Annotated in this window: 52 protein-coding genes (1 of these 52 only partly in view); 22 read left to right on the forward strand and 30 right to left on the reverse strand. The window is 60.1% G+C overall.

The window, feature by feature from the left end:
• Nucleotides 1-362: 362 nt before the first annotated feature.
• From IEW18_RS12010 to IEW18_RS12030, 5 genes are all read left to right on the forward strand, one after another.
• Complete coding sequence (locus IEW18_RS12010) at nt 363-2414, forward strand: BatA domain-containing protein (RefSeq protein ID WP_188558104.1); 2052 nt, start codon at nt 363-365, stop codon at nt 2412-2414.
• Between the two features lie 46 nt (nt 2415-2460).
• The gene (locus IEW18_RS12015; RefSeq protein WP_188558105.1) at nt 2461-2985 is read left to right on the forward strand and encodes a DUF4199 domain-containing protein; all 525 of its coding nucleotides are present in this window, start codon (nt 2461-2463) and stop codon (nt 2983-2985) included.
• A gap of 39 nt (nt 2986-3024) precedes the next feature.
• Nucleotides 3025-3561 (forward strand): DUF4199 domain-containing protein, encoded by a 537-nt coding sequence (locus tag IEW18_RS12020; RefSeq protein ID WP_188558106.1) that lies wholly within the window; start codon nt 3025-3027, stop codon nt 3559-3561.
• On the forward strand, nt 3554-4540 hold the full coding sequence (locus IEW18_RS12025) for a glycosyltransferase family 2 protein (RefSeq protein ID WP_188558107.1): 987 nt from the start codon (nt 3554-3556) through the stop codon (nt 4538-4540). The genes IEW18_RS12020 and IEW18_RS12025 overlap by 8 nt, the downstream gene beginning before the upstream one ends.
• Before the next feature lie 61 nt (nt 4541-4601).
• Nucleotides 4602-5726 carry a glycosyltransferase gene (locus IEW18_RS12030; protein WP_188558108.1) on the forward strand — a complete coding sequence of 375 codons (1125 nt, stop codon included), beginning with the start codon at nt 4602-4604 and terminating at the stop codon, nt 5724-5726.
• 28 nt (nt 5727-5754) lie between these two features.
• On the opposite strand, the gene IEW18_RS12035 is transcribed toward IEW18_RS12030, so the two are convergent.
• Nucleotides 5755-6855 (reverse strand): glycosyltransferase family 9 protein, encoded by a 1101-nt coding sequence (locus IEW18_RS12035; RefSeq protein ID WP_188558109.1) that lies wholly within the window; start codon nt 6853-6855, stop codon nt 5755-5757.
• 518 nt (nt 6856-7373) lie between these two features.
• Entirely contained in the window at nt 7374-8738 is a 1365-nt protein-coding gene (purB, locus tag IEW18_RS12040) for an adenylosuccinate lyase (protein ID WP_188558110.1), read from the reverse strand.
• Nucleotides 8739-8903: 165 nt separating this feature from the next.
• Between purB and IEW18_RS12045 the strand changes: the two genes are divergently transcribed.
• Entirely contained in the window at nt 8904-11063 is a 2160-nt protein-coding gene (locus IEW18_RS12045) for a biosynthetic peptidoglycan transglycosylase (protein WP_188558111.1), read from the forward strand.
• An 84-nt stretch (nt 11064-11147) separates the two neighbouring features.
• Here the strand turns inward: IEW18_RS12045 and IEW18_RS12050 are convergent, their stop codons facing one another.
• From IEW18_RS12050 to hemG, 3 genes are all read right to left on the reverse strand, one after another.
• Nucleotides 11148-12092, reverse strand: a complete 945-nt coding sequence (locus IEW18_RS12050; protein ID WP_188558112.1) for a TerC family protein — start codon at nt 12090-12092, stop codon at nt 11148-11150.
• 64 nt (nt 12093-12156) lie between these two features.
• Nucleotides 12157-12966 carry a polyprenol monophosphomannose synthase gene (locus tag IEW18_RS12055; RefSeq protein ID WP_188558113.1) on the reverse strand — a complete coding sequence of 270 codons (810 nt, stop codon included), beginning with the start codon at nt 12964-12966 and terminating at the stop codon, nt 12157-12159.
• Nucleotides 12967-13173: 207 nt separating this feature from the next.
• Nucleotides 13174-14508, reverse strand: coding sequence for a protoporphyrinogen oxidase (hemG, locus tag IEW18_RS12060; RefSeq protein ID WP_188558114.1), 1335 nt, complete (start codon nt 14506-14508; stop codon nt 13174-13176).
• Nucleotides 14509-14830: 322 nt separating this feature from the next.
• Here hemG and IEW18_RS12065 point away from each other — a divergent pair, with 322 nt between their 5' ends.
• Complete coding sequence (locus tag IEW18_RS12065) at nt 14831-15340, forward strand: D-glycero-alpha-D-manno-heptose-1,7-bisphosphate 7-phosphatase (protein ID WP_188558115.1); 510 nt, start codon at nt 14831-14833, stop codon at nt 15338-15340.
• 82 nt (nt 15341-15422) lie between these two features.
• Here IEW18_RS12065 and IEW18_RS12070 read toward each other — a convergent pair whose 3' ends face one another.
• The 3 genes from IEW18_RS12070 to IEW18_RS12080 all read right to left on the reverse strand — a co-directional run bounded on the left by IEW18_RS12070 (nt 15423) and on the right by IEW18_RS12080 (nt 17512).
• Complete coding sequence (locus IEW18_RS12070; RefSeq protein ID WP_188558116.1) at nt 15423-15572, reverse strand: hypothetical protein; 150 nt, start codon at nt 15570-15572, stop codon at nt 15423-15425.
• 209 nt (nt 15573-15781) lie between these two features.
• Nucleotides 15782-15937 (reverse strand): hypothetical protein, encoded by a 156-nt coding sequence (locus IEW18_RS12075; protein ID WP_188558117.1) that lies wholly within the window; start codon nt 15935-15937, stop codon nt 15782-15784.
• Nucleotides 15938-16111: 174 nt separating this feature from the next.
• On the reverse strand, nt 16112-17512 hold the full coding sequence (locus IEW18_RS12080) for a type III PLP-dependent enzyme domain-containing protein (protein ID WP_188558118.1): 1401 nt from the start codon (nt 17510-17512) through the stop codon (nt 16112-16114).
• Nucleotides 17513-17790: 278 nt separating this feature from the next.
• Here IEW18_RS12080 and IEW18_RS12085 point away from each other — a divergent pair, with 278 nt between their 5' ends.
• Both IEW18_RS12085 and IEW18_RS12090 read left to right on the forward strand, forming a co-directional pair.
• On the forward strand, nt 17791-18765 hold the full coding sequence (locus IEW18_RS12085) for an arginase (RefSeq protein WP_188558119.1): 975 nt from the start codon (nt 17791-17793) through the stop codon (nt 18763-18765).
• A 103-nt stretch (nt 18766-18868) separates the two neighbouring features.
• Nucleotides 18869-19309 carry a YbaY family lipoprotein gene (locus IEW18_RS12090; RefSeq protein WP_188558120.1) on the forward strand — a complete coding sequence of 147 codons (441 nt, stop codon included), beginning with the start codon at nt 18869-18871 and terminating at the stop codon, nt 19307-19309.
• 105 nt (nt 19310-19414) lie between these two features.
• Here the strand turns inward: IEW18_RS12090 and IEW18_RS12095 are convergent, their stop codons facing one another.
• Nucleotides 19415-20179: a TerC family protein gene (locus tag IEW18_RS12095; protein WP_188558121.1), complete on the reverse strand. Its 765-nt coding sequence runs from the start codon at nt 20177-20179 to the stop codon at nt 19415-19417.
• 391 nt (nt 20180-20570) lie between these two features.
• Here IEW18_RS12095 and argS point away from each other — a divergent pair, with 391 nt between their 5' ends.
• Both argS and IEW18_RS12105 read left to right on the forward strand, forming a co-directional pair.
• The gene (gene argS, locus IEW18_RS12100) at nt 20571-22364 is read left to right on the forward strand and encodes an arginine--tRNA ligase (protein ID WP_188558122.1); all 1794 of its coding nucleotides are present in this window, start codon (nt 20571-20573) and stop codon (nt 22362-22364) included.
• Between the two features lie 160 nt (nt 22365-22524).
• The gene (locus tag IEW18_RS12105; RefSeq protein WP_188558123.1) at nt 22525-23106 is read left to right on the forward strand and encodes an LOG family protein; all 582 of its coding nucleotides are present in this window, start codon (nt 22525-22527) and stop codon (nt 23104-23106) included.
• Between the two features lie 213 nt (nt 23107-23319).
• On the opposite strand, the gene IEW18_RS12110 is transcribed toward IEW18_RS12105, so the two are convergent.
• Nucleotides 23320-24414 (reverse strand): 3-oxoacyl-ACP synthase III family protein, encoded by a 1095-nt coding sequence (locus IEW18_RS12110; RefSeq protein ID WP_188558124.1) that lies wholly within the window; start codon nt 24412-24414, stop codon nt 23320-23322.
• 172 nt (nt 24415-24586) lie between these two features.
• Here IEW18_RS12110 and IEW18_RS12115 point away from each other — a divergent pair, with 172 nt between their 5' ends.
• The 4 genes from IEW18_RS12115 to IEW18_RS12130 all read left to right on the forward strand — a co-directional run bounded on the left by IEW18_RS12115 (nt 24587) and on the right by IEW18_RS12130 (nt 27576).
• Complete coding sequence (locus IEW18_RS12115; RefSeq protein WP_188558125.1) at nt 24587-25168, forward strand: glutathione peroxidase; 582 nt, start codon at nt 24587-24589, stop codon at nt 25166-25168.
• A gap of 136 nt (nt 25169-25304) precedes the next feature.
• The gene (locus IEW18_RS12120) at nt 25305-25967 is read left to right on the forward strand and encodes an HAD family hydrolase (protein ID WP_188558126.1); all 663 of its coding nucleotides are present in this window, start codon (nt 25305-25307) and stop codon (nt 25965-25967) included.
• A 43-nt stretch (nt 25968-26010) separates the two neighbouring features.
• Complete coding sequence (locus IEW18_RS12125) at nt 26011-26973, forward strand: 1,4-dihydroxy-2-naphthoate polyprenyltransferase (RefSeq protein WP_188558127.1); 963 nt, start codon at nt 26011-26013, stop codon at nt 26971-26973.
• 48 nt (nt 26974-27021) lie between these two features.
• Complete coding sequence (locus IEW18_RS12130; protein WP_188558128.1) at nt 27022-27576, forward strand: RNA 2'-phosphotransferase; 555 nt, start codon at nt 27022-27024, stop codon at nt 27574-27576.
• A 99-nt stretch (nt 27577-27675) separates the two neighbouring features.
• Here the strand turns inward: IEW18_RS12130 and IEW18_RS12135 are convergent, their stop codons facing one another.
• The gene (locus IEW18_RS12135; RefSeq protein WP_188558380.1) at nt 27676-29343 is read right to left on the reverse strand and encodes a DEAD/DEAH box helicase; all 1668 of its coding nucleotides are present in this window, start codon (nt 29341-29343) and stop codon (nt 27676-27678) included.
• 188 nt (nt 29344-29531) lie between these two features.
• Complete coding sequence (locus IEW18_RS12140; protein ID WP_188558129.1) at nt 29532-30554, reverse strand: Gfo/Idh/MocA family protein; 1023 nt, start codon at nt 30552-30554, stop codon at nt 29532-29534.
• A gap of 130 nt (nt 30555-30684) precedes the next feature.
• Between IEW18_RS12140 and IEW18_RS12145 the strand changes: the two genes are divergently transcribed.
• The 3 genes from IEW18_RS12145 to IEW18_RS12155 all read left to right on the forward strand — a co-directional run bounded on the left by IEW18_RS12145 (nt 30685) and on the right by IEW18_RS12155 (nt 33877).
• A complete protein-coding gene (locus tag IEW18_RS12145; protein ID WP_188558130.1) occupies nt 30685-31419 on the forward strand; it encodes a class I SAM-dependent methyltransferase in 735 nt (244 codons plus the stop codon).
• 57 nt (nt 31420-31476) lie between these two features.
• Nucleotides 31477-32826 (forward strand): CaiB/BaiF CoA transferase family protein, encoded by a 1350-nt coding sequence (locus IEW18_RS12150; RefSeq protein ID WP_229728721.1) that lies wholly within the window; start codon nt 31477-31479, stop codon nt 32824-32826.
• A gap of 223 nt (nt 32827-33049) precedes the next feature.
• The gene (locus tag IEW18_RS12155; protein WP_229728722.1) at nt 33050-33877 is read left to right on the forward strand and encodes a hypothetical protein; all 828 of its coding nucleotides are present in this window, start codon (nt 33050-33052) and stop codon (nt 33875-33877) included.
• Between the two features lie 208 nt (nt 33878-34085).
• On the opposite strand, the gene trpS is transcribed toward IEW18_RS12155, so the two are convergent.
• The 10 genes from trpS to IEW18_RS12205 form a co-directional block, all read right to left on the reverse strand.
• On the reverse strand, nt 34086-35063 hold the full coding sequence (gene trpS / locus IEW18_RS12160; protein ID WP_188558131.1) for a tryptophan--tRNA ligase: 978 nt from the start codon (nt 35061-35063) through the stop codon (nt 34086-34088).
• Nucleotides 35064-35082: 19 nt separating this feature from the next.
• A complete protein-coding gene (locus tag IEW18_RS12165) occupies nt 35083-35736 on the reverse strand; it encodes a hypothetical protein (protein WP_188558132.1) in 654 nt (217 codons plus the stop codon).
• Between the two features lie 35 nt (nt 35737-35771).
• Nucleotides 35772-36521, reverse strand: a complete 750-nt coding sequence (locus tag IEW18_RS12170; protein WP_188558133.1) for a queuosine precursor transporter — start codon at nt 36519-36521, stop codon at nt 35772-35774.
• Nucleotides 36522-36602: 81 nt separating this feature from the next.
• Nucleotides 36603-37520, reverse strand: coding sequence for a ribonuclease Z (locus IEW18_RS12175; RefSeq protein ID WP_188558134.1), 918 nt, complete (start codon nt 37518-37520; stop codon nt 36603-36605).
• A gap of 149 nt (nt 37521-37669) precedes the next feature.
• Nucleotides 37670-38044 (reverse strand): STAS domain-containing protein, encoded by a 375-nt coding sequence (locus IEW18_RS12180; RefSeq protein ID WP_044002696.1) that lies wholly within the window; start codon nt 38042-38044, stop codon nt 37670-37672.
• 101 nt (nt 38045-38145) lie between these two features.
• Entirely contained in the window at nt 38146-39015 is an 870-nt protein-coding gene (locus tag IEW18_RS12185) for a DUF4198 domain-containing protein (protein ID WP_188558135.1), read from the reverse strand.
• A gap of 124 nt (nt 39016-39139) precedes the next feature.
• The gene (locus IEW18_RS12190) at nt 39140-40978 is read right to left on the reverse strand and encodes a glycosyltransferase (protein WP_188558136.1); all 1839 of its coding nucleotides are present in this window, start codon (nt 40976-40978) and stop codon (nt 39140-39142) included.
• A gap of 151 nt (nt 40979-41129) precedes the next feature.
• Nucleotides 41130-42947 carry an alpha-amylase family glycosyl hydrolase gene (locus IEW18_RS12195; RefSeq protein ID WP_229728723.1) on the reverse strand — a complete coding sequence of 606 codons (1818 nt, stop codon included), beginning with the start codon at nt 42945-42947 and terminating at the stop codon, nt 41130-41132.
• Between the two features lie 246 nt (nt 42948-43193).
• The gene (locus tag IEW18_RS12200; RefSeq protein WP_188558137.1) at nt 43194-43892 is read right to left on the reverse strand and encodes a YetF domain-containing protein; all 699 of its coding nucleotides are present in this window, start codon (nt 43890-43892) and stop codon (nt 43194-43196) included.
• 94 nt (nt 43893-43986) lie between these two features.
• Nucleotides 43987-44676: a DUF421 domain-containing protein gene (locus IEW18_RS12205; protein ID WP_188558138.1), complete on the reverse strand. Its 690-nt coding sequence runs from the start codon at nt 44674-44676 to the stop codon at nt 43987-43989.
• Nucleotides 44677-44951: 275 nt separating this feature from the next.
• Between IEW18_RS12205 and IEW18_RS12210 the strand changes: the two genes are divergently transcribed.
• Nucleotides 44952-45353: a DUF6960 family protein gene (locus IEW18_RS12210; RefSeq protein WP_188558139.1), complete on the forward strand. Its 402-nt coding sequence runs from the start codon at nt 44952-44954 to the stop codon at nt 45351-45353.
• Nucleotides 45354-45643: 290 nt separating this feature from the next.
• Here the strand turns inward: IEW18_RS12210 and IEW18_RS12215 are convergent, their stop codons facing one another.
• Nucleotides 45644-46990: a YfcC family protein gene (locus IEW18_RS12215; protein ID WP_188558140.1), complete on the reverse strand. Its 1347-nt coding sequence runs from the start codon at nt 46988-46990 to the stop codon at nt 45644-45646.
• Between the two features lie 327 nt (nt 46991-47317).
• Between IEW18_RS12215 and IEW18_RS12220 the strand changes: the two genes are divergently transcribed.
• On the forward strand, nt 47318-47563 hold the full coding sequence (locus IEW18_RS12220; protein ID WP_188558141.1) for a hypothetical protein: 246 nt from the start codon (nt 47318-47320) through the stop codon (nt 47561-47563).
• Between the two features lie 169 nt (nt 47564-47732).
• On the opposite strand, the gene IEW18_RS12225 is transcribed toward IEW18_RS12220, so the two are convergent.
• From IEW18_RS12225 to IEW18_RS12245, 5 genes are all read right to left on the reverse strand, one after another.
• A complete protein-coding gene (locus IEW18_RS12225) occupies nt 47733-48335 on the reverse strand; it encodes a hypothetical protein (protein WP_188558142.1) in 603 nt (200 codons plus the stop codon).
• A gap of 204 nt (nt 48336-48539) precedes the next feature.
• Entirely contained in the window at nt 48540-50195 is a 1656-nt protein-coding gene (locus IEW18_RS12230; protein WP_188558143.1) for a M28 family peptidase, read from the reverse strand.
• A gap of 87 nt (nt 50196-50282) precedes the next feature.
• A complete protein-coding gene (locus IEW18_RS12235; protein ID WP_188558144.1) occupies nt 50283-50633 on the reverse strand; it encodes a hypothetical protein in 351 nt (116 codons plus the stop codon).
• 31 nt (nt 50634-50664) lie between these two features.
• Nucleotides 50665-51969, reverse strand: a complete 1305-nt coding sequence (locus IEW18_RS12240; RefSeq protein ID WP_188558145.1) for a PAS domain S-box protein — start codon at nt 51967-51969, stop codon at nt 50665-50667.
• A gap of 220 nt (nt 51970-52189) precedes the next feature.
• Nucleotides 52190-52639, reverse strand: coding sequence for a GNAT family N-acetyltransferase (locus IEW18_RS12245; protein ID WP_188558146.1), 450 nt, complete (start codon nt 52637-52639; stop codon nt 52190-52192).
• Nucleotides 52640-52876: 237 nt separating this feature from the next.
• Here IEW18_RS12245 and IEW18_RS12250 point away from each other — a divergent pair, with 237 nt between their 5' ends.
• Nucleotides 52877-53422, forward strand: coding sequence for a DUF4136 domain-containing protein (locus tag IEW18_RS12250; RefSeq protein WP_188558147.1), 546 nt, complete (start codon nt 52877-52879; stop codon nt 53420-53422).
• Nucleotides 53423-53538: 116 nt separating this feature from the next.
• Nucleotides 53539-53835: a hypothetical protein gene (locus tag IEW18_RS12255; protein ID WP_188558148.1), complete on the forward strand. Its 297-nt coding sequence runs from the start codon at nt 53539-53541 to the stop codon at nt 53833-53835.
• 266 nt (nt 53836-54101) lie between these two features.
• On the opposite strand, the gene IEW18_RS12260 is transcribed toward IEW18_RS12255, so the two are convergent.
• The gene (locus tag IEW18_RS12260; protein WP_188558149.1) at nt 54102-55304 is read right to left on the reverse strand and encodes a Gfo/Idh/MocA family protein; all 1203 of its coding nucleotides are present in this window, start codon (nt 55302-55304) and stop codon (nt 54102-54104) included.
• Between the two features lie 189 nt (nt 55305-55493).
• Nucleotides 55494-56652 carry the 3' portion of a PQQ-dependent sugar dehydrogenase gene (locus tag IEW18_RS12265; protein WP_188558150.1) on the reverse strand. 569 nt of this gene lie beyond the right edge of the window, so the window shows 1159 of its 1728 coding nt (coding positions 570-1728); its start codon lies beyond the right edge, outside the window; it ends in the stop codon at nt 55494-55496.

The following is a 56652-nucleotide window of genomic DNA, read 5'->3' on the forward strand; positions in this document are numbered from 1 at the left end:
CAACCTTATCACATCCTGCTGCCCCCCGCGACCTTGTGCTGCGGGGGGCAGTTGTGTTGTAAGCCCCCCGGCCTGCCCTGCCCCCGCTCCGCCTTCCCCGGGCTCTGGCTGCCGCCGTCGGCTTGCCGGCCACCACGCTGGCCGCCACCCCAAGGGCGAGGAGAGGGGAAACAGAACCATCCCTTGGGTTTTGCCTTTTAGCTACTGTATATCAAGCAGCCATAAATTATTTAATGGTTTAGCTCGAAGCTAAGTAAGTGTTTACTGTTTAAGTTAAGTGCTCCTACATAGTTAATAGAAACGGTAGATGCATCAATAGGAAGATCTTTTGTGTGTATCTTCATGGGTTCACATCTTCTTACATGGCCTTTACCTACCCGTGGTTTTTAATTGGATTGTTGGCTGTTGCTATTCCAATTGCTATTCACTTGTTTGAATTGAGGCGCCCCCATAGGCTACTTTTTTCCAACGTAGAATTCATTCGTGAGGTGAAGCTCGTCACAGCTCGCCAAAGAAGGTTAAAGCACTTAGCAGTACTACTGGCGCGTATAGGACTAATAACCTTCTTGGTTCTGTTATTCGCTCAACCCTTTATTCCTGCTCCTGTAAAATCAGACGCGGCTACCGGGACGGTGGGGGTAGTATTGGACAACTCGCCTAGTATGCGTCGCCTAGGGCGTGACGAGCAGACGGTGCTGGAGCATGCAATTCAGGAGGCAGCTACGTTGCCTTTGGCGTTCCCGTCTACGGCGCGCTACTCATTGCTTCCCGGTGGAAAAACCGCTTTAGGATCTGCAGAGTACCAGGCCGCAGTTGAACAAGTGCAAGTGACGGGGCAAGCTCCTGATCTGGGTCAGTGGCTGGTGCAAAGTCAGCAGCAACAAGCAACTGGTCCTTTATTTGTCTTTTCCGACTTTCAGAAAAAAAGCTTCTCTACCCGATCTATTCGGGAGCTTGACACTACCCGGCAGACGTTTCTGGTGCCGTTTGCTGCGCAGGATGCCGCTAATGCCTTTGTGGATAGCGTATGGCTGGATGATGCTTTCGTTCGTCACGAAGTTGACCTACGGCTGCATATTCGCTTGCGAAATGGAGGAGAGCAGCCGGCTACTAATTGTCAGGTTAAACTGTTCGTTGGTCGTCAGCAAGCTGCGGTGCTGCAGGTTAGCGTGCCAGCGCATCAGGCTGTAACCAGTCAGGTTCGGGTACGGCTAACGAATGCTGTAGCGCAAGAGTGTCGGGTCGAAATAGAGGATTTTCCGGTTGATTTCGACAACACGTACTATTTCACGCTGCAACCGGCTACCCAAATTGCCATTGTGGAACTGGCTGGTGAGCAACAGTTAGCGCGGCTTTACGCTAACGAACCTCTCTTTTCCTACCGCTACGCTGGAACGCAGACGTCAGATTATCAGAGCCTGCTAAATGCGAATCTGCTGGTGCTGCGAGAGGCGCCTGTTGTTTCGGCGGGGCTACGCGAGAACTTGCGGCGGGCTGTTCAACAAGGAGCAAGCTTGGTTATTGTGCCGTCAGCTGTTGGTAGCAGTCAGGAATCATATAATCGGTTGTTTCGGGAACTAGGTGTTGGCTCTGTGCAGTGGCAGCCTCAGGCAGGTAGCGGACCAGTATTGCAGGAAGTGGCAATGCCCAGTGCGCAAAATCCGTTTTTTCGGGATGTCTTTACGAACGCTAACCAACGAGCTGGCATGCCTAAAGCGGCCCCCACGCTACGTTGGGCCCGTTCCGGTACCGATGTGTTACGGATGCGGGACGGCGAAGCGTATTTGGCAGGTTTTCCGAATGGAAAAGGAATGGTGTATGTATTTGCAGCGCCATTAAACGCATCGTATTCAGACTTTGCTCAGCACCCGCTGTTTGTGCCGGTGATGTACCGGCTGGCCATGCAAAGCTATCAGCAGGAGCAGCAGCCTGCCTACCGGCTCAATCAGCAGACGATAACGCTACGCTTACCAAAGCAAGAGCAAACCAGCCTCGCAGATAACGTTGTGTACCGCTTGGTGAAGGATAGTCTCACGTATATCCCCGTTCAGCGCCAGCAGGGAAGCGTACTGCATCTGGATGTGCCGCCCGGATTGCGGGAACCGGGCTTATATGCTCTGCAACGGGCCGGCAAAACAGTTGCCACGCTTGCCTTCAATTTCGACAAGCGTGAATCGGACTTGCGAAGCTATTCTGCCACCGAGCTGCGCCAACTGATAGGGCCGAACCGCCCAAATATTCAGGTATATGAGCCGGGGCAGGGACAAACAGTAGCAGCGCACTACAAAGCCACGCGCGTGGGGGTACCCCTATGGCGCTACTGCTTGTGGGGGGCATTGATCTGCTTGCTGCTGGAAGGTGTACTGCTACGCTGGAGCCGCCGCGCCACGCCGGCCGCCGCGGTAGCCGCCTAGTTTGCCTGTTGGCGTTGTATCTTGCCACTCCCATTATCTCTTGGCATTGGCATCCACTTCTTCCTCCCCGCACCCAGTCCTGCGCACCGCCATGTTGTATGGCCTTCTCACAGGGGCCCTCTGCATTGCTTGGTTTTTGTTCCTGCATCTGACGGGCAACAACGCGTACGGTCCGAAACGGACGCTATCTGACTTTTTCCCACCAGTAGCGGCCATAATTAGCCAGATCCTGCTGCGCCGCTATTACGCTGATGGCCCCGGGCTCGGCAAATCCATTGGGGTGGGCCTGCTCACGACCTTGGTTGGGGCCAGTGTGGCGGCAGTAGGGCTGTATACTTTTTCGCGACTAACCGGACCGGCGCTGATTGAGCAGCACTTGGTGGAGGCGCGCCAGCTACTGACGAATGCTCAGGATTTCTACCTGAAGCAGCCCAACGGACGGCAGCAGTATGAAGCCGCCCTGCGTGACCTGGCGCATACACCGGCGGCTTTTGCCCAAGATGAATTATTCAAGAAAATGATATTCGGGGTGCTGCTTAGCATTCCGGGTGGGGTGTTTTTGCGGAAATAATCTACCTTCCGCCCTCAGAGCAACTAAACCCCTTCTGCTATGGAAAACACTGCTACCCCCACTGCCACCCCAGTTTCGGTTGGCATCCGCTACGGCTTGATCGTTGGCATTGCTGGAGTTATCCTAGACCTCATCTTCAGAATGACAGGTCTTGGCTTCAAGATGCCTATTGTTTCACTGGTCCTCATAGCTGCTCTGTGGATTGTGGGTATGGTGATGGCGCACAAGGAATTTAAGCGGAATAACACCGGCTTCATGACATACAAACAAGGTATCGTCATCGGTCTGATGATTGGCATGCTGTATGGCGTCCTGTCAGGTGTTTTCAACTACGTATATATTAATTTCCTCGATACCAACTATGTGCAGTCCATACGTGACTACACGGAGGAAACGCTTGCCAAGCTTAATTTGCCAGAAGAAGCAATGGAAAAAGGCTTGGCTGACTTCACCCAGGAGAAAATGGGTTCCGCGCTGTCGATCGTCAAAACAATCTTTGGAGGCGTAATAGGCGGTTTGATTTTATCCTTGATTATTTCGGCCTTCACTAAACATTCCCGCCCTGAGTTTGAGTAAGCGTCTTTCGCAGCATTTTCCCGTTGAGCTGTCCATCGTTATTCCCCTGCTCAACGAAGCCGAGTCTTTGCCGGAGCTTACGCGCTGGATTCATCGGGTGCTTACCCAGCACGGGCTTACGTACGAGGTCATTTTGATTGATGATGGCTCGACCGATGCCTCCTGGGAAGTAATTGAGGAGTTGGCGGCCGATGACGTGCATCTGCGCGGTATCCGCTTTAACCGCAACTACGGTAAGTCGGCGGCCCTGAACGTAGGGTTTAAGGAAACCACGGGCCGGGTGGTGTGCACCATGGATGCTGATTTGCAGGACTCACCGGAGGAGTTGCCGGGCCTCTACCGCATGATTACGGAGGAAGGCCTGGACCTAGTAAGCGGCTGGAAAAAGAAGCGCTACGACCCGCTAAGCAAAACCATTCCTACCAAGCTCTTCAACGGCGTGACGCGCTGGATTTCCGGCATTCAGCTTCACGACTTTAACTGCGGACTGAAAGCCTACAACAGCCGCGTGGTGAAAAGCGTGGAAGTGTACGGCGAAATGCACCGCTACATCCCCGTAATTGCCAAGTGGGCCGGCTTCCGCAAAATAGGCGAGAAAGTAGTGCAGCACCAGGAGCGCAAGTACGGCGTCACGAAGTTCGGCTTAGAACGGTTCGTGTACGGCTTCCTGGACTTGATGAGCATCACGTTTGTGAGCCGGTTTCGGCGGCGGCCGATGCACTTTTTCGGCACGTTGGGCTCCTTGTCGTTTTTGGTGGGTATGCTAATTACCCTGTGGCTGGTAGGAGAGAAAGTGTGGCTGGCTCAGCACAACCTGCACGCCCGCGACGTCACGGCCCAGCCCTTGTTTTTCCTGGCCCTGGTCGCCGTTATCATCGGAATACAGCTGTTTCTGGCGGGATTTCTGGCCGAAATGGTCCAGCTCAACGGTGCCCACCGCAACGACTACCTGGTGCGGGAGAAGCTAAACCTGAAGTAACCACCTTTTGTAAAGCCGCCCTGCTGTGCGTAGCGGGGCGGCTTTTTACTAGCTTGTGCTTATGAAAGTCGTCATCATTGGCCCGGCGTATCCGCTCCGGGGTGGACTGGCAACCTACAACGAGCGGCTGGCGCGGGCATTCCAGGAGGCCGGCGACGAGGTACGCATAGTTACCTTCTCGCTCCAGTACCCCGACTTTCTGTTTCCTGGTCAGACCCAGTTCAGCACGGAGGCTGGCCCCAACGACCTGAATATTGAGGTTAGCCTGAACTCTGTAAACCCGCTGAGCTGGTACCAAGTGGGCAACCGGTTGCGGCGGGAGCGGCCGGACCTGGTGATTTTTCGGTTTTGGTTACCCTTTATGGGCCCTGCCCTCGGGACGGTGGCCCGCCTGGTGCGCCGCAACCGCCATACCCGAGTGGTAGCCATCACCGACAACGTAATTCCGCACGAAAAGCGCCCCGGCGACCGGCCGCTCACGCGTTACTTCCTGGCCGCCTGTCAGGGCTTCGTGACCATGAGCCGGGCCGTGCTGGCTGATTTGCGCCGCCTGCACTTCAAGCAGCCCGCCCTGTACCGCCCCCATCCGCTCTACGACAACTTCGGGCCGCTCAAGTCCAAAACGGAAGCTCTGCACGCCCTCGGCCTCGATCCACAGGTAGGATACTTGCTGTTCTTCGGCTTTATTCGGGCCTATAAAGGGCTGGATATTCTCTTGCAGGCCTTTGCCGATGAGCGCCTCGCTAAACTGCCCGTGAAGCTCATCATTGCCGGCGAGTACTACGAGGACGCCGCGCCCTACGAGGAGTTGATTCGGCAACACCAGCTGGAAAGCCGCATTGTGCGAGCTACCGACTTCATCCCCAATGAAAAGGTAGTGGATTACTTCTGCGCCGCCGATATGGTGGTGCAGCCCTACAAAAACGCTACCCAAAGCGGCGTCTCCCAGATTGCCTACCACTTCAGCCGGCCCATGCTGGTAACGGACGTCGGCGGGCTAGCCGAGTTAATTCCGAACGGCGAGGTAGGGTACGTAGTGCCGCCTACCCCCAAAGCCATTGCCGATGCCCTGGTCGATTTCTACGAGCAGGACCGGGAGCAGGAGTTCACAGCGGGCGTATGGGCCAAGAAAAAGGAATTCTCGTGGGAGGTGATGGTAAAAGCTCTAAAGGAAGTAGCGGGGTAGCCGCTTGTCATGCCTTCTCACCAGGCGCTTACACCGCTACGCTGGCTCGCACTGCCGCAAATACCTTTTCCGCCGGCAACTCCTCCATGCAGCTGGTGCCGAGCTTGCAAGAGCCGCGGTAGAAGCAGACGCACTGGCGGTCGGGCTGCACTAGCTGACCCCGGCCGTAGAGGTCGAATTCGTAGGGGTTGAAGATGTTGTTCATCAGGATGGTGGGCTTGCGCAGGGCAATGCTGATGTGCATGGCCATGGTCACCTGCGTTACAATGCCATCCATTTGGTGCATGAGGTTAATGAACTGCGGCAGCGGAAACGTACCTAAGTAGGCAGCGCCGGTAGCCGCCTGCAGGCGGTGGTTGCGCTCCGCCTCGGCCTCGCCGCCCAGCAGCACGGGCGCGTAGCCAGCGGCTTGCAGCTGGCTGATCAGGGCTTCCCATTTCTCATCCGACCACAGGCGGGTTGTCCACCGGTCGCCGCAGCCGGTGTTCAGGCCGATGCGCGGGCGGCCCGTAGGCAGGGTGCTCCAGTTGTAGCCCTTGTCTTGGTGGGTGTCGAAGACGTACTCTTCGCCCCGAAAGTCAAAGCCGCTTAGCTCGAAGATTTCCTGCACGTAGGGCTTCTGATTCTGCAGGCTCAGCTCATCAAAAACGCCGGTCAGGTACTTGTGCTCCGCCAAAGCATTGCCTGGCCAGGCTACCCCGTATTGCGGGTGCAGGGTATAGCCAAACTTTCGCGTGGCCCGGATAGAGTCGTGCAGGGCGCAGGCTTCCTTGTCCTTATCGAGGTTAAACAGCAGGTCGAACTCCCGCTGCTGCAGGTGCAGCACGGCGGGCAACTCCAGCTTTAGGACCTCATCAATTTCGCCCTGGGGGAGAATAGCAGGCGTAAGCGTGAGCCAGGTAATCTTGCTAGTCGGGTACTCCTGCCGCAGCCGCCGTAGCAACGGCGTCGTCCGAATCACGTCGCCGATGGCCCCGAGTTTGATGATGAGGATACGCTGCTCAGTGGGTACGTACACGGGACAGTCAGCACACTGGTAGCCGTGTTCTTTGTTGGGGCGGCAGGGAATATCACCGCGGAAATGGCGGCAGTCGGGATGAACGGGTACGCCGTTGGAAAGCTGGGGCACGATGCGGAGCGGGATATGAGCCGGTAAAAATAGCAGGGCTACCCCAATAAAGCAGATTTACGGCTCGCGCGCGTTGCTAATAGCGGCAGCAGAAGAGTCGATGTTCCTTTGGTAAGTGTCCAGCCTACCTCCAAATCACCATGCCACGCTAGTGCATTTGGCCAGTTCTACTGCTACAGAGTAAGTTAACCTATAAAGCGTAACAGATAAAACAAGGTTCAAGATATTGTTACTAATCGGTAACAATATCTTGAACCTTGTTTTATCTGTTACTAAAACCGGGCAGAACAAGTCTGTTGCCCGGTCTTAGTAACAAGCTAGGCTCTGCTGAGGGCTAAATGAAGCAGGCTTAAGGTAAGTACTATCTCGGGTTCTGACGAAACGGACGGTAAAGAATCGGTAGCAGATGATTGTTAGTCTGAGCGGTAGCAAGGAAGCAGGGTCCATCATCTGGCAACCCCAGATTCATTCATTGCCATTGCACCGAATGACACAGTGAAAGTGCTTGACCGGCGCAGCTATATCCCGACATAGTTAGCGGGGGTAATGGCGCGCAGCTCACCCTTTACTTTGTCACTGACATCAAGCGTATCAATGAAGGCGCTGATGGTATCTTCCGTAATGGCACCGTGGGTGCGGGTCAGGGCTTTGAGGGCGTTGTAGGGGTCGGGGTAATTTTCGCGGCGCAGAATGGTTTGCAGGGCTTCGGCCACTACCGGCCAGTTGGCGTCCAGGTCCCGGCGCAGAGCTTCTTCATCGAGGGCCAGCTTGTTGAGGCCGCGCTGCAAAGCCGTCAGGGCAATGAGGGTGTGGCCCAGTGGAACGCCCAGGTTGCGCAGCACCGTGGAATCGGTTAAGTCGCGCTGCAGGCGGGAAATGGGAAGTTTGGCCGACAAATGCTCCAGCACCGCGTTGGCCAGGCCCAGGTTGCCTTCCGCGTTTTCGAAATCAATGGGGTTCACCTTGTGCGGCATAGCTGAAGAGCCTACCTCTCCCTCCTTAATAGTCTGGCGGAAGTAGCCCAGAGAAATGTACTGCCACACGTCACGGGCCAGATCAATCAGAATGGTATTGAGGCGCTTGAGCGCGTCGCAGAGGGCGGCCAGGTGGTCGTAGTGCTCAATCTGGGTGGTAGGGTAGCTGCGCTTCAACCCCAGCCGGCCTTCCACAAACTGGCGGGCAAAGTTGTGCCAGTTGGTATCGGGGTAGGCCACGTGGTGGGCGTTGAAGTTGCCGGTGGCCCCGCCAAACTTGGCACCGAAGGGCACCTGCCCGAGCAGTTCCACCTGGGCATCGAGGCGGGCCACGAACACCTGTATTTCCTTACCCAAGCGGGTAGGGGAGGCCGGCTGGCCGTGGGTACGGGCCAACATGGGCACGGCGCTCCACTCGGTGGCGCGGGTGGCCAGCTGGTTGCGCACCTTCGCGTAGGCCGGCAACAAAGTGTGAATCAGGGCGTGCTGCAGGCTCAGGGGAATGGCCGTGTTGTTGATGTCCTGCGACGTCAGGCCGAAGTGAATGAACTCCACGTACGGAGCTAGGCCGCGGGCCGTGAACTGGTCGCGCAGGAAGTACTCCACGGCTTTCACGTCGTGGTTCGTAACTTTCTCGTGAGCTTTCACGGCCTGGGCATCCTGATCAGAAAAGCCAGTGTAGATGCTGCGCAGGCCTTCCAGCGTGGCGGTATCAAGGCCCTCCAGCTGCGGCAGCGGTAGCTCGCAGAGGGCAATGAAGTATTCCACTTCCACCAGCACGCGGTAGCGAATCAGGGCCAGCTCCGAAAAATAGGGAGCAAGCAGGGCCACTTGGGGGCGGTAGCGCCCATCAAGCGGCGAAACGGCGGTGAGCGGCGTGAGCAAGGCGTAGTCGACAGTAGCGGACATGCGTAGAAGGAAAAATTGGCCAGGACAAGCCAAAGGTAGGGGAAGCCCCGACGCAAGCCAATCGGGGCGCGGGCCTTTTTCGCTACCTTTGTCGTCCGAGCGGCGGTGGGTTCGGCACGAATCTGGCAGGCCCGGCCGCGACTTCCTTTCTCCCGACCTGTTCGCGTGACTCCAGCTACCAAGAAAAAAATCGGCATTAGCCTCGGCATCCTGGCGGCGCTTTTGCTCCTGGGCCTAAGTATTTTCCTGTTCAAGCGGCAGCAATTGCTGGATTACGCCCTCCAGCAGGTGAAAGCCAAAGTGGAGCGCAAATATCCCGTGGTGCTGACCCTGGGTCCGGCCCGCTTTACCGACCTGAACACGGTGCAGCTCAGCGGTGTGAGCCTGGTGCCCACCGCTACCCCCGACACGCTGCTGCAAGCTAAAACTGTGCGGGCCTCCCTGAGCGTGCGCAGCCTGTTTGCGGGCCGGCCGGTGTTCAGCAACCTCGAAATCGACGATGCCCGCCTTAGCGCCCGGCAAACCCGCACCGGCCAGGATAACTACTCGTTTCTCTATAAAAAGAAGAAAAACCAGCCCGAAGTGCCGCGCGATACGACCAAAGGCACAAACTACGGGCTGCTGGCCAACCAACTGCTGGAGGCCACCTTCGACAACATTCCGGAGGAAGCCGACTTCCGCAATTTCCTGGTTACGTACCGCAGCCCCCGCCACGAGGCAACCCTAACCATGCCGCGCCTGGCCATTGAGGACGGCGACATCACGGGCCAGCTCACGGCCGTCATTGACTCGGTGGAAAACCGGATGGGCGTGCAGGGCCGCATTGATGCCGGCGACTATGAGGTGGACGCGCAGGTGTTTGGCCTGGAGCGCCGGCCCGTGGTGCTGCCTTACGTGCAGAGCCGCTACGGCGCCCGGGTGCAGTTTGATACCGTGCGCGTAAGCCTGAGCGACAAAGACCTGAACGGCGACGATGAACTGACCCTACACGGCACGGCCTCGGCCGCCAACTTCATCGTCAATCACCCCAAGCTTTCCGACAGCGACGTGCGTTTCCCGCGCGGTGGCATTGATTTCGTGATGAAGCTGGGCCAGGCCTCGTTTGCCCTGGAGAAGGGGACCCGGGTGCTGCTCAACCGCATGGAGCTGTTTCCGGAACTAAGTGTGCGCCGCTTGCCGGTGCCCGAACGGGTTATTGGCAAGGACATCAACGGCCTGACCAACCGCAACCAGCTGCTGGCCGGTATCCAGCTGAAGCTGAACGTGGAGTCGGCCGAAACCAAGGCCAACGACTTCTTTGCCTCCCTGCCCGAGGGCGTGTTTGAAACCCTGGAAGGCACCCAGGCCGAGGGTACGCTCAAGTACCGCCTGATGGCCGATCTGGACATGAATAAGCTGGATAGCCTCAAGTTTAATTCGGGGTTGCAGGCCACCAAATTCCGCGTCACGCGCTTCGGCCGCGAAAACCTGAACAAGCTCAACGAGGAGTTCCCGTACACGGCCTATAACGACAAGGGTGATTCCGTGAAAACCTTTACGGTAGGGCCCTCCAACCCGGAGTTCACGCCCTACAACGAGGTGTCGGACTACCTGAAGGCGGCCATTATGACGGCCGAAGATCCGCGTTTCCTTACCCACCGCGGTTTCATGGAAAAGGCCTTTGTCAAGTCGGCCATCCAGAACCTGAAGGAGCGGCGCTTTGCCCGCGGCGGCAGCACCATCTCCATGCAGCTGGTGAAAAACGTGTTTCTGACGCGCAAGAAAACGCTGGTGCGCAAGGCTGAAGAGGCCCTGATTGTCTGGATTATCGAAAATACCCGCCTGGCCTCCAAGGAGCGGATGTTTGAGGTCTACCTCAACATCATTGAGTGGGGCCCGAAGATTTACGGCATTCACGAAGCGGCCGAGTTCTACTTCGATAAGCGGCCCGACAACCTCACGCTCACCGAAAGCCTGTACCTGGCCAGCATCATTCCCAAGCCCAAGTACTACCGCTACTCCTTTAACCAGTACGGGGAATTGCGGGGCTCGGCGCGGTACTTCTACCGCCTGATTGCCGGCCTGATGGCCCGTAAAGGCCTGATTGCCCAGAGCGACTACGAGAACCTGGGCTACGCCATCAACATCAACGGGCCGGCCCGCAAGTTTATCGTGCGCGCTACCCGTGACACGGTGCGCACGGTAGTAGCCGCCGACTCCTCGCAGTACGAACCCCTGAACCTGATTGACCTGCTCGGGGGCAACACTGCCCCGGATGCCGGCGTGAATACCACCCAGGACGCGCCCCCCGCCCAGCAACCCGCTACCCCGCCCACCAAGCTGTAAGCGTACCAGGCTCTGGTAGAAGTGCCGAAGGCCCGCAATTGCTTAGCAGTTGCGGGCCTTCGGCGTGAAAAATACAACTCTGCCTTAGTGCTCCTCCGGGGGAACGGGCGGCTGCTCCTTCTTCGGAAATACTAGGGAAAGGACGATGGAGCCCCCCAGAATCAGCCCGACAACGCCCAGGGAAACGCCCATGGGAATGTGGGCCAGGTCGGCTACCAGCAGCTTGCCCCCGATAAATATCAGGATCAGCGACAGGCCGTAGTGCAGGTAGTGGAAGAGGCGCATCAGGCCTTCTAGCGCGAAGTACAAAGCCCGCAGCCCCAGCAAGGCGAATACGTTGCTGGTATACACAATGAACGTGTCGCGCGAAATGGCCAGGATGGCCGGAATAGAGTCGGCGGCGAAAACCACGTCGGTGGTTTCCACCATCACCAGCACCACCAGCAGGGGCGTGGCAAAGAGCGTCCCGTTCTGGCGCACGAAGAACTTGCCCTCGTGCAGGCGGTTGGTGATGGGCAAGTGCCGACTCAGGAATTTGACGACGGGGTTGTTGTCGGGGTCAATTTCGGGCTCCCCGCCGCTAGTGGCCATCTTAACACCGGTATACACCAGGAAGGCCCCCAGCACATACAGCAGGAAATGAAACTTGGCCAGCAGGGCCGCGCCCGCCAAAATAAAGGCCGCCCGCAGCACCAGGGCCCCGATAATACCCCAGAACAGAATCTTGTGCTGGTACTGCTGCGGAACCTTGAAGTAGGTGAAGATCAGCAGGAAGACAAAGAGGTTGTCGACGCTCAGCGACTTCTCGATAAGGTAGCCGGTGAGGAACTCCAGGGCCGCCGTCTCGCCTTGCCAGCGGTACACCAGGTAGTTAAACCCCAGGGACAGCACAATCCAGAACGCACTCCAGCCCAGGGCCTCGCGCATGCGCACTACGTGGGCCTTGCGGTTGAAGACCAGCAGATCGAGCAGCAACAGGACCAGTACGAAGGCGTTGAAGCCAACCCAGAAGAGCGGGGTGTTTTCCATGGGCGGTAAGATACGGGGCCGCCGCAATATGCCGCGCCGGGCACCCGAACTGTGCCCGAAATACTTACCGGGTTTCCGAGGCGGAAGTTGCCGACTGCACCGTTAGGGTAGGGGTAGCCGTAACCGACCCGGCTGGGGCCGCTGCCCGGTTAAACTGCCGAAACCAGCTGCTGATCTTCATTTGCACCACCCCAAAGAGGGCTTCCTTGAAAATGCCCTTGCTCATTTTCGAGGCTCCCCGGGTCCGGTCGGTGAAAATAATGGGCACTTCCTTGATGCGAAAACCATACTTGTAGGCCAGCCACTTCATCTCAATCTGGAAGGCGTAGCCCACAAACTTGATGTGCTCCAGCGGGATAGTACGCAGCACCTGAGCCGAGTAGCATTTGAAGCCCGCCGTGGCGTCCATAATGGGCATGCGCGTAATCAGGCGCACGTAGGCCGAGGCAAAGTACGACATCAGCACCCGATCCATGGGCCAGTTGACCACGTTCACGCCCTGAATGTAGCGCGAGCCAATGGCCAAGTCGTAGCCCTGGTGGGCGCAGGCGTCGTAAAGGCGAATCAGGTCTTCGGGGTTGTGGGAGAAGTCGGCGTCCATCTCGAACACGTACTCGTAGCCCCGGGCCAGGGCCCAGCGGAAGCCGTGAATGTAAGCGGTACCCAGGCCCAGCTTGCCCTTGCGCTCCTCCAGAAACAGCCGACCGGCAAACTCCGGTAGCAGCCCGCGCACAATATCCGCGGTGCCATCCGGCGAGCCGTCATCGATGATGAGCACATCGAAATGCTGGGGCAATGAGAAAACCTTACGGATGATTAGCTCCGCATTTTCCCGCTCATTGTAGGTTGGTATCAGGACAAGCCCGTTATTCATTGCCGTAAAGGTAGAAGTTTGTTTCGTGTGCCGCCGCAAAGCTGGGCCGCAACCACACGCAAACTTCGGGTGGTAGCTACAGATGCAAAAACACGGTTCCGGGTTGCCTCTTTACCGGGTTGTGCCCTCTGGCTAACATGCGAAACGAAGGCTTAAGTTCTGGCCGTGGTAACCGCAATAACCAGCCAGGAAAAGGACGACTCGCTACTAGCGCCCGGCCAGCGTAGCGGCCAGGGCCCGGGCGTGCCGTACGCAGTCGGGCACCCCGACGCCGGCCCGCCAGTTGGCCGTTACGTGCAAGCCCTGGAGCGCCAGAGCATCAGCCGCGGCATGAGCCGGCACAATGCGGGTATCGAACTGCGGAATGGCCCGCTCCCAATAGTAGCGGTGCTGCCACAGGGGCTGCACGCCGGCGCCCACCCCATAGAAGCGGCTCAACTCCTCGTGCACGGCGGCTTTCTGCGCTTCTGCCGGCTGGCGGGCCTGGGCTTCGTACTGGCTACCCCCCACGAAGGTGGTAAACAGGACCTGCCCGGGGGGCACCCGATCGGGAAAAATGGAGCTGGTCCAGATGCTGCCGGCAGCGTAGGGCTGCTCCACCTTCGGATGCAGGGCCCCAAATCCATCAAGCGGGTGCTGCACCGCGGCGCGCGGATAGGCCGTGTACACAGCCGTCATGGGGGGGTAGTACACCTGGGCCAGGGCAGCCGCGGCATCCGGAAACTGGTCCTGGAGCAGCGGGGCGGCGGCGTAGGTCGGCAGGGTCAGCACTACGTGGTGGTAGAGACGGGGAGCGGGGCCGGCCGTGGTTTCCAGCTCCCAGCGGCCGTCATCGGGGCGGCGGTGCAGGGAGGTAACTCCCTGGCCGAAATGGGCGCGGCGCAGCTTCCGGGCCAGGGTATCAGGGAGGGTTTGCAGGCCTTCGCGCAGCGTAAAGATGCGGCGGCGGCCCGCGGCGGCACTTTTGCTTTTCATCAGCCCGCGCACTACGGAGCCGTGCTGCTGCTCCAGCGCGGCCAGCTGCGGAAACGTTTTGTGCAGAAGCAGTTGCTCCGGGTCGCCGGCGTAGATGCCCGAAATAAATGGGTTCAGGGCGTAGTCAACCACCTCCGGGCCGAAGCGGCGGCGGAAAAAATGGGCCAGCGTTTCCTGCGGGTCAGCCGGGGCGGCCGGGCGGGTGAGCTCCCGCAGGAGGCTGAACCGGGTTTTTAGGCTGAAGAAGGAGCTGGTCAGCAGCTTCGGGGGCGAGGCGGGCAACTGCTGGTAGCGGCCCTGCCGCAGCACGTAGCGGTTCTGGCTGACGGCCGCCGCATCCTGAATTTGCGGCGTCAAGCCCAGCCCGTCGAGCAACTCCCGCAGCTCCTCGGAAAGCTGCAGGGAGTTGGGACCAGTTTCCAGCAGGTACGGGCCGTGCTGCTCCGAGCGGATGGTGCCGCCGGGGCGGGGCGAGGCCTCAAACAAATCGTAGTCGATGCCGGCGCGTTGCAGATACCAGGCCAGGGTAAGGCCTGAAATGCCGCCGCCCAGAATTGCAATGGCCATATTTATTTAAGTGATGGGGTGATGGGGTGATGAGGTAAATAGTGACAGGTAAATGGTGACAGGTAAAGGGTAATGAGGTAAAGGGGATGAGGTGATAAAGTAGAAAGGGACGCAAAGGTAACAGGTTGGGGCAGGGCCTTACCTTTGCCCGGCTAAGGTTATTTCATATCCCCCCTCACCGCTCCCTGACTATCTACTTATTACCATTTACCTCTTATTACCATTTACCTCATCACCCTTTACTTCATCACCATTTACCTGTCACTATTTACCTCATCACCTCATCACTTCTTCACCCCATCACCCCATCACCTAACACAACATGAACAAAGCTGTATTTCTGGACCGTGATGGCGTGCTAAATGAAGAAATCGGGCACTACGTCTGGGAACTGGAGAAACTGGTGGTGCTGGAAGACGTGCCCGAAAGCCTGGCCCGCCTCAAGCAAGCCGGCTACTACCTCATCGTGGTAACCAACCAGGCCGGCATTGCCAAGGGCCTGTACACGGCCGCGGAAGTGGAAGCCTGCTACCAAAAGCTGCAGCAAGCCACCGGCCACGCCCTCGATGCCTGCTATTTTGCCCCGGCCCACCCCAGCGTTTCGGAGTCGTTGCTGCGCAAGCCCGATTCGCTGATGCTGGAAAAAGCCCTGGCTCGGTTTCAGCTTGACCCCGCCCAGTGCTGGATGGTGGGCGACCGGCTGCGCGACATGCAAGCCGGCCACAAGGTAGGCGTGCGCGGCATTCTGGTCGGCACCTCCGAGCCCGCCGACTACCAGCCCCGCGTGGCCAACCTGCGCGCCGCCACCAACCTGATACTAGCCGGCCGCTAGCCTCTGAAACGCCCGCAGCGGCCTCCTTCCCTAAGGAAAGAGGCCGCTGCGGATAGGGGAGCCAGAGTAAACGCGGTGAGAGTTACTGCCGCTCTGGCGGGGTAGCCGTGCTGGCCATGGCCGGGGCGGCCACGCGGGTGTCGGGTTTGGTAGCTGAGTAAGCCGGGCACTTGGTCCGGCAAGAAGCAGTACCCATCAGCGCGACAACGCTCAATAGGAGTAGTTTCTTCATGGGAAAATGCAATAAGGTGATGTGCGGAAGCCCAACCAATCAATTCAACAGCAGCGCTTTCCACGGACTAACGATTGGCTAACAGTGAAATTGTCTAGTTCGTTCTAAATAATAATTTAACTGATAAGTACAAAAAAAGCCTTCTTCCGGCAGGAAGAAGGCTTTCAGCAAACAGGTTTGCTACCTAGCGGTTGCAGCAGCACCGGGCCTTACTGGCGCTCCGTAGCCGGGCCGTGCTGGGCCGTGATGGTGGAGGAAATGCGCGCGGCATCTTTCGTGCTGCTGTAGGCCGGGCACTGGGACTTTTTGTTGCAGGAGCTGAGCCCAAGGCCGGCTACGCAAGCGAGAAGTAGCAATTTTTTCATGAGAGGTAGTGAAATAAGCGAAGGGGCCAGGCCCGAATGTACGTGTCAGCTGGTAAAGGTAGCCGAACCGGCAACGGCTTGCAACTCACCGCGCCCCGACTTCGACCAGCAGCCTGCCATACTCGATAAAAAACGGGAGCTTCCGCGGCCGGAGGCTCCCGTTTTTCACGTGTTTCAGGACTGGTAGCCCAGAATCCGCATCATCGACTCGCCGGATTGCTCCTCGGCGAAAACCCGGTCGGTGAGGGTGCCGTCCTCGGCGCGGTCCAGAATAACCATTTTCGGGGCCGGAATCAGGCAGTGCTTCACGCCGCCGTAGCCCGAAAGGCTTTCCTGGTAGGCTCCGGTGTGGAAGAAGCCCACGTACAGAGGCTTGGCATCGGCCGGCTTGCGCTCGGGCAGAAACACCTGATAAATGTGCTTTTCGGCGTTGTAGTAGTCCTGAGAGTCGCAGGTGAGGCCGCCGAGTTGGATTTTCTTGTACTGCTTGTTCCAGCCGTTGAGGGCCAGCATGATGAAGCGCTGGTTCAGGGCCCAGGTATCGGGTAGGTTCGTGATGAACGAGCCATCAATCATGTACCACAGCTCCTTGTCGTTCTGCAGCTTCTCGTCCAGGATGCTATAGATGGTGGCGCCCGATTCGCCCACCGTGAAGATGCCGAACTCAGTGAAAATGTCCGGCTCCGGCACGCCTTCTTCCTCGCAGATGCGCTTGATGGTGCGCAGTACTTCGGCAATCATGTAGGGGTAGTCGTACTCCTTCTGAATGCTGGTTTGAATGGGCAGGCCCCCGCCAATATCAATGGTAGTGAGCGTGGGGCACACCTTGCGCAGCTCGCAGTACTTATGCACGAAGCGGCTCAGCTCCGACCAGTAGTAGCTGGTGTCCTTGATGCCGGTGTTGATAAAGTAGTGCAGCATGGTCAACTCAAAGCGCGGGTCGTCCTTGATCTTCTGCTGGTAGAGGGGCAGCGCGTCGGTGTAGCGGATGCCCAGGCGGGAGGTGTAGAACTGGAAGCGCGGCTCCTCGTCGGAGGCCAGGCGCATGCCTATGTTGCACTTCTCGCGCACGTTGTCGTGGTAGTAGTCTACCTCGTTGGGCGAGTCCAGGATGGGCATGCAGTTCACGAACCCGTCGTTGATGAGGCGGGTGATTTCGTACTTGTACTCCTCGGTTTTAAAGCCGTTGCAGATGATAAACGTGTCCTTCGTGACCTTGCCCTTGGCGTGCATGGCCCGGATGATGTTGGTATCAAACCAGCTGGAGGTTTCAATGTGCACCCCGTTTTTCAGGGCTTCTTCCACCACGAAGGAGAAGTGGGAGGCCTTGGTGCAGTAGGCGTAGGAGTACTTGCCCTGGTAGCCGGTTTGCTCGATACCCGTGCGGAACCACTCCTTGGCCCGCTGAATCTGGGAGCTGATTTTGGGCAGGTAGGCCAGGCGCAGGGGCGTGCCGTGCTTTTCTACCAGCGCCATCAAGTCAATATCATGGAAGCGCAGCTCGTTTTGCTCCACCCGAAACTCGTCGGTCGGGAAATCGAACGTCTGCGAAATCAGGTCGTGGTAGGTATCCATTAAAGGCGTTTCTGAGGAATGGGAAGTGAGGCGAAAAAGGCCGGGCCGCTGCGTGCAGCACAGCCGGGCAGTGGTATAAAGGTTGAGCTTGCCAGATTTCTAAACCCGCCGGCTTTTTCCGAACTTAGGACCCGCAAAGATACCCCCTCGCGGGGGTTTTGGTTGTGCTTTGTTCGTTGGTTGCGCCGGAAGGTCCGCGCGCGTCAAGCCTGAGTGGAAGCGTTTTCGCTCAATCGGCAAGCATCTAAACCACCTAACCTCTTTTCTGCCAATGTAATATGCGACGCATTAAGCTTCTGGAAGTACGCTCCGAACTCGGGGCCGGAACCCGTGGTGCCAGTCTGGGCGTGGATGCCCTGAAGGTGGCCTGCCTCAACAAGGGTTCTGACTACTTCCGTCGGTTCAACTCGGTTAGCGTGCCCGATTTGAACCACGTGCTCTTCGAAAAAAACCATTTTCCGAAGGCCAAACACATCGATTCTATCTACACGGTGCAAAAAGGTATTGCCAGCGCCGTAGAACAGACATTGCGCTTCGGGGAGTTCCCGCTGGTACTGGCCGGCGACCATAGCAACGCCTCCGCCACCATTGCGGGCATTAAGGCGGCCTACCCCCACAAAACGCTGGGTGTGGTTTGGGTTGATGCCCACGCCGACATCCACTCCCCATTTACTACCCCCTCGGGTAACATGCACGGCATGCCGCTCGCCATCAGCCTGGGCGATGATAACCGCGAGTGCCAGCGCAACCACGTGGAGCCCGAAACCGAATTCTTCTGGCAGAAGCTCAAAAACCTGGGCGAGCCTGGGCCCAAAGTCACCGGGGAGCACTTGGTGTACATTGTAGTGCGCGACACGGAGTACGAGGAAGACGCCATTATTGACCGCCTGGGCATCAAAAACTACAAGCTGGACGAGGTGAAGGCCAAGGGCACCCGGCAGGTAGCGCGCGAGGTGTTCGAGCGCCTGCGCTTCTGCGACCTGGTGTACGTATCCTTCGACGTGGATTCCCTGGATTCGCGCTTCAGCAAGGGCACCGGCACGCCGGTGGAGGAAGGCCTCAACGTGGAGGAAGCCATCAGCCTGTGCCGCGCCCTGCTCGACAACGACCGGGTCGTCTGCTTTGAAATGGTAGAAATCAATCCTACGCTCGACAGCGAGAATACCATGGCTACCAATGCCTTCGATATTCTGGAAGCCGCCACCGACGCCATTCAGAAACGGCTGCGCCTGGAAGAAGTAGTCAGCCGGTAAGGGCGGGGCTGCTGGCAGCGTGGTGCAGGCGCTTGACAACCAGGAAAAAGCGGATACATTCGTGCCTACCCGTTGCGTTTGTATCCGCTAGCTTTCCTTGCCCATGAAATCAGGTTTGTTGTATGCTCTTGGGTTGCTGCTGCTGGCCAGTTGCACGGCTACCCCTTCGGTTCCCTCCAAACCAGGTGGCCGAACTACGCCCGTGGTCGTGAAAGACTCTATTACGGGCACCGTGGCTTACCGGGAGCGAATGGCTCTGTCGCCGACGGCTGTGGTGCGGGTACAACTGCAGGATGCCTCTTTGCAAGATGTAGCTGCTATCGTCATCGATTCAGTGACCATTCGGCCCAACGGCCGGCAGGTGCCGCTGCCGTTTACCCTGCGCTACGACACGGCCCGCATCCAACCCAACAACACCTACACCCTGCAGGCCCGCATTACGGATGGCGGCCGGCTGCTGTTTCGAACCGACGTGGCCTACCCGGTACTCACGCGCGGCAACCCCAAGCGCGTGGATTTGCAGCTGCGCCGGGCCAGTAACTAAGCCGGTGCAGCACCCGCCCCTCAGCCCACATGACAACGCCCGGTTACGGCTAGTAAGCTGCAAGCGGGCGTTGTCATGTAGGCTGAGGGGCGCTGAGTTGCAAACTCACCGGCTGCCCTGGCGGTAGGGCACTCCAAACAGCCAGGAGGTGAGCAAGGGCACGGCAAATACGGCTACCGTCAGAATCGTCAGGCCCACGTCGGCGGTTTCACTGGCCAGGAAGTGGCTGAACGGATGCTGGGGCAGGTAGTGCTCGAACAAGGACAGCAGCAGCTTCAGGCCCAGAATGCCGATGACGATAAACGCGGCCGTTTCCAGAAACGGGTACTTGCCCATGAGCAGCACAAAGGCCTGCGCTACCAGCCGCATGGCCAGAATCCCGATGAACACGCCCCCGCAAATCAGAATCAGGTTGTCGGTGAAGGCCACCACGGCAAACACGTTGTCGATGGAAAAAGCCAGGTCCATGAGCTCAATCAGGGCCACCGTGGCCCAGAAGGGGCCAATCAGGCCCAGGGTATGCCGGTAAAACCAACTTTTCTCCTTGTCCACGTTTTCTTCCTGCGAGCCGTGCTTGCTCGCAAACTGGCTGTACGCCAGGTACAGCAGATACAGGCCGCCCAGGGGCTTCAGGTACCAGAACTGAATCAGGTAGGACGCAAAAAGCAGGCACAGCCCCCGAAACACGTAGGCTCCGATAATGCCGTAGCGCAGCGCCTTGTGGCGCTGCTCCCGGGGCAGGTCGGAAACCATGGTGGCCAGCACGGCGGCGTTGTCCACGGAGAGCAGGCTTTCGATGATGACGAGGTTACCCACAATGGCCAAGGCGGCCAGGGGATTGTCGAGGATTTGCTGGAGATGAACGTTCATGCGTGGGGCGCAAGTTACGGGTTGCAACCATACACGCAGGCAGGCGGGCTGGGGTTAGGGCCATTTGCGAGCGGGCGCCCCCGGGCGGCGGGGCCCTAGCCGGGACTCCGCGTATTTTTTCAGCCGGCATCCGGCCGGGCTTTCTACCTTTGCAGCTGCGGCCGGCCGGTGAGCCCGCCACCCTTATTCGTTATGAAGCCGATTCTTTGGAACCGTACGCAACGACGACTCTAGCGTAAGCTGGGGCCTGCGCGGCTGCTCTACTCCCACGTTTTGGAGTAGCGTGCGGCCGCCTAGCCCGTAGTTTACGCGGTATCCGTTCCTCGTTTTCAAAGTATTCATCTTCCGGAAGCCCGGGGTCATCCGGCTTCCTTTAAGCGATTCGCTTTCTGTGCAACAACTCGAACAAACCCTCAAGGCGGCCCTCGGCGCCGCCATCAAGAACGTATTTGACGCCGAGGTAGCCTCGCCCCAGCTCACGTTGCAGCCCACGCGCAAGGAGTTTGCCGGCCAGTTTACGCTCGTCACGTTTCCCTTCACCAAAACCCTGGGCAAAGGCCCCGAGCAAATCGGGCAGGGCATTGGGGAGTGGCTGGTGCAAAACGAGCCGCTGGTGAAAGGTTACAACGTGGTCAAGGGCTTCCTGAACCTGGAAATTGCCGATACGGCCTGGGTGGAGCTGTTCGACCGGCTCCGCCAGCAGCCAGCCGGCGCGCCCATAGAAACCGGCGGCCCCCAGAACGTAGTGGTGGAATATTCTTCGCCCAACACCAACAAGCCCCTGCACCTGGGCCACCTGCGCAACAACTTTCTGGGCTACTCCGTGGCCGAGATTCTGAAGGCTACCGGCGCTACCGTCAATAAGGTGAACCTGGTCAACGACCGGGGCATTCACATCTGCAAGTCGATGCTGGCCTACCAGCAATACGGCAACGGCGAAACCCCGCAGCAGGCCGGCATCAAAGGTGACCATCTGATTGGCAAGTACTACGTGCTGTTTGAGAAGCACTACCGCGAGCAGGTGCGCCAACTCGAAGCCGAAGGCGTCGCCGCCGACGTAGCCAAGCGCCAGGCGCCGATGATGCTCGAAGCCCAGGACATGCTCCGGGCCTGGGAAGCCAACGACGAGCAGGTAGTCAGCCTCTGGCGCCAGATGAACGGCTGGGTGTACGAGGGCTTCCACGAAACCTACCAGACCATCGGCGTCGATTTCGACAAGTACTACTACGAGTCGGGAACCTACCTGCTGGGCAAGGAGCGGGTAGAGGAAGGCCTGCAGAAAGGCGTGTTCTTCCGCAAGGACGACGGCTCGGTGTGGGTGGACCTGAAGCAGGAGGGCCTGGACGAGAAGCTGCTGCTGCGCGCCGATGGCACCTCGGTGTACATCACCCAGGACCTGGGTACGGCCGAGCTCAAGTACCAGGATTTCACTTATGACCTGTCCGTCTACGTCATTGCCGACGAGCAGAACTACCACATGCAGGTGCTCAAGGCCGTGCTCAAAAAGCTCGACAAGCCCTACGCCGACGCCATTTACCACCTCAGCTACGGCATGGTGGACCTGCCCTCGGGCAAGATGAAAAGCCGGGAAGGCACCGTGGTGGATGCCGATGAGCTGGTGCGCGAAGTGGTGGCCGCCGCCCAGGCGGCTACCCTGGAAAAAGGCAAAACCGAAGGCCTTACCGACGAGCAGGCCGCCGAGCTCTACCACATGCTGGGCCTGGGCGCCCTGAAGTACTACCTGCTGAAAGTAGACCCCAAGAAGCGCATGCTCTTCAACCCCGAGGAGTCGGTGAGCCTGGAAGGCCATACCGGCCCCTTCATCCAGTACTCGCACGCCCGGATTTCGGCCATCCGCCGCAAAGCCGCCGAGCTGGGCATTGCCGAAGACGCCTCGCTCACGAGCCTCACCGAGCTACACGACACCGAGCGGGAGCTGGTGCAGGAGTTGGGTCGCTACGCCGCGGTAGTAACCGAAGCCGCCCGCACCCAGTCGCCGGCCCTGGTGGCCCAGTATGCCTACGACGTAGCCAAGGCCTATAACCGGGTGTACACCGAGGTGGAAATCTTCCGGGAGGCTGATGCCACGAAAAAAGCGTTCCGCATTGCCTTATCGGCCCAAACGGCCCGGGCCATCAAGACCAGCATGGGCCTGCTCGGCATTCAGGTGCCCGAGCGGATGTAGATAACTCATCAGAACGTCATGTCGAGCGGAGCGAGACATCTCGCTCCGCTCGACATGACGTTCTTTTACTTCTCAGCAGCAATGCCAGTGACTGGCGTTGCTGCTGTTTTTCTTTTGTCATTAACCTAAGCGAGGCGCTTTTGCTACCTCGTATTTTTCTATGAAAAGCGTAGCCGTGTATTGCGGTGCCAGCAGCGGCACCAACGAATTGTTTACTCACCAGGCCCAGGCTATGGGCCGCGCCCTGGCCGAGCGGGGCATGACCCTGGTATATGGCGGCGGCCGCGTGGGCCTGATGGGCGCCGTAGCCGACAGTGCCTTGGCCCACGGCGGCAACGTAATTGGCGTTATTCCCGATTTTCTGGTGGAAAAGGAGGTAGAGCACCGGGGCGTCACGGAGCTGCACATCGTCAAGAGCATGCACGAGCGCAAGCTGTTGATGGCCGACCTGGCGGAAGGCTTCGTGGCCATGCCCGGCGGCTACGGCACGCTCGAGGAGCTGTTCGAGGTGCTGACCTGGGGGCAGTTGGGCCTGCACCGCAAGCCCATTGGCGTACTCAACGTAGCTGGCTACTACGACCACCTGCTCCGTGCCCTCGACCACATGGCCGACGAAGGCCTGCTGCGCCGCGAAAACCGCAACCAGCTCCTAAGCAACCCCGACCCCAGCGCCATGCTCGACAGCATGCTCGCCTACCAGCCCCTGAACCTGGAAAAATGGCTGACCCCGCGCACTACGTGAGGTGGTGAAATAGTGAGCTTGACGTGCTGTCTTGGCGAGGAGGCACGACGAAGCCATCCGTCCTCTCTTTCGTGATAAGCCTAATAAAATGACGAGCCCTTGACGCTACCATACGTCAAGGGCTTCTCACTTTATTAAGCTGGTCACAAAGGAGAGGACGGATGGCTTCGCTCTGCTCGCCATGACACTTTACCTGCTCAAGTACTACCTCCCTTATTCTCCTTGTTCCGGCATACGGTACACCACGGCGTTGCAGTTCATGCCGGCCCCCACGGAGGCAAACAGGATGGTTTGGCCCGGAGTGATTTCGTTGCCGTTGAACTGGTGCTTCACCAGCAGGTCAAAAAGGGTAGGCAGAGTAGCTACCGATGAGTTGCCCAGCCAGGATATGGTCATGGGCATAACTTCTTCCGGAATGGTAGTTTCGCCGTACAGGCTGTAGAGGCGCTTGAGAATGGCATCATCCATCTTGCCGTTGGCCTGGTGCAGCAGCAGCTTGTGCATGGCCGCCAGGGGTAGGCCTGCTTTATCGAGGCAGTCTTTGATGGCCTGGGGCACGGTTTTCAGGGCGTACTCATACAGCTTGCGGCCTTCCATTTTCAGGAACAGTTCCTGGCCCTCGTAGGCTGGATTGTAGGAAGCGCCCATGCGCAGCAGGTGGGCCGCCTGCACGGTATCGGAGCGGGTGCTGTGGCACAGGATGCCCACCGGCTCGTCGCTTTCGCGCGCTTCCAGCAGCACGGCCCCGGCCCCGTCGGCGTAGAGCATACTGTCCCGGTCGTGGGGGTCGCACACGCGGGAAAGCACCTCGGCCCCAATAACCAGCACGCGCTTTGCGTCGCCGGAGCGCAGGTAGTAGTCGGCCTGAATAAGAGCTTGCAGCCAGCCGGGACACCCGAACGGGAGGTCGTAGGCAATGGTCTGCGGGTTTTCGATGCCCAGCTTGTGTTTAACCCGGGCCGCCAGACTCGGAACAAAGTCAGAGCGCTTGTTGGCGGCGCTGACGTCGCCGAAGTTGTGGGCCACCAGGATGTAGTCCAGCTGCTCCGGATCGGCGCCGCACGAGTGCAGAGTATCCTGGGCGGCCAGAAAGGCAATGTCAGAAGTTACCTGGTCGTCGGTGACGTAGCGACGCTCCTGGATGTCAGTGATTTGTGCAAAACGTTCCACAATCTCCGCCCCCGACTTGGGCAGCCGCGTGCCGGTGGCATCAAAGAAGGAGGAAGAAATGAACTCCTCATTTTTAACAACTCGTGAGGGGAGGTAGCTGCCTGTTCCGGTAATGACCGAATGGAGAGTCTTACGCATAACAGAAAGTGCGGAATGAGGACGCAACTATGTGTAAAAGTAGGGCCTTTTTAGCAGTGGCGGCACGCAAGTCAGAAAAACAACCCGCTTCAATTGTACCTTCGCTGCGGGCCAGAACCTGAACATTGCGTCAGGTTGGCGGTTGCTTGCTGACCCATTTGTCCAACTTCCCATGAAAGCTTTGCTCCTGTCGGGGCTGCTGGCCGCGGCTGGCTTTTCCTGCAACTTTACCTCGTCCCCTACCTCCGCCATGACTACCGAAACCACCGCCCCGGCTACCGGCACCGTGTACGACTTCACCGTCAAGAGCATTGATGGCAAAGAAGTGAAGCTCAGCCAATATAAAGGTAAAAAGCTACTCATCGTCAACACGGCCTCGGAGTGCGGCTACACTCCGCAGTATAAGGAGCTGGAGGAACTCTACCAAAAGCACGGCGACAAAGTAGTGGTGCTGGGTTTCCCGGCCAACAATTTCGGCGGGCAGGAGCCCGGCACCGAAGCCCAGATTGCCGCGTTCTGCGAGAAAAACTACGGCGTTACGTTTCCGCTGTTCAGCAAGATTTCGGTGAAAGGTTCCGACACGGCGCCGCTCTACCAGTTTCTGGCCGACAAAGCCAAGAACGGGGCCGTGGCCGACGCCCCGAGCTGGAACTTCTGCAAGTACCTGGTAGATGAAACCGGCCACGTGGTGGCCTTCTATCCTTCCAAGGTAAAGCCCATGAGCGACGAGCTGGTGGCGGCCATCCTGAAGTAGGCCCGGCCCCTGACCTGATGCGCGGCAGCCTGCCCCGTCTGTGCTTCTGCTGGCACGGCGGCGCAGGCTGCTTTTTTTGGCCAATAGGTAGCGGTGGGTTTTCCTACCTTCGCGCCCGTAACTAACCCCTGCCCGCATGGTACGCACCGTTATTTTTGACATGGATGGAGTAATTGTGGATACCGAGCCGGTGCACCGCTACGCCTATTTCAGCCACTTCCGGGAGCTGGGCATTGCGGTACCGGACGAGGAGTACGCCACGTTCACCGGCCGCTCCACCAAGAATGTGTACCAGTACCTCAAGGACAAGCACGGCCTGGCCCAACCGGTAGAAGAATTGGTGATGATGAAGCGGGAGTTTTTCAACCAGGCCTTCGATGAGAAACCCGACCTGGACCTGCTGGAGGGCGTGCGCGTGCTCATCGAGGAGTTGCACGCGCACGGCATGCAGCTCATTCTGGCCTCCTCCGCTTCCCACTCCACCATCGACCGGGTGATGCGGCGGTTTGCCCTGGGCCCTTACTTCTCCCACGTGGTAAGTGGCGAGGATTTTCCGCGCTCCAAGCCCGATCCGGCCATTTTTGTGCATGCCGCGTCTCTGTCGGCAGCTCCCCCGGCGGAGTGCGTGGTAATTGAAGACTCCGCCAACGGCGTCACGGCCGCCAAGGCTGCCGGCCTGTACTGCATCGGCTACAACAGTGAGCATTCCCCGCTTCAGGACCTGAGCCATGCTGATCTGGTCGTGGGTCATTTCCACGAGCTGACCGCCGCCCGAATTGCCGCCCTTGCAACCGTGTAGCTAGCGGCACTCGCCGCAAGCGCGCCCGATACTACCATTCCTTATGGCAACTTCCTCTTCTGCCGCGCCCGCTACCCCCACGAGCCCGGCCAAAGCCTGGCTTTCGGCCTTCCGGCCCCGCACGCTGCCGCTGGCCCTGGCCAGCATTATGGCGGGCGGATTTCTGGCCGCCAGCCACGGGCAGTTTCGTGGCTCCGTAGTGGGGCTGGCGGCCCTCACCACCATTCTACTGCAGATTCTGAGCAACCTCGCCAACGACTACGGCGACTCGCAGAACGGCGCCGACAGCGTGCACCGCGAGGGGCCGCAGCGGGCGGTGCAGAGCGGGGCCATCAGCCCCCAGCAGATGAAAAAGGGCATGGGCGTGTTCGGGCTGCTTTCCTTGCTGAGTGGTTTGCTGTTGCTGTGGGTGGCTCTGGGCACGGCGGGCGCCTGGATTTTTCTGGCCTTCTTCGGGCTGGGTTTGTTGGCCATTTGGGCGGCCGTCAACTACACGGCTGGCGCCAAGCCCTACGGCTACGCCGGCCTCGGCGACCTGTCGGTGTTTATTTTCTTCGGGCTAGTGGGGGTGTGCGGCACGTACTTCCTGCAAGCCTACAGCCAAGTGGACATCTGGACCCAGGCCCTGCCGCTGCCGGTGCTGCTGCCGGCCGCCGCCCTGGGCTGCTTTGCCACGGCCGTGCTCAACGTCAACAACATCCGCGACATCCGCTCCGATGAGCTGGCCGGCAAAATCACGATTCCGGTGCGGCTGGGCCCGGTGCGCGCCCGCCGCTACCACTGGCTGCTGCTGCTGCTGGGCTTTGGTAGCGCCGTGGTGTACGTGGCCCTCACGTATCACTCGCCCTGGCAGTGGCTGTTTCTGCTCGCGGCCCCGCTGCTGCTGCGCAACGCTACTCAGGTGTGGCAGCGCCAGGACAGCATGCAGCTCGACCCGCTGCTTAAGCAAATGGCCCTGACAACGCTCGTGTTTACCCTGCTTTTTGGGCTAGGGCAGGTGTTGTAAGTGGTTGAATGTCCTCTTATTGCTGGTGAATCTTAGAAAAGCATCCTTATGCTCTCCGAGAAAGAAACCACCCGCCTCAGCAAGCTACTCAGCTTGGTGCTGCGCCACAACCCGGGCTACCTCGGCCTGATGCTGGACGCGCAGGGCTGGGTTGAAGTTGATATGTTGCTGGCTCAGGCCAAGGCACACCAGGTACCGCTCACCCGCGAAAACCTGCAGTATATCGTGGAAACCAACGCCAAGCAACGCTTCCGGTTCTCCGAGGACCAGCAGCGCATCCGGGCCAGCCAGGGGCATTCGGTGGAGGTAGCCTTGGGCTACGCGCCCGTACCGCCGCCCGACGTACTGTACCACGGCACAGCCACCCGGTTTCAGGCTTCTATTCAGCAGCAGGGACTCCAGAAAATGAGCCGTCAGCACGTACACCTGAGCGCCGATGTAGCCACTGCCCGGCAGGTAGGCAGCCGCCACGGCCAACCGGTAGTGTTTGCAATAGAGGCTGGCCGCATGCACGCTGATGGCTACGCATTTTATCAGGCCGACAATGGCGTGTGGTTAACGGAGGAGGTACCCGCTAAGTACCTGCAGTTGCTGGAGGGGTAGGGCGTTGGTGGTAGCTTTACACCGTGCTTTTCTCTAGTGCCAGCAACGCGAAAGCCCCCGCTGCAAGTGCAACGGGGGCTTTCCTATTCATTCTCAACCTTACTCGGCGCTAGGCGACACTGGTACGGCGGCAGTTGCTTCGGTAGCGCCACCCTCCGGCCGGGGCCCGCGGCCACTACGGTTACGGCCGCCCCGCTTGCGGCGGCGCTGGCCTTCCGATTTCTCGCCTTCAGCGCGCGGCTCGGTGCCTGCTTCTCCTTCGGGACGGGGTGCCCGCGGGACTCTCGGCTCCCGGGCCCGGCTGGCACCGTCTTTCGATTCACCCTCGGGCCGTGGAGTACGCTCCCGGCGGGGGCGGCTCTCGCCGCCTTCCGGGCGGTCTTCCCGGGGTGGGCGCTGGTAGGGCTGGGCAGGTGCCTGGCCGGCATCGAGAGCAGCCAAGGCGGCCTGGGCTTTGGCAATCCGCTCCTGCTGCTGCGCATCCGGCTTGCCGTCCCGGTCGGGGCGGGGGCCCCGGCCGCTACGGCCGCCTTCGCCCCGCGGGCCTCGGTCGCCTTCTGGGCGCGGGCCCCGGTCACGGCCACCACCGGAGCCACCGCTGCGGCCACCGCTGCGGCCACCGCGCTCCGGGCGGCCGCCGACTTTGCCGCGCAGGCCGCTGAAACGCTTGGGGTCGAACTCGGGCGCTTCGCCCAAGCCCAGCTCCTCAGTGATATTCTTCTTCTCGATTTCGCGCTCAATCAGCTTCTCAATCTTCACCACGCGGTCCTGGTCCTGGTCCGAAATGAAGGTGATAGCCGTGCCTTTAGTAGCAGCTCTTGCGGTACGACCAATCCGGTGCACGTAGTCCTCGGCAGCGCGCGGAATGTCATAGTTCACCACGTGGCTCAAAGAGTCAATATCGATGCCGCGGCTGAGCACGTCGGTCGCTACCAGGATGGGGAACTGCTTGTTTTTGAAGGCGCGCATGATTTCTTCGCGCTCCTCCTGGGTGCGGTCGGAGGAGATGCCGCGGGCCTCAATGCCGAGCTTGTTGATAGCCCGCACAATGCCGCCTACGGCTGCTTTCTGCGAGGTAAACAGCACCATGCTCTGCACATCCTGGGTTTTGATAATGTGCTCCAACAAATAAATCTTCTGGCGGTCGAAAGCCAGGTAGAACTGCTGGTCGATGCCGGCGGCGGGCTTCGATACGGCCAGGCGGATTTCCTCGGGCTGGTTTAGAATCTGCTGCGAAAACTCCCGGATTTTGTTGGGCATGGTGGCCGAGAACAGCAGGGTCTGGCGCTCCTTGGGCAACTGCCGCACAATGTTGAGGATGTCATCGGAGAAACCCATGTCCATCATCTTATCGGCCTCATCGAGCACCAGGTACTTCAGGTCCTCGAACTTGACGTAGCCCATTTGCATGTGGGCAATGAGGCGGCCGGGCGTGGCAATGATAATGTCGGCGCCGGAGGTGAGGGCGCGCTTCTGCTGCTCCCAGCCCTCGCTTTTGCCCCCGCCGTAAATGGCAATGGAGCTGGCCTCTACGAAGTAGCCGAAGCCGGTTACCTGCTCGTCGATCTGGGTAGCCAGCTCGCGGGTAGGTACCAGCACTAGGGTAGAGGTAGTGCCGTGCTTGGCGTGCGAAATTTTATCGAGCAGGGGTAGCAGGTAGGCGGCCGTTTTGCCGGTACCGGTTTGGGCGCAGGCAATCAGGTCTTTGCCCTCCAGGATTTTGGGAATAGCCTGCTCCTGTATGGGCGTGGCATTCTGGTAATTCATGGCGTCCACGCCGGCCAACAGGTCGTCGTGGAGGTTAAAATCGTGAAACTTCAAGGTTCAGCGAATTAGGATGATGAAATGGCTGACCTTGTTGTCCGGTCAGCAAACCGCTTGTGTAATGCTAACAAAGATAGGAGGAATTCGTGCCCTGCGGTCGGGCTTAGGCCGCGGCCGTTGGTCTGGCCCGGCTAGGCTACCGGACCGGCCAGCATTTCCAGCTGCCAGCGCAGCTCCTCCGCCCGCACCGGAAACGGCTGACCTTCCCGAATCGTCTGGTACACGGCATCAAACAAGCCGCTGTAGTTGCCCCGCGGCGCGGCCAAGCTGGAGACCGTAGCTACCGTGTCTTGCACGAGGGTGAGCTGGCCCTCCGCGCCGGCAGGCTCCTGCCCGTAATCCGCAGCCGTGGGCAGCAGGCCCCGGTCGAGCTGGGTTTCCTGCACGTCGGCGCGCTGCTTGTGGAAGGAGCCGCGGGTGCCGTGCAGCACGTAGGCCGGCACCGGGGCGGCCGTCAGCAGGCTACCCGTCACAAACACGTTCAGTTCGCCGGGGTAGGCCAGGTGGAAGTGGAAGTAGTCGTCGACCCGGGAATCGGGACGGTGGCTGGCCAGGGTTTTGTGCACGCGCTCCGGCCAGCCAAATAAGCTCAGGGCCTGGTCGAGCACGTGGGGGCCGAGGTCGTAACTCAGGCCGCTGCCAGGGGTAGCGGGGTCCTCCTTGAACACCTTGGGGTTCAGGGCCGCCTTGTAACGGTCAAAGCGAAAATGAACCTCTGTGAGCTGGCCCAGCTGTCCGCTTTCTACTACCTCTCGCACCAGTTGAAAGTCCGAGTCCCAGCGGCGGTTCTGGTAGGCCAGCAGGTGCAGGCCACGCTCCTGGGCCAGTTGCAGCAGTTCATCCAACTCAACGGGGGTAGTGGCCACCGGCTTTTCGATGAGCACGTGCTTGCCGGCCAGCAGGGCCTGCCGGGCCAGCTCCGCGTGGGTGTTGTTGGGGGTGTTGATGATGACTAGCTCCAGGGCCGGATCGGCTAGCAGCGCGGCCACGCTCTGGTGGCTCTGCACGCCCGGGTACACCTGGGCTGCCTGCTGGCGGGTGCGTTCCACCACGCTCCGCAAGGCAAAGCCGGGGTGAGTGTGCACAAACGGGGCGTGGAAAATGCGGCCCGACATGCCGAAAGCAAGCAGGCCGGTTTGGATAGAGTTGGTCATATTGCGCGGGAAGTAGCCGGGCGGAAGCGCCGAGCCGTGCACAGCCGGCCAGCGGCGCCGGCTTGCCGTGCAGCAACAATACTAGAGCCCACTTGCCACAAACCAAAACCCTGCCCCTAAAAACCACCCCATGCTCGACCGTTTCTCAACCCAGGCCGACCTGTACGCCCGTTACCGCATCGACTACCCGCCGGCCCTCTACCAGTGGTTGCTGCCCCAGGTGCCCGGCCGGGAGCAAGCCTGGGACTGTGCCACCGGCAACGGGCAGGTAGCGGTGGTACTGGCCGAGCACTTTAAGCAGGTGGAGGCCACTGACCTCAGCGCCGCCCAACTGGCTCAGGCCCCGGCCCGGCCCAACATCCGCTACCAGCAGGCCCCGGCCGAGCACCCGCCGTTTCCGGCCGCTAGCTTTGACCTGGTAACGGTGGCCCAGGCCGTGCATTGGTTTGACATGGCCGCGTTCAACGAGGAAGTGGTCCGGGTGCTGCGACCCGGCGGGGTAGTGGCCGAGTGGGGCTACGGGCTGGTAGGCATCAGCCCCGAGCTGGACCCGCTCGTCCGGGAGTTTTACGCCCACACCATGCGCCCGTACTGGGATGCCAACCGCTGGCACATCGACGATGAGTACGCCCGGCTGCCGTTTCCGTTTGCCCACGTGCAGCACGCCCGGTTCGCGGTGCAGCGCGCCTGGACGGCCGAATGGTTTCTGAACTACCTGCGCACTTGGTCGAGCGTGGTGAAGTACGAGCAGCAGCACGGCCAGGACCCGGTCCTGCGCATTGCCCCGGAGCTAACCCAGCGCTGGGGCCCGGGCGAGCGGCTGGTGGAGTTTCCGGTATTTGCGCGGCTGGGTCGCAAAGAATAGTCAATGCCGCTGGTTGACTATCTGACTGAACAGGACATTGGGGCGTAATTTGCCGCTATGACAAAGCAAGAAAGTGCCCAGGTACTAACTGGTTGGCAAACAAGCATCACGGAGGTTGCTAGCGGAGTCTATAAAGTCGAGCTGACGGATAAAGATGGGCGCAGTGTAAGCCGGGTGGGGCCTGACGTAGAGGCTATGCGGAAGCAGAACGTAGCCGATGCAAAAAAGATAGAAGGCCCCGCCCCGCCGCCAGAAACGTCACTAGCAGCGCTGCCCCTCAGCGGCCTGCGGGTGCTGGAGCTGGCCTCGGTGCTGGCCGGGCCGCAGGTAGGGCAATTCCTGGCCGAGCTGGGAGCCGAGGTGCTCAAGGTTGAAGCCCCGGCCGGCGACGTCACCCGCACCTGGCGCACGCCCTTCGAGACGGCGGCCACCCCCGTATCGGCGTACTTTTCCTGCGCCAACTGGGGCAAGCAAAGCCGGGTGCTGGACCTGACTACCCCCGCCGGCCGCGCCGAAGTGCACCGTTTGGCTGCCACCACTGACATCGTGCTGGCCAGCTACAAGCCCGGCGACGCCGAGAAGCTGGGCGTAGACTACCACACCCTTTCAACGCTGAACCCGCGCCTGCTCTACGGCCACATCACGGGCTACGGCCCCACGGCCCGCCGCGCCGGCTACGATGCGGTGCTGCAGGCTGAAACCGGGTTTATGCACCTGAACGCCGCCGGCCCGGGTCAGGAGCCCCAGAAAATGCCCGTCGCCCTGGTGGATTTGCTCACGGCCCACCAGCTCAAGGAAGGCCTGCTCACGGCCCTCTACCAGCGGCAGCGAACGGGCCAGGGCGCGCTGGTACAAGTTTCCCTCTGGGATAGTGCCCTGGCTTCTTTGGCCAACCAAGCCACGGCGGCCCTGGTCACGGGCCACGACCCCGCGCCGCTGGGCTCCGGCCACCCCAGCATCGTGCCCTACGGTACCGTGTACCAGGCCGCCGACGGAGTGCGCCTGCTACTGGCCGTGGGCACCGACCAGCAGTTTCAGCACCTGTGCGCCGTGCTTTCCCATCCGGAATGGGCCCAAGAAGCTAGATTTCAAACCAATGCGGCGCGGGTAGCGCACCGGGCGGAGTTGGAAAAGTTGCTGCGCCAGCGCCTGGCAGAAGTACCCGGCGCGGAACTACTGGCCGAGTTGGAGAAGCGAGTAGTGCCGGCCGGAGCCGTTCGGACGGTGGGGGAGGCCCTGGCGCAAACCGCCGCCCAGCCCATGCTGCTGCCCCCAACCCCGGCGTTTGCGCACGCCGGCCTGCGCACGGTAGCTTTCCGCAGCAACACCTGGCCCGTGGCCGAGCGCCTACCCCCGCCGCCGGCGCTAAACAACGCGGCTTCGGAAACAGAACAGTACGATGCGTAGCGCCTTGGGCTGAGAAAAATTCTCAGGCACCGAAATACGCCAAAATGCAAGCGTATTGGGAGAGTGTAAGCCGAAACCAGCACTGCCCGCAAGGAGGAACCAGGGCGTTACCAGAACTATAGCGAGTTGGTTTTGCGTAGATAGAACCTGACCTGGTGGCGTACAGCGCGCAGCCTTTTCATTACGGGCGTGTCTGGTTTAGCCCTTTTTGACTTGCTTTTTCATGGAAGAAACGCCCCATACTACGCCCATTTTCGCTACGCCACCCCAAACCGACGACGGTACGCCCGGTGCCCCCACGGCTGCTTCTAGCGGCGCGCCCAACACCGATGGCAACGCCCCCAACGCGCCCGGTGAGCCCGCACCAACGCCCGCCGACCGCCTCGACCAGATCTTTGATGGCCTGAAGCAAAAGTCGTCGGCCAAGCAGGCTATCTACCGCAACACCTTGGCTACCTTTGATTTGCTGCGCAAGGTGTCCCAGGAGCTGGTGGTGGAACTGAGCCGCAAAATTACCCCCGTCGACTCCACGGTCATTATTGAGTACCGGCCCGTCAACGACATGGAGTTTCACATCCGCTTCTCCGGCGACCTGCTCGTGTTTGTGCTGCACTCCAACATCGTGACCTTCCCCGAAGACTACGGCCCGATGGCCACCCAATACGTGCAGGATGATTTCCGCCGCCGGTTTTTCGGGCACATCATGGCCTATAACTTCATGGCCGACAGCATCAAGTACCAGCGCATGAATGACCCCGGCTACCTGGTTGGCCGCCTGCTCATTAACATCGACCAGCACTACTTCCTGGAAGGCGTGCAGCAGCTAGAACTGCCCGACAACGACATGTCGGATAACCTGGTTACGGAAGACGCGCTAAAGCTCTTCGTGGAAAGCGCCATGATTGCCGCCGTCAACAACGACCTGATTGCGCCCCCACTCGACGATATTCAGAAAATCAGCGTGAAACAGAAGCTGGAAAACCAACAGGTCAGCCGCGGCAGCAAAGTAGGCTTCAGCTTCTCCAATGAGCAAAAGCACATCAGCTACTAACTCAGTGAGGTAGTGACTGAGTGATTCGGTGAGGAATCATGGCAGATGACGGCGCGACGCCTTGTGCCCTAATCAACGTGCTACCCGCCAAGACGTTACAAGCCCTTACTTCGCACTGGAAGTAAGGGCTTGTTTGTTTCGTAAACTGGTCTTGTTGAGAGTGGAAAGAAGCCTTCGGCTGGCATTAACCACCCATTGTGTCACCGAATTACCGCCGGGAATAGCCTACCCGTTCGCGGACTTTGTTGAGCACTTCCGAGCCGTAGGCCTGGGCTTTTTGGGCGCCTTCGGCCAGCTTGCGGTCTACCTCGGGCAAGTTGTTGCTATAGAAGTTGAACTGCTCCCGCTCGGCGGCGAAACGCTGCACAATCAACTCGTAGAGGGCCGCTTTGGCGTGGCCGTAGCCGTAGCCACCGGCCTCGTAGCGCTGGCGCAGGTCGGCGGTTTCCTCGGCCGTGGCCAGCAGAGAATACAGTTTGAAGGTCGTATCCGTGTCGGGGTTCTTAGGCTCTTCGAGCGGGGTGCTGTCCGAAACGATGCTGCGGATGGTTTTGAGCAGGCTTTTGTCGTCGGCGAAAATGTCGATGATGTTGCCGTAGCTCTTGCTCATCTTCTGCCCATCCAAGCCGGGAATTGTCATCAGCTCGGCATCCACGCGGGCCTGGGGCAGCACAAAGGTTTCGCCGTAGCGGGTGTTGAACGCCGCGGCAATGTCGCGCGTGATTTCCAGGTGCTGAATCTGGTCTTTGCCCACGGGCACTACCTCCGCGTCGTAAAGCAGAATATCGGCGGCCATGAGCACGGGGTAGGTAAACAGGCCTGCATTCACGTTCGAGAGCCGGTCGCTTTTGTCCTTGAAGGAGTGGGCGTTGGCCAGCATGGGGTAGGGCGTGAAGCACGACAGATACCAGGTCAGCTCCGTTACCTGCGGCACGTCGGACTGGCGGTAGAACAGGTTTTTCTCCGTGTCGAAGCCACAGGCCAGCCAGGCGGCGGCTACGGCGTAGGTGTTCTGGCGCAGCAGCTCGGCGTCCCGCACCGTGGTGAGTGAGTGCAGGTCGGCAATAAAGTACAGCGACTCATTGGCAGCGTTTTTGGAAAGCTCAATGGCCGGAAGGATGGCGCCGAGCAGGTTGCCCAGGTGCGGGCGGCCCGTGCTCTGGATGCCGGTAAGGATGCGGGACATAATAGGTGCGGTTACCGATTTATTTGATGTTGTGGGCCTTTTCCATGGGGTAATTCAGGAAAGGCTCGTGGTTGTTGAAGGCGTGAATAAACGTCTCCAGATTGTAGATGGTGACTTTCTTAGCCTCTACTACTTTTACCAGATCCGGTCGGCTACCGACAAAAGACGATACCGCCTCCCGAAATTTTTTGCCTGCTCCGTCTAGCATGTTGTACGGAATGTCACTCGTTCCTGTCTCTCCGGCGCGTTGCAACAGATAGATGGAGGGACGTCTGGACGGTCCCAGGCCTGGAGCCCCACCAAAGCCGGGCGTACCACCATTAAACTCATACTCGTACCGCATTAACGATACAGCCCCGCTGTCCAGCAGTTGCACAAACTCGTGGTCGGCTATTCGCTCTGCAAGCGTCGTTTTAATGGTAAACCCGCTGGCTTTCACATACCGGGAGTTGCCGATACGGTAAGAGCGAACCTCCGCCCACGGATAGGCCAGTATTCTGCCAGCTTCTGCTTTTACCCGCAGGTTTTTGTTACCTACTTTGAGGAAGCCGACGTGCCGGACGTGAGCATTATTCTCCAAAATGTAGGAGCCTGGTTCAAAGTCGAATTGCGCTTGTGCACTTGTTGAAGTAGAAATAAGTAGGGCAGCAAACAGAAAGTACTGAAAACGCATGGAGAATAAGTCTGTAATCACAAAAGCCGGCTCAGCTACACACTCACATCAGCGGCGGCTTCCTGCTGCAGCTCCAGCGTTTCGTCCTGGCCCAAATATTGGTCGATGAGGTAGTGGGCCAGGTATAGAAGAGGCGTGAGCAGAATGGCCGCCGCAAATTTATACCAGTAGTTGGTGTTAGCCACGCTCAGTACCTGGTCAAAGGTCCAGTTGCCGAACACGTAGAAGGCCACGAACAAGACCACGAAGGAATCGACGAGCTGGGAAATGAGCGTGGAGCCCGTAGCGCGCAGCCACACGTAACGTCCGCCCGCTACCCGACGAAACCACTGGAACACCGAAGCATCCAGCACCTGCCCAATAATAAAGGCCGTGATGGAGCCAATGATAATGCCCAACCCCTGCCGGAAAATGCTCTGGTAGGCAAACTCAATGTTGAAGGGCCGCCCCTGGGCATCCTGGCTATTGACATCGAGCCAGAACTGGGCCGGGGGCAGCTTGGTAGTGGCCAGAATCACGAGGAAGGCGTACAGGATCAGCCCTACCGTGAGGAAGCTCACGCGCAGTACTCCTTCGCGCCCGAAGTACTCGTTGATAATATCAGTAGTGATAAACACCACGGGCCAGATGATAACGCCGGCCGTCAGGTTGCCGGGCAGGCCCAGCAGCGCATCCACCGAGAAGATTTTCACGCCAATAATTTCGGCCAGCAGGGCATTCACAATGAAAATGCCGCTGAGCACTAAGTAAAGCTGCTGCTTTTTCTGCGTAAAGGAGGAGGCCATAGAACGAGGGGAGAGGTGCGGTAGCGGCTAACAAAGCTCACTACGGGTCAGGAAATGAAGCCAGCTTATCCGGTGCCCCGCTTACTCAGTTATGCTCACCGATAGGCCTTCCACGGCCAACTCCGTCCACTCAAACATGGTTTTGGCTTCGGCCAGCAGGGGCTCCAGGTCGCGGTAGCGGCTGGAAAAGTGGCCGATGAGCAGGCGGTGCACCTCGGCGCGGCGGGCCAGCAACCCGGCCTGGCGGGCCGTGGAATGGTGGGTTACCAGCGCCCGGTCCCGCAACTCATCCAGGAAGGTAGCTTCGTGATAGAGCAAGTCCACGTCCCGTACCAGGTCGGCCAGGCTCTCGGTGTACAGTGTATCGGAGCAGAAGGCGTAGCTGCGGGCCCGCTTGGGCGCAATGGTTACGTGCCCGTTGGGCACCAGCAGCTGGCCCTGTTCATCATGCACGTCCTCGCCCAGGGTTAGGGCATGGAGCTGGGCGGGGGTAAGGCCGGGCGGCAGCAACTCGGGTAGCAAGCGGCGGCGCTTGGGCTTTTCCCGGAACAGGTAGCCGCAGCACGGAATACGGTGGCGCATGGGCAGCGTATGCACCGTCACGTTCTTGTCCTCGAAGATGACCTGGTGCTGGGTGGTATCAACGGGGGTGAACTCCAACTCGAAGCTCAGGTGGGTGTAGGAGTGCCGGAACTGCGCGGTCAGCACCTCATCCAGGCCGGGCGGGCCAAACAGGCGTAGCGGCTCCGTGCGCCCATTCAGGTGCATGGTACCCAGCAACCCGAAAAGCCCGAAGAAATGGTCGCCGTGGAGGTGGCTGATGAAAATGGTGTGAATGCGCTGATGGCGGATTTTGTGTTCCATCAGGCGGTGCTGGGTGCCTTCGCCACAGTCAATAAGGTACTGGCCATTACCCACCGTCAGGACCTGCGCCGTGTGGTGGCGGTCCAGGAACGGCGTAGCCGAGGCACTACCCAGAATTTTCAGCTCGAACTCCAAAATCCGCTAGGGGCTAGCCGCTGGGGGCAGTCAGCTTGATTGGTGAGAAGACAAACACAACGGCGGCCGAAAAAGAAAAAGCTGTTGACCAGTAGCCGTCAGTGTAAAACTAACAGCCAATAGTCAACAGCTAACAACCTACAAAAAAACTATTCTTTGCTAGTCAGGTCCCGCTCAATAGCGTGCAGGAAAATCCGGTCGATGCCTTCCTCCACCGTGGGCAGGATATGCAATACCGACTCCAGCTTGGAAATCGTAATAAGCTTCATCACGTGGTCCTGCAAACCCGTTAACACAAGTAAACCACCGGTAGAGTTGCAGAGGCGGTTGGCAATCAGAATGGAGCTAAGCCCTGAAGAGTCAGTGTACTTTACGTTGCTTAGGTCCAGAATCAGGTTGTTGATGCCCTCGGCATTCAGCTTCACGAATTCCGATTTCAGATCAGGCGCAACGGTAGTGTCGAGCTTTTTCTCGTCAATCGTGATAATCGTGTAGGTCTCCTTTTTATCTATTGAGTACTTCATACCGCAGGTCGTTCGGTGGTTATGGGAGTTGCGAAGGTAACAAAAAAACTATTTGGGCGTGAGCCAACGGTGAAGGACTTAAAAAGTGCAGTAGAGCTGCACTATGGCCTCTTTTGTTTGCTCACTCCGAACGTCAGGGTACTCCAGGTACTCTGCCAGTCAGCGGATTGGGTGGCGGGCGCGGGCACCATGCGCACAGCGCCGACAAGGTACTCACCTGCCCCCGATAAACGAAACAGCACCCGGCCGTTTTGGTTACTGCGAAGCGTACTTATTACCCTGGGTAAGGAGGTAGGGCCCCGGTACCAGAGCCGTAGCATCTGCCCCGCCACTGGCCGGCCCTCGGCCAGTACGCGCACCGTAAGCCCGGCGCCACTGGCCAAGGCGGGCGGGTTTTGCTCAGGTATCAGCTCCAGAGGCTGGCCCACCACGCGCGCCCACGTGCGGGCCGTATCGGGGGCAGCGGCGGGCCCCACCTGAATCAGGGTTTTGGCGCAGCGCCGGTAGGCCTCGCGGCCGGGCTGCCCGGTTTGGCCCCGTAGCTGGCGCTGAGCCAGGGCATAGTCGAGGCCTTCGGTTTGCAGGTAGGCGGTGAACTGCGCGGCGGGAAGCGTGGTAAAAGCGTTGTTGGTAACCAAGGCAACCAAGTGCGTACCAGACTGCCTCAGGGTAAGGGTGGTAGCCAGCGTATCGGGGGGTGTGGCCGGGGGTAGCAAATTGGCAGCCTCGGCGCCGGGGGCATAGTGCAGCAGCTGGGTTACCCGGTTGCTGCGGCCGGCCCAGGCTTGCCCCCGAAAATCAGGGCCGGTCAAGCGCCGCACGTGCACCGTTGCGCCCGGCAGTACAAAAAACTGCGCCGGCTCCAGCCAAAACTCATTAGCCAAGGCGGTGCCGGCAATCAGCACCGCCGCTACCCCGGCCAGGCAACTACTAGATACGGCAGGGGTAGGCGTCAGATTAGGCGGAAGCAAAAACGCGTGTTTTATACCGTGATCAACAACTGGCCTATACCGGCGGCCAGGGGCCAGTAAACAAGCAGCCAGCTACCACCAATACGGGAAGCTGGCTGCCTGCTGAGGTCGGAATGCGGGCCGGCTACTGCCGCTCCAGGGCCAGCTGGTAGGCCCGGTCGTAGTGCACGCGCAGGTTTTTCCAGTCGTAGAGCTCGGCGGAGCTTTCCACGTTGTTGCGCTGCATAATTCGCTCCCGACGGTTGAGCTGCACAAATTGCCAGAGCATTTCCGTCAGCTCCGCCGCCGATTCTTCAAAGCTCTTTTCCTGACGCTTCACCACGTAAATGCCCTTGGCTTCGTGGTCGGGCACGGTTTCCATCACGTAGTCGCCGAAGCCGGAGAGGTCACTGGTAATGGCTGGTACGCCGCGGGCCACGCACTCCAGCGGGGTGTAGCCCCAGGGCTCGTAGTAGCTGGGGAAGATGCCCAAGTGGCAGCCCCGCACAAACTGCCCGTACTCCATTCCAAACAAGGGTGAGGTAGGCGACACAAAATCAGGATGATACACGATTTTCACCCGGTCGTGCTGGTTGTTCACGAGGTTAGCGCGCCGCACGAAGTTGAGGATGTCGTCGGTGGCATCATCGACCAGGTTGTGGGTGATGACGGGGGGGAGGTTGGTGGTTTTCCAGCTTTGCAGGGTGCGCCGGTAGCGCAGCTTCCAGTAGTCGTCGACCAGGGCGTCGAGGTCGGGCAGGCGGTGGTCGGTGCCGGCCGCGGCGGCGTAAAACAGCCGCTCGCCCACCTGGCGCTCAATGGCCTCGCAGGTTTCCTGCACCTCATCCAGAATAGCCCGGCTCTGTAGCACCTGCGGATTGATGCTGTGGAAGGGACGCTTGGTAATGAAAAACATGACCACATTGCCTTCCAATCCGCTCTGCTGCAGGCGGTAGTTCAGGCGGGCCAGGGCCTCCAGGGTCAGGTCGAAGCCTTTGTTGTGGTACTCGTAGCGGCCGCTCGTGAACAGGTACAGGGTCTTGTCCAGATCAAAAGAGTAGCTCTGGAAGAAGTGCGCCATCACGAACTCGTGAATCTTCGATTTGTACTGCTGGTGCAGGTTCTGGAACTCGTGCAGGGCCACAAACCGCTCAATGTTCAGCCCGTTGGGTAGCACCGCGTCCGGAATCCGGTCGAGCAGGTAAATGCACTCCCGCACCGTCAGTTCGCTTACCGTGGTAAAGACGTGGGCGCCGTGGGCGGCGGCCCGCTCCATGGTTACGGCGGGCTCAATGTTGAAGTGCCGCGCCTCCGCCTGCCACTCTACCTGCATCAGGTGGTCGTAGAAGTTGGGGTCGTTCATGGCCAGGTAGCGGCCCAGCAGCGTAGCATGGGTAGTAAACACCAGATGCACGGGCACTTGGTCGCGGCGCAGGGCCGGAATGGCTACTCCCGTCATCCACTCGTGGAAGTGCGCTACCAGCCGCTGGGGCGGCACAACTTCGGTGGCCAGCACTTCCAGAAAAATCTTGGCCAGGTCGCCGAAGGCCACTACCTGGTGCAGCAAATCGTCGGTATCGGGCGTTGGAATCGTGTGGTGGTGCCAGAGGTCCGATTTAATCTGACCCAGCCGGGGGTAGGCCTGGTAGGGGTTAATCAGCACTACCCGGGGGCGGCCCGTTACCAGCCAAATGCCCAGGCAGATGTCGTAGCCGCGCTTGCGCATCTGGCGCACGGCGCCGGCAAACGGGTCGTTGAGGGCGGCCATCTGCTGGTCATCGTAGGGCTCAAACTCACCCTGGGCCTGGTTGGCAAAATAAGGCCCGAGCAGGCAGTACCGGTCGTCCCAGGCCTGCACGGTGGCGGGTACTTTGCTGCGGATAACCGTATAAATGCCCCCCACCTGGTTGCAAACCTCCCAGGCTACTTCCACGAGTAGGGCGTCCGGGGCAATAGGATCGGGGGCGGGAGCAGGAACTTGCATGGGAAAGATAATTCGGTGGGAGTAGCGGCAAGATATGGTTCTAGCAGGGTTTCGCACGTAAAAAGAGCGGTGATTTGCCGGAGCCGCCAGTTTTTTTACTGCCGACCGGCACATCACCGCTCTTCTACGCAAGAGTGCCCGCCGGCAAGTATTACTCCGGCTCCTGGGAAAGAATCAGCACTGAGTACGGCGCCAGCCCAAAGGTGCCGTGGAAAGGCTGGTCATCATACACCCCATATTCCGCCTCAGTATCGACGCTCTCAAAGTTGCCGAACTCCTGGTCGTAGCCCTGCCAGTCGGAGTTGAAGCGCACGCGCCACCGGCCTGCGCGCGGCAAGCCAATGGTGTAAGCGGGGTGGGCGCGGTCGGCGAAGTTGCAGAGCACCACGGTCGTGTCGCCGGGGCCGCCCTGGTCACGGCGGATGTAAGCCAGGATTTTATCTTCGTTGTTGAGGTGGGATATATCCACGCGCTGGCCCAGCAGGCCCCGGGTGTTTCCGCTCAGGTTGCGCCGCAACCGAATCAGGTCCTGGTAGAGGCGCACCAGGCCGGCGTGCGTTTCGGCCCGGCTCCAGTCCAGGGGCTGGTCGTCGGAGAAAGAGCCGTCGGCCAGCATGTTCTGCCCCTGAAAAATCATGGGAATGCCGGGGACCGTAAATACCAGGGCCGCGCCCAGGGTAGAGCGCTTTTTCGGAAACCAGGAAGCGGCATTGCCCGGCATGATTTCCTCCGTCACGCGCGCCTTGCCGTTGGCTACCTCGTCGTGCGACTCCGTGTAGATGACGCGCTGAAAGGCGTCGCCGTTGTAGGTTTTGCTCACAGCCTCGGCCACAGCCTCCATGTTCCGGTCGGCGTCGTGGGGGGTAGTCAGCGCGTCGCGGATGGGGTACACGAAGCACGCGTCCCACTGGGCCGAAAAACCCTGGCCGTTTTCTTCCGGCGCCCTCGTGATGTACTCGTTGCCCAGCAGGTCCTCGGCAATGGTAATCTTCCAGGGCATCACGGCCCGGATTTCTTCATTAATCCAGCGCATCAGGCTCCAGCCCTCGGGCAGGTCGCGGGAGGCGTCGGTGGTGCCGTCCACGTTGCGGATGTGGGCAATGGCGTCGCAGCGCAACCCGTCTACCCGGTACTCCTCCAGCCACATCAGGGCATTGTCGCGGATGTAGCGGCGCACGGCGTCGCGGCCGTAGTCGGGGCGGTTGTGGCCCCAGGGCGTTTCGGCGCGCCAGTCGTTGTAGAAATAAATGCCGCCCCCGTCGTTTTCATGCCAGCCATCAAACTGCCACAAATCCAGGTCGCCGGGGCCAAAGTGGTTGTAGACGACGTCCAAAATAACGGCAATGCCGCGGCGGTGGGCCTGCTTGATAAACTTCTTGAAGGCCACGGCCCCGCCGTAATCGGTTTCAATGGCGAAGGGGTGAGCCGGATTATAGCCCCAGGACAAGCTGCCCGGAAACTCAGTGGCCGGCATCACCTCCACGGCATTAATGCCTAGCTCCTGCAAGTGGTCCAGCTTGTCAATAGCATCCAGGAAAGTGCCGGGCCGGGCACGGTCGGGGGCGTGAAAGGTGCCAATGTGCAGTTCATAGATAACCAGCTCATTCCAGGCCGGCATCTGAAACTCGTCGTTTTCCCAGTCAAAATCGGGGTCCGGTACCACGGAGTTGCCGGCCGAGTGCGTGACCTCGCGGGCGTACGGGTCGTTGCGGGTCAGCGCGCCGGTGGGCGTGGTGAGGTGGAATTTATATTCCGTGCCGGGGGAGAGGTCCGCAAAGTCGGCGGCCCAGTAGCCCTCGGTTTCGGGGCTGAGCAGGTGGGTAGTGGCGTCCCACTCGTTAAAGGGGCCGACCAGGGCTACGGCCGTAGCCGCCGGGGCCCACACACGGAAGGTGGTACCGTGTTCGTGCGGAAGAGCGCCCATGCCGGCTTGCAGCACGGGGGCGGGGAGAAGGTCAGTTTTAGGCATTGGTTGTCGATGGAAAGGAGCGGGGAAGCTCGACAACCGCTCATACTGCTTGCACAACCGTTAGGTTGTAGCACGGCAGCTAAGCCCCTGAAACTGAAAGCAACGGATCTGTATTTTATCTTTCGGAGCAAAGTCGATTTCAGCCTAGTCGGCTTACTACCCGGTGGCTGCGACCTTACATTTTCGGGCGAACAGGGCTGCCCCATCCAGGGTAGCGGCGCCAGGGCCTGCCGCGGCGGGCAAAGGTTAGCCTGAGGTAACGGCGGTAGTCCAGCGGTTTTGCTGGCACCGGGGACAGGCGTGGTGTGGCTCCGCTGGTTGGTGGCGTTCCAGGTGGCCACAGCGCAGGCAGGCAAAGATGTTGGGCGCTTTCTGCTGCTGCTGAATGTAGTCCTCATCCCAGTCCGGAATTAGGGTCAGGCCGGGGTGGGGCGGCTCCTGGCGCAGCAAGGTAAAGTCGCCGTTGGCTTCCATGTAGAGGCGCTTCACCTGCCCTAGCTGGTCGATGCTGGAGGAGCGGAGCTGGGCGAACAGCCGCTCCTGGGGCAGGACTACCTCCCGCATCTTGTCCAGGTTCAGGCAGCCGTCTTCCACCATAATAGCAATATCATCCTGCGACACTTCCTCGAACTTCTTGCTGCGTAGCGTGCGGGCGGCAATGTAGCGCTGGCCCCGCACAATAAGCAGGGTAATGCACATGGGCGGTAGCAGGCCCCGGTCGGGAGCTTGGATGGGTACCCCGATGGCGGCGGCCAGCGAAACCAGAGCGGCCATTTCGTTGCGGCTGAGCTGGGCACCCATGCGCTTGCCCATGAGCCGCATGGCCAGCAGCAGCAAGGCGTAAAAGAAGATGCCCCGCAGCAGCGTTTCCAGCAGAAAGCTCCACGGCACGTCGCCCAGAAAGAACCGCAACGGGTCAAATAAGTGGAAATCCTCGGGTTTCATAGCACAACGTAAAGGCGTGAGTGAGGTAGCCTAGCCGCTACTGCCGGTGGGCCGAAAGGAGTTGTGAGTCAGCTTTGCAGTCGGGTGGGCGCGCTTACTCTGCGGCCGTTACCCACTGCTCCTGGCCGCAGTTGCGGCACCGGGCGCCGGTGTGGTCGGTGGGAGTAGCCAGGTAGCCGCAGTAATTGCACGTTTTCTGATTGGGGGCCTGGGGCTGCTCCTGGCGGAGCCTGTCGTCTTGCTCGGGCAGCACCGAGAGGCCGGGCACGGCAGGGGTGCGCCTGAAGATGCTGAAGGAGCCGTCGGCCTCCATGTACACCCGCTTTACCTGCCCCAGATGGGTAATCTTCTCGGCCCGCAGCTGGGCGAAGAGTTGCTCGTGCGAAACCCGTTCTTCCTGGAGCTTTTCAATTTGCAGCACCCCGTCTTTAGCCAGAACGGTCACGTCGCCTTGCAGCACTACCTCCACCCGCCGCCGTTTGAGGGCCAGCCCGTTGAGGCCACGCTGCAGAAACAGCACCAGCAGCAGCAGGACCACGGCCGGCAGCAGGCCCCGGTTCGGAATCTGCATGGGCACGGCCACAATGGCACCCAGCATCACCATCACGGCCAGCTCCGTTATGGTTAGCTGGGCGTTCATGCGCTTGCCCATCAGGCGCATGACCAGCAGGAAAATAAAGTAGATAAGCAAGGTGCGCACCAACACTTCCAGGGTAAATTCCAGGGGCGCGTCGCCAAACAGAATGCGCTTCCAGTCGCCGAAGCGGATGTCTTCTTTCTTCATAAGACGCCGTGGCTTTTCGTCGTAATGCGGAAGCTGCCCTGCCTAGCTGCCCAAGCTGCTACCCTCTCCACAGGGCTGAACGAACAGGCCAGGCTGGTAGTTATACCGAAAAGGCGGAAATTGCCTCCGTATAAATGCGGCCTTGCCGGTGATGCTGACCCGCAGGTAGGCGGCCCGACACGGGGTTGCTGCTCAGCACTTACCGGGAGGGTAAACGGCTATGTTGTAGCTGGCGCTGTCCGCTCATTTCATCCAATACTCTGCTTCTTTTATCCGTGCCTCGTCCGAAACCTGTTATTTACGGCCTGTACTCCTGGACTCCCGAGTTCGGCCTGAGTTACTTGCACCCGGCCAACCGCCGCTCCTTTGAGTGGCTGGAACCCCTGGGCAAAGTCTTTGAAAAGATTGATGAAACCGAAGACTGGATTTTGCTGCGCTACGATGAGCAGCAGTTTAAAGTCAGCCGCGACTTGTTCCGGGAGCTGTACGGAAAGCCGCCCTTCAGCTTCGGCGACCTGGTAGAGCAAGTCAACCCCGAACCCGGCCAGCCGGCCCACCGTGGCCTGATTTCCGATGTATTCTGGGATGAAGCCACCGACCGGGCCCGCTTTCAGATTGTGGAGAAGAAGCGCAAAGTAAAGCGCATCTTCGAAGCCGACGAGCTACGCCTGGCCTAGGCTGCCTGAACAGTCAGGGCTTATGCATTGCAGCATGCTTGGCTTGACGGCCTTGTAGTCTACTATCCGCAGAGCCCAGCAAGAGTTGCGCTTGGGTTGGAGGTGGTAGAGGCTTAGTTTCGTTAGCGCCCGTTGTCCTGAGCGTACGTCTGGGCAAGCGCAAAACCTGTCATCCTGAGCAGCGCGCTTGATACGCGGAGTGCTCAGGATAACAGGTTTTTATTTCAGAAACGCTTAAAAAAAGCTTTTAAGCGCTAGGATGATGGCCTTACTAAAGGCATCAAGAGCTGTTACAAGCCTACCACGATACCGATTATAATAGCCACGGCCGCCAGCACCACCAGCGCCAGATAAAGCGGAAAGGCAAAGCGCCACCACTCATCGAACCGCACGCCACAGGCCGCCACAATGGCCATGAGGGCCCCGTTGGTGGGCGTTATCAGCTCGCAAAGACCAGCGCCGTATTGGTAGGCCAGCACCGTAACCTGACGCGAGAGGCCGATAAGGTCGGAGAGGGGTACCAGAAGGGGCATGGTGAGTACGGCCTGCCCGCTGACGCTGGGTACGGGCAAATGCAGGGCCGTGTGCACGCCCATCATGCCCAGGGCCGCCGTCCAGGCTGGCAGGCCGGCCAGCGGGGCCGAGAGGCCGTTGACGATGGTATCCACAATCTGGCCCTGCTCCAGCACCACGAAGATGGCCCGGGCAAACCCGATGAGCAGGGCAGAAAAGGCAATGTCGCGGAAGCCGGCAATGAAGCCCTCGGCCGTACCCGTGAGGCCCAAGCCGCCCACTAGGCCTGCCACTACCCCCAGCGTAAAGAACAAAGCCGCCATCTGCTCAAACTCCCAGCCCAACTGCAACACCCCGTAGGCGAAAAAGGCAAACCCGCTGAACAGGAGCAGCAACACCAGGCCGTGGTTGCGCCCGGCGGCCAGGGCGCCCGGGTCGGTGGCTTCGGCGGTTTCGGGCGGTAGGCGGTGGCGCACGGCGTAGCGCACGGTGCCCGCAATCCAGATGGCGAGGGCCAGCAGCAGAAACGCCAGGCGGAAGCCGCCGCCGGAAAGCAGGGGCAGTTGGGCCAGCTTCTGGGCAATGCCTACCTGAAACGGATTCAGGGGGCTGAAGGCCGCCCCCACGGCCGCGGAGCCAATGCTGACGGCGGCGGCCGTAACGGTAGGGTAGCCAATGCGGCGCATCAAAATCAAGAGCACGGGCACCAGGGGCACAATTTCCTCCTGCATATTTTCCAGGGCTCCCATGGTGGCAAACAGCACCGAAATAATGGGAATCACCACGGCCTCGCGCCCCTGAAACTTCAGCAGCAGCCAATCGACGCCCCGCCGCAGGGCGCCCGTCAGGTCGACGACGGTGAAGGCCCCGCCGGCCAGGAACACCAGGAAAATCACGGAAGCCGCGTCTACCAGGCCCTTCGGAATATCTACCAGCGCCTGCAGGGGACTAACCGGGGAGGCCGGCACCCGGTGGTAGGAGCCGGCAATAACTACCTCCCGGCCCGTCAGGGCATCGGTGTGGCGCTCAAATACGCCCGCGGGCAGCAGGTAGCTCAGCAGGCAAGCCAGCAAAATAAAACCCACCAGCAAAACCAGCGGATGCGGAAAGCGAATCGTCTTCATCCCGCGAAGATGGGAAATAGTAGGGCGGTGAGATGGTGATTCAGTGAGTTAATGAGTTCGGTTGGGTGCGCAGCGCGGTGTTGTCATCCTTAAAATCACAAGCAGCAAGCGCAGCAGGACACTAGTATGGCAACGGCCGGGCGCCCGCTGCGTCGGCTTTATTTCCGGCGCAGAACGCTCGCCAGCAGGAACATCGAGTTACCTGCTAGCGGCCTTAAATCCTGATGGTTGTATCGTGGCGAGTGAAGCCCAGCTCTGATGCAAGTTACTACATCACTTAATTACCAAATCACCGTCCAGCGGTATCTTTGGGTACTGGAGCTGCTCATGAAATTTGCCGAATTCAAACAACTAAACATGTTCCGCCAGGCGGAGCACCTGCGTCGCCACGGCCACCTGCTGGCCGAGCGGCGGCAGGACAGCTTCCGCCTGCGCCTGTTTGCCGCCGCCGACTTTTACGCCGAGGAATGGTGCGAGTGGGATGAGGAGCGAATTCTCTTCATTCATCTGTTCCAGCACCCGGCCGGCCTGCACGAATACCTCCACGCCATCCGGTTGCCCAAGGAGCTATAGGGTAGCCAGCAGCAAGCCGCGGCCGTTTGCCCTGCTGAAATCGACTACCCGCCGCAAGCGGCCCAGCCGCACCGACGAGCTACACCCCAATAGGAGCTTCTTCCTCAACTACGGGCGGCACCGTAGCGTGGCGCTACCGCGGAAGATACCCGCTGATGGCCCGGCCATGTTACTGGCGCTCAATCTCCACTATTTCGTCCTTGTTGAGCATTATCTTCAGGTCGTAGCGGGTAAGCTCCACGGGCTCCGGGGCGAAGTTTTCCGGCTTGTTCAATTCCTCGGCGCCGGTTTCAGTGTCAATTTCGTAGTTGTTGGCCAGCAGCTTTACGCTGTTGCCGGCTACTTCCTGCACTTTCAGCAGAGAGTAATGCCCGTTCTCGGTGCGGATGTAGTACAGGTCGCCTTTGTGGGGGGCAGTTATGAATGTCTGATTAGCCTCCTGGCTGAGGCTGTTGCTTACCACGCCCCACAACACCCCAAGCGCGGCCAGGGCTGCCCCCGCAAAGTGCCATAGCGGCACGCCGGCGCGCTGCTTTACCGTCTGAAATTCCTGGCGTAGCGCGGGGGGCATTTCCGTGGGGCGCAGAACCTGCCGGCAGTGCCCGCACTCTGAGCCGCCCGTTTTGCCCAGCGGAAACAGGGGTACCCAGTACACGTGGGCATAGCGCCCCAGCACACTCACGCGCAGGCTATCCGGGGTAGCGCAGGTGGGGCAGGAGCCAGCCACGGGTTCAGTACGCAGGTGGGAAGTTCGGTAGCCGTAGATAATCATATGCAGAAGGTGGGAGGTAAGCAGAGAGGCGAGGCAAGTCCTTAGAAAGTGCTAAAATGCCAGTCAGAGCAAGAAGTGTTGGATTTAAAGCATTAATATTCGGAAATATATTGAATTTCATAATTAAAAGAGGGTAAGTCAGCGGAGCTGGAGCTCTGCTGGCTTACCCTCTGGTAGTGCTGTTCTATAGTTTACTAGCGGTACCTACCGTTGCTGGGCAAACCGCTGCCCGAAGAAGTCGCCGGGGTTCCAGGTGGGGCGCTGCGGATTCTGGGCCACCAGGTAGCCAATCAGGAAGTTCAGCTGCACGTACTTCTTGCCCGCCTCAAAATCGAAAGTGCCGTTGATGTCGTCCTGGGGCTTGTGGTAAGTGAGGGCGCGCCACTTCTGCACCTGCTCGCTGAGGTTGTTCTTGCCGTCGGGCGTGCGGTTGCCGTACTTGATGTGCAGGGCCGGAATGCCCTGGGCCACGAAGCTGTACTGGTCAGAGCGAATAAAGCGGTTCTGGTCGGGCTCGGGGTCTTCCTCCACGGTAAGCCCCAGGTAGCGGGCCGCTTCCTCCACCGGCTGGGCCAGCGAGGAGTGCCGGGCGCCCAGCGGCACCACCGACAGCAGCGGGGCAATAATGGTGGGCATATCGGTATTGACATCGGCTACCAGCGCGGTTTTGGGCACGGTAGGCCGGGCGGCAAAGTAGGCTGAGCCCAGCAGGCCCAGCTCCTCGCCGGTTTGCAGCACCAGCAAAATGCTGCGCTTGGGCTTCTGCTTCAAGTGAGAATAGAGCCGGGCAATTTCCAGCACCGAGGCCACGCCCGAGGCGTTGTCGTGGGCCCCGTTGTAGATGGAGTCGCCCTGCACGGGGGCCGCCACGCCCAGGTGGTCGAGGTGAGCCGAGTGCACGACGTACTCGTTGCGCAGGGTAGCATCGGAGCCCGGAATTTTCCCGACCACGTTGTAGCTGTCAAAATCCTGGTACGTAGACTGCCAGCTGGCTTCCAGGGTGCCCCGCAGGGCTACCGGCGCCGGCTGGCCCTGGCGCAGGCTGCCCAGCACCCGGGCCGTATCGGTGGCCGCGTTGAGCAGCAGCGCCTGCAGGCCTGCCGCCGAAAGCGTACCGGTCATGTTTACGCCCGAGCCGCTGATAAAGCCCCGGGCGGCGGCCACTTTACCATCGGGGCCCAGCACGCTAGTGGTCGACAAGGGCCGGCTGGCGGCGCCCGAAGCGGGGGCCGGGCGCGGGGAGGCGAACAATACGCCCACCGCGCCGTGTTGGGCCGCCGTTTGCACTAGCAGGGTTTGGTCCTGGCTGGCAGCGGCTACGGTGCTGGGAAAGCGGCGCGGGGCCCCGCGCACAATCACGACTACCTTGCCCTTCACGTCCAGGCCCTGGTAGTCATCGTAGCCCTGGTCGGGGGCTGAGATGCCGTAGCCGGCAAAGGCCAGCCCGGTAGCTGCTAGCTGGGCGCTGGCCTGCTCCGGGTGCGGGTACAAGTGAATTTCGGTGGTGGCCAGGGGCAGACTGCCGCCCCCGGGTTGGTAGCGGATGCTGGGGGTAGGCTGGGCGGTGGCCCGGCGCAGGCGCACGCGCTGCGTAAACCCGCCATCCTCACCGGCGGGCTGCACCCCGAAGCTTTTGAGCTGGCTCGTCACGTAGTCGACGGCCAGTTGGTAGCCGGGCGTGCCGGGCTTGCGGCCCCGGAGCTTGTCGTCGGCCAGGTACTGGATGTGGGCCTTGATATCGTCGGGCCGGACGCGGCCCAGGGCCTTGACCACGGGTTTCGGAACGGGCGGAACGGGGCGCAGTGCCGCGGCGCTGGTCAGGAAGGCGCCCGCCGAGAAGAGGAGCAGGGAAAGTTTCATCGGCCCAAAATACGCAATAGCCCCGCCAGTAGCTGCCTGCCGAACGGCTGGGCACTGGCGGGGCTGTTATATAGTGCGCGGCTAGGGTCAGGCCAGCTGCTCTAACTCCTTAAGGCAGGCTTCAATACGCGCGGCGTGAGCATCTAGCCGCTCCAACCCAGAGCGGGATTCCTCCAGCTGGCCGCCCTGGTACTGCTGCACCAAGCCCCGGCCCGTGTCAATCATGCGCTGCAGCTCCTGCTCCAGGCGCTGCACGGGCGGCGCGGCCCCGTACCGGGGCTTCACTACCGAGTACAGCCACTCACCCAATGGGTTCTGCCGGATGGAGAACAGGTTGGCGTCGGGCTCCCGCACTCCGTAGAGGACTGAGCGCAGCCGCGACTTAAACAGCACCTGCTTGATGCGGGCCTGCTGAAAATCGAGGTGAGTTAAATCCATGAGGAGGGGAGATGAAAAAGTAAATTCAGGACTAGCGGGCATCAGGTCTGGTGTTTTCAAGGGCCTGCCGAGCCTCTACCAAATCCGTCACGTCGTAGGCAAACACCGTAATGCCCGCTTTCTGACCCTGCTCTTCGAAGAGCTGATAGGTGAAGTTCAGGTAGCTGCGCTGCAGCTGGCCGGAGCCATCCCGGTCGAGGGCAATCTCGACTTCGTTGCCGATGAAGGTGTTGCCGGTTGTGTACACCCCGTCCAGCAGCCCAATAAAGCCCTGGTCGACAACTTCTGGCAGCGCCTCCGCCACGGTGCGTCCTACCAGCTCGCGGTGCGGGAACAGCCGCTGGTAGGGAGGGTTTACAAACTCGAAGCGGTGCTCCGGCCCCCGCAGAATGCAGATGAGGGCGGGCGTTTGCATGAACAGGTTGTAGAACGTTTCGCGCTGCTGCTGCACCTGCTGAAACGCTTGGTACGCCTGGTCGGACAACAGGGCCTGCTGCTCATTTTGTTCCAGCAGCTCCTGCACCATCAGCTTCTGGTCGTGAATATCGGTGCCGCAGCCCACCCACATGGTCACCTCGCCGGCGGCGTTGCGGCGGGGCAAGGCCCGCACCAGCACCCAGCGGTAGTGCCCATCGTGGCGGCGCAGGCGGTATTCCATCTGCAGATCGTGGGTGTTTTCGCGGGCCTGGTTCCAGAGCCGCTCCGTGGCCGCCACGTCGTCGGGGTGGATGTCCTGGAGCCAGCCCCGACCGAGGCTTTCCTCCCGCGAGCGGCCCGTAAACTCCAGCCAGCGCGGATTAAAGTAGTCGGTTTCGCCGGAGGGTAGGTTGGTCCACACCATCACGGGCAACGACTCCAGAATAAAGCGGGTGCGCTCCTGCTGCTCGGCCAGCTCACGCTGCACCTGCTGGCTGCGCAACTCGGCGCGGTAGCGCTCGGTCACGTCCTGGGTGCGCTGCAAGATGAATTCCAGGGTTCCTTGCTCGGTTAGAACAGGGTAGTGGGTGGCTTCCCAGTAGCGCTCCTCCAGGCCCCCGCCCTGCTCGGCGGGCCGCTCCAGGTCATAGCGGATCAGGGGCATGGTGTGGGGCTGCAAGGTGCGGCGCACGTGCTCGTGCGACTCCCGGATGGTAGCGGCCGAGGCCTCGTCGGAGGCCGGGTAGGCTTCGAAAAACGGCTTGCCCACGGCTTCCTCCCGACTTTTCATGGACACCCCCACGTGGTTGTTGGTATTGTCAACGATGGTGGCAGCGGCATCCGGCGCAATCAGCAGGAAGTTGTCGGGCAGGGCATGAAACAGTTTTCGGTAGTCAACCGGAAAAGAAGAAGTAGGCATGGCAGGGAAGAGCAGCAGAGGAAAGGAAGCGCAAGCCGGCTAAACAAACTCAACCGTAGCAAAAGTAGAAGCTGGCAGCCGGACAAAAAAGCACTGGTTTAGCAACCCCGATTAGTAGGCGAATGTTCTCGCTGAAGAACTTATTTCGCTGTACCAATGCACGGTAGTAGCTGAATTTTGGGCCCCAGATTGGGTAAAGAAAATGCAAGGGTGGCTCTCATTAGCGTCGCACCATATGAATGTGCGGAATACCATCTTCCAGGTAGCCTTCGCCTACTTGCTGAAACCCAAAGCTTTCGTAAAAATCCTGGAGGTAGAGCTGAGCGCCAATTTGAATGGGCTGCTCGCCGAACAGGACTGCCACTGCCGCAAGGGACTGGCGCAGCAGCTCCCGGCCCAGCCCGTAGCGCCGGTACTTCGGGCTTACCACCACGCGCCCAATGCTGGCCTCGGGGTAGCTAATGCCCGCGCCAAACAACCGGGTGTAGGCGGCCAGCTCGCCGGTTTCCGTGTGGCCGAGCAAGTGGTAGGCGGCCTGGTCCTGGCCGTCAATGTCCTGGAAAGCGCAGGTTTGCTCAACCACGAACACCTCGGAGCGCAGCTGCAGCAGGGCGTACAGCTCGGTAAGGGTAAGGTTGGCGAAGGGTTTGGTGGTCCAGGTCAGGAGCATGCGGAGCGAATGAAAAGATGAGGCTGCAAAGATGCGCCACGAGCGGGGATATAAAGCTGGTTCCGGCCACTTAACCGGCCACTTCAGCGTTTGGGCGGCAGCGGCCGTATATTCTCGTATAAGGAGCTGGCAGCCCGGGCGGGGTAGGGCCCGCCGGCCGGGCTGCCAGCGGCGCCTTCGCTCTTTCCCGTTAGGCCCGGGCTCCCGTTTCGGTTCCGTCCTACTTGCTGCTAGTCTATGAAAAAGCTACTTGTTGCCGCGCTGCTCCTGACCACGGCCGCCGCCTGCTCGCCTGTCCGGATTGAGTCCACTACCCAGACGCCGGGCGTTGATTATTCCGCCTACAAAACCTACAATTTTCTCGACGTGACGGCCCGCAACGAGGCTGCGTTTGCCGGCGGGGGCGTCGGGATTGAGGAGCTGAAGCAGGCCGTGGCCCGGGAGCTGGAAAGCCGCGGCTACCAGCGCGCCGATGCCCCGGACCTGTGGGTGAATATTGGGGTGGTTACTGAGGAGAAAGTGCAAACCCGGGAAACCAACATCCAGTTTGATGGTCCGCGCTACATTGGGCAGCGCCGCTACCGCTGGGAAAGCCAGCCAGTACCCGTTGGCTCGTACCGGGAGGGCACCGCTACCGTCGATATCGTGGATGCGGCCCGCAACGTGCAGATCTGGCAGGGAGTGGCCGCCAGCACTCTGACCAAGGACCCCGCCCGGCTGGCCGCCCGCATCGACGAGGGCATTGCCGCCATGTTCGAAAAATACCCCGTCCAGCCCCGCTAAACCAGCCAAAAACCCACTGTTGAGTCACTAAATGACCAAGCGGCTCGTATGCCGTATCATCTAACCTGCCGCGGTATTCGCCTGCAACCGGTACCCGGCTATACACTTTCTACCTTATGTCGAAGAAGTCCAACCTCACGGCCCTGATCGGGGCTTCGCTGGCCGCGCTGGCCGCCGGTGTTTACCTGAGCTACACCCAGGGCACGTGGCCGTTTGCCAGCCAGCCCACCGGCGAGTCAGCAGATTCCGACGCCTCGGGCGCCGCCGCCGACAAGCAAGCGGCCCCCCAAGCAGCTGGCGCCGCGGCGAATGTTGACGTGGCCCTAACCAACGAGGTAGCCAGCTACACCGAGCACAACCCCAACAACGCCGGCGACTTCACCGATGACGGTGCCACCGGCAACGCTGACTAAAACGCCAGTAAACTACCCCGGCGTATCCCGCCCAACACGTGTCAGTCCGAGCTCAAGCGAGGCATCCGGGTTCCTCACCAGGAGGCTAACGCAGATTCTTCGCTTGAGCTCGAACTGACACGTGTTGGCTTTAACGGATATATTAGCAAGTGTACCAGTCTTACGCGAACCGTAAAACCGGGCTTTATTCGCATTAGCTTACGGTGCGTTACCCAGCTGGCCCGCTGGTTTGGGGCGGCAGCTAGGGCCGAAAAGGGGCCGGTGGCTTACCGGCTGCCTACTTTGTCCAGCACGGCCACTACTTCCTTGGTTGAGACTTTGCGACCAGTTTCGGCAGCCCGGTAAATGGCTTCCAGTAGCTGAACGTCGCGCAGGCCCATTTCGCCAGGTACGCGGGTGGGCTTGTTCTGCAGAATGCAGGCCGCGAAATCGTCCATTTGGCGGGCCTGCTGGGGCACGTTGGGCAGGTTCATGGCTCCTTGGCTGGTGCGGCCCTGAATGCCGCCGTAGCCGAATGCCGGTTGCAGCTCCATAAACCCCTGCGCCGTGTTGGCGCGCAGGCGGCTGTTAAGGTTTTCGGCGTAGCTGGTGCGGCACTCCGCCACCGTTCCATCGGCAAACTGCATCTGCCAGTTCACGCCCGCTTCCACCTCTTTGAATAGCACGGGGTCGGTTTTCGGGGCAAAGGAAGCCGTGACGGATACCGGCAGCTGACCTTTGGTATACACTACGCCCTGCACGCAGTAAATGCCCATATCCATGAGCGGCCCGCCACCGGCCAGCTCCTTGTCCACGCGCCAGGGCGTGTCGTTGTTGAACCGGAAGCCATTGTCAGCCACCAGGCTTTTGATGGGGCCCAACACCTGCTGCTGCCCCAGGCGCATCATCTCCTGGTGATGGGGCTCGAAGTGCAGGCGGTAGCCGATGCTGAATTTTTTGCCCGCCTTCTGCATGGCCGCAATCATGCGTCGGCACTCCTCGGCGGTAGGGGCCATGGGCTTTTCGCAGATAACGTGCTTGCCCGCCCGCGCGGCCCGCTCCACGTACTCGGCGTGCAGCCCCACCGGCAACACAATGTACACGATGTCGATGTCGGGGTTGTCGACAATCCGGTCGAAGGTTTGGTACGAGTAGATGTTTTTTTCCGGCAACTGATACTGCTGCCGCCATTGGGCCGCCTTGGCCGGCGTCCCGGTCACGATGCCGGCCAGCTTGCAAAGCTTGGTTTGTTGCAAAGCCGGGGCCAGCTGCCCCGTGCTGTACTTGCCCAGGCCCACCAAGGCCACGCCCAAGGGTTTGGCGCTTTGTCCAAGCGAGGTAGCCGGCTCAGCACCAGCCTCTTCCAGCCACGACAAAGGCGCCCCGATAGCTGAAGCGCCCATTAAAGAAGCTCCTGCCCCCAAGGCAAGAGTGCGCATAAATTCCCGGCGGGAGGCCGCGGAGGAGTTAGCCGGATCAAAGCTGGACATAACGTGAGTAGTTAGTGTATACACAGGTACCGTATTCACGCTGTGCGGGTTACGGAAAAAAGAGTGGTTCGTCGCTGGCCTATGGCTAAGCGGTTCGGGCTGCTACCCAGAACGATGTGCCGGCCGATAGCGCCCGGTCTCAGCTACCAGCCCTGTCCGGAGGCTATAGAACGAAAGAGCTAGCCGCGCCTACTGCTGCCGCAGGCCGGCTAGCAGGGCGGGGGCGTTGCGCTGGGCCTGGGCTTTTTCCTCGGCAGTGAGAGTCGGCTTGAGCAGCAGGTCAAAGATGGGCTGCTGGGCCGCGGGCAGGCCCGCGCGCTTTACCCGCTGGTCGTTGGGCTTCAGTCGCTGCACCAAGGCGGTAGCTTCCTGCAAGGCCTTTTCCGGGCTGACTACCCGCTTACCGGCCGGCGGCGGGGTAGTGGCCAGCCCCCCGCCCACGTACCGAAACTCAATGATACAGCCCTGGCAGGCCGTGCCCTTGGGCGCCTCCTCGGAGGGGCCCGAGGTAACGGTGGCACTGTCGGTGGCGAGGTACAGCGTAGCGCCGTCGGGAGAAATGGCTAGGTCGCGGTAGCGGACGGGGCCGCGGAAGTACATGAGCGTGTCGGACGCCACGCTGGTGCCTTGGTCGTTGAGCTTCAGCCGAATCAGCTTGCCTTTCTTCAGGGCCGGAATCAGCAGGGAGTTTTGCCAGCCCGGAATGGTTGTGCTGGTGTACACGGCCAGGCTGCTGGGCGCTTCCGAGTTCCAGGTCGGCTCATCGGGCGTGTGCGCGCGGGTACGGTCCAAGACCGTGGTAAGGAACTGGTTGCTGAGCGGGTAGAGCGAGGCAAGGGGGTTGCGGTAAGAGGAGCCGATAAGGGCGGCATTGGCTTTTTCGCTGCTAATAGTGGGGTAGGTGGTGTGCCAGCGCCCAGGCAGGCTGGCGTGCTCCGAGGCCGCCGCGGCCAGCCCGTTGTAGTTGCCATCGGCAAAGCCTAATACCAACGGATGTCCGTAGTTTTTGCCCCGCTCAATCAGGTTCACTTCATCATCAGAAAACGCCCCGTGCTCCGAGGCATATAGCCGCCCCGTGCCGCCCACTACGGCGTAGGCCAGCCCCTGGGCGTTGCGGTGCCCTAGGCTCCAGACGGCACTTTGCCGGTTGGCACTGAAGGGGTTGTCGTTCGGAATCCACTGGTCGAAGGAAGCCTGGTCGGCGTCGGGCTCGGTATGGAAGCGCAGCACTTTGCCCTCGTAGGAAACCCGACTCTGGGCATGATTAGGCCGCCCCCCGTTCTCGAATTGCCCCGCGCCCAAATCACCAACGGAGTAAAACAGGTAGTTGCGGCCCGCCACGGGGGCA

Source organism: Hymenobacter glacieicola (assembly GCF_014640315.1).
GTDB lineage: Bacteria > Bacteroidota > Bacteroidia > Cytophagales > Hymenobacteraceae > Hymenobacter > Hymenobacter glacieicola.

Coding starts and splice junctions, on each gene's coding strand:
- IEW18_RS12010 (WP_188558104.1), top strand. CDS start 363: ATGGCCTTTACCTACCCGTGGTTTTTAATTGGATTGTTGGCTGTTGCT.
- IEW18_RS12075 (WP_188558117.1), bottom strand. CDS start 15,937: ATGAAAAAATTGCTACTTCTCGCTTGCGTAGCCGGCCTTGGGCTCAGC.
- IEW18_RS12220 (WP_188558141.1), top strand. CDS start 47,318: ATGAAATTTGCCGAATTCAAACAACTAAACATGTTCCGCCAGGCGGAG.
- IEW18_RS12170 (WP_188558133.1), bottom strand. CDS start 36,521: ATGGCCTCCTCCTTTACGCAGAAAAAGCAGCAGCTTTACTTAGTGCTC.
- IEW18_RS12110 (WP_188558124.1), bottom strand. CDS start 24,414: ATGCGTAAGACTCTCCATTCGGTCATTACCGGAACAGGCAGCTACCTC.
- IEW18_RS12130 (WP_188558128.1), top strand. CDS start 27,022: ATGCTCTCCGAGAAAGAAACCACCCGCCTCAGCAAGCTACTCAGCTTG.
- IEW18_RS12105 (WP_188558123.1), top strand. CDS start 22,525: ATGAAAAGCGTAGCCGTGTATTGCGGTGCCAGCAGCGGCACCAACGAA.
- IEW18_RS12230 (WP_188558143.1), bottom strand. CDS start 50,195: ATGAAACTTTCCCTGCTCCTCTTCTCGGCGGGCGCCTTCCTGACCAGC.
- IEW18_RS12235 (WP_188558144.1), bottom strand. CDS start 50,633: ATGGATTTAACTCACCTCGATTTTCAGCAGGCCCGCATCAAGCAGGTG.
- IEW18_RS12245 (WP_188558146.1), bottom strand. CDS start 52,639: ATGCTCCTGACCTGGACCACCAAACCCTTCGCCAACCTTACCCTTACC.
- IEW18_RS12255 (WP_188558148.1), top strand. CDS start 53,539: ATGTCGAAGAAGTCCAACCTCACGGCCCTGATCGGGGCTTCGCTGGCC.
- IEW18_RS12205 (WP_188558138.1), bottom strand. CDS start 44,676: ATGAAGAAAGAAGACATCCGCTTCGGCGACTGGAAGCGCATTCTGTTT.
- IEW18_RS12165 (WP_188558132.1), bottom strand. CDS start 35,736: ATGCGTTTTCAGTACTTTCTGTTTGCTGCCCTACTTATTTCTACTTCA.
- trpS (WP_188558131.1), bottom strand. CDS start 35,063: ATGTCCCGCATCCTTACCGGCATCCAGAGCACGGGCCGCCCGCACCTG.
- IEW18_RS12200 (WP_188558137.1), bottom strand. CDS start 43,892: ATGAAACCCGAGGATTTCCACTTATTTGACCCGTTGCGGTTCTTTCTG.
- IEW18_RS12080 (WP_188558118.1), bottom strand. CDS start 17,512: ATGGATACCTACCACGACCTGATTTCGCAGACGTTCGATTTCCCGACC.
- IEW18_RS12125 (WP_188558127.1), top strand. CDS start 26,011: ATGGCAACTTCCTCTTCTGCCGCGCCCGCTACCCCCACGAGCCCGGCC.
- IEW18_RS12180 (WP_044002696.1), bottom strand. CDS start 38,044: ATGAAGTACTCAATAGATAAAAAGGAGACCTACACGATTATCACGATT.
- IEW18_RS12250 (WP_188558147.1), top strand. CDS start 52,877: ATGAAAAAGCTACTTGTTGCCGCGCTGCTCCTGACCACGGCCGCCGCC.
- IEW18_RS12090 (WP_188558120.1), top strand. CDS start 18,869: ATGAAATCAGGTTTGTTGTATGCTCTTGGGTTGCTGCTGCTGGCCAGT.
- IEW18_RS12030 (WP_188558108.1), top strand. CDS start 4,602: ATGAAAGTCGTCATCATTGGCCCGGCGTATCCGCTCCGGGGTGGACTG.
- IEW18_RS12195 (WP_229728723.1), bottom strand. CDS start 42,947: ATGCCTAAAACTGACCTTCTCCCCGCCCCCGTGCTGCAAGCCGGCATG.
- IEW18_RS12190 (WP_188558136.1), bottom strand. CDS start 40,978: ATGCAAGTTCCTGCTCCCGCCCCCGATCCTATTGCCCCGGACGCCCTA.
- IEW18_RS12155 (WP_229728722.1), top strand. CDS start 33,050: ATGGAAGAAACGCCCCATACTACGCCCATTTTCGCTACGCCACCCCAA.
- IEW18_RS12020 (WP_188558106.1), top strand. CDS start 3,025: ATGGAAAACACTGCTACCCCCACTGCCACCCCAGTTTCGGTTGGCATC.
- IEW18_RS12055 (WP_188558113.1), bottom strand. CDS start 12,966: ATGAATAACGGGCTTGTCCTGATACCAACCTACAATGAGCGGGAAAAT.
- IEW18_RS12120 (WP_188558126.1), top strand. CDS start 25,305: ATGGTACGCACCGTTATTTTTGACATGGATGGAGTAATTGTGGATACC.
- IEW18_RS12085 (WP_188558119.1), top strand. CDS start 17,791: ATGCGACGCATTAAGCTTCTGGAAGTACGCTCCGAACTCGGGGCCGGA.
- IEW18_RS12115 (WP_188558125.1), top strand. CDS start 24,587: ATGAAAGCTTTGCTCCTGTCGGGGCTGCTGGCCGCGGCTGGCTTTTCC.
- purB (WP_188558110.1), bottom strand. CDS start 8,738: ATGTCCGCTACTGTCGACTACGCCTTGCTCACGCCGCTCACCGCCGTT.
- IEW18_RS12140 (WP_188558129.1), bottom strand. CDS start 30,554: ATGACCAACTCTATCCAAACCGGCCTGCTTGCTTTCGGCATGTCGGGC.
- IEW18_RS12135 (WP_188558380.1), bottom strand. CDS start 29,343: ATGAATTACCAGAATGCCACGCCCATACAGGAGCAGGCTATTCCCAAA.
- IEW18_RS12065 (WP_188558115.1), top strand. CDS start 14,831: ATGAACAAAGCTGTATTTCTGGACCGTGATGGCGTGCTAAATGAAGAA.
- IEW18_RS12260 (WP_188558149.1), bottom strand. CDS start 55,304: ATGTCCAGCTTTGATCCGGCTAACTCCTCCGCGGCCTCCCGCCGGGAA.
- IEW18_RS12145 (WP_188558130.1), top strand. CDS start 30,685: ATGCTCGACCGTTTCTCAACCCAGGCCGACCTGTACGCCCGTTACCGC.
- IEW18_RS12095 (WP_188558121.1), bottom strand. CDS start 20,179: ATGAACGTTCATCTCCAGCAAATCCTCGACAATCCCCTGGCCGCCTTG.
- hemG (WP_188558114.1), bottom strand. CDS start 14,508: ATGGCCATTGCAATTCTGGGCGGCGGCATTTCAGGCCTTACCCTGGCC.
- IEW18_RS12225 (WP_188558142.1), bottom strand. CDS start 48,335: ATGATTATCTACGGCTACCGAACTTCCCACCTGCGTACTGAACCCGTG.
- IEW18_RS12150 (WP_229728721.1), top strand. CDS start 31,477: ATGACAAAGCAAGAAAGTGCCCAGGTACTAACTGGTTGGCAAACAAGC.
- IEW18_RS12215 (WP_188558140.1), bottom strand. CDS start 46,990: ATGAAGACGATTCGCTTTCCGCATCCGCTGGTTTTGCTGGTGGGTTTT.
- IEW18_RS12070 (WP_188558116.1), bottom strand. CDS start 15,572: ATGAAGAAACTACTCCTATTGAGCGTTGTCGCGCTGATGGGTACTGCT.
- IEW18_RS12050 (WP_188558112.1), bottom strand. CDS start 12,092: ATGGAAAACACCCCGCTCTTCTGGGTTGGCTTCAACGCCTTCGTACTG.
- IEW18_RS12240 (WP_188558145.1), bottom strand. CDS start 51,969: ATGCCTACTTCTTCTTTTCCGGTTGACTACCGAAAACTGTTTCATGCC.